47 protein-coding genes (1 of these 47 cut by a window edge) are annotated in these 45,626 nt (G+C 38.8%); 11 read left to right on the plus strand and 36 right to left on the minus strand.

Annotated features, from left to right (window positions below; all coding sequences use genetic code 11):
* The 15 genes from ndk to trmJ all read right to left on the minus strand — a co-directional run.
* A protein-coding gene (gene ndk, locus AC1EU2_RS14550) for a nucleoside-diphosphate kinase (protein WP_129947916.1) crosses the window boundary here: on the minus strand, positions 1-345 show its 5' portion. The gene continues 87 nt to the left of window position 1, outside the view; only the first 345 of its 432 coding nucleotides appear in the window; it begins with the start codon at positions 343-345; the stop codon falls past the left edge of the window.
* 144 nt (positions 346-489) lie between these two features.
* A complete protein-coding gene (locus tag AC1EU2_RS14555; RefSeq protein ID WP_480299000.1) occupies positions 490-1,899 on the minus strand; it encodes a S41 family peptidase in 1,410 nt (469 codons plus the stop codon).
* Between the two features lie 94 nt (positions 1,900-1,993).
* Positions 1,994-3,265 carry an ATP-binding protein gene (locus AC1EU2_RS14560; RefSeq protein WP_480299001.1) on the minus strand — a complete coding sequence of 424 codons (1,272 nt, stop codon included), beginning with the start codon at positions 3,263-3,265 and terminating at the stop codon, positions 1,994-1,996.
* A gap of 2 nt (positions 3,266-3,267) precedes the next feature.
* Positions 3,268-3,963 (minus strand): response regulator transcription factor, encoded by a 696-nt coding sequence (locus AC1EU2_RS14565; RefSeq protein WP_480299002.1) that lies wholly within the window; start codon positions 3,961-3,963, stop codon positions 3,268-3,270.
* 161 nt (positions 3,964-4,124) lie between these two features.
* Entirely contained in the window at positions 4,125-4,463 is a 339-nt protein-coding gene (gene fdx, locus AC1EU2_RS14570) for an ISC system 2Fe-2S type ferredoxin (protein WP_480299003.1), read from the minus strand.
* Positions 4,464-4,471: 8 nt separating this feature from the next.
* Positions 4,472-6,331 carry a Fe-S protein assembly chaperone HscA gene (gene hscA / locus AC1EU2_RS14575; protein ID WP_480299005.1) on the minus strand — a complete coding sequence of 620 codons (1,860 nt, stop codon included), beginning with the start codon at positions 6,329-6,331 and terminating at the stop codon, positions 4,472-4,474.
* A gap of 18 nt (positions 6,332-6,349) precedes the next feature.
* Positions 6,350-6,877 (minus strand): co-chaperone HscB, encoded by a 528-nt coding sequence (hscB, locus tag AC1EU2_RS14580; protein ID WP_480299006.1) that lies wholly within the window; start codon positions 6,875-6,877, stop codon positions 6,350-6,352.
* Positions 6,878-6,898: 21 nt separating this feature from the next.
* Positions 6,899-7,222 carry an iron-sulfur cluster assembly protein IscA gene (gene iscA, locus AC1EU2_RS14585; protein ID WP_480299007.1) on the minus strand — a complete coding sequence of 108 codons (324 nt, stop codon included), beginning with the start codon at positions 7,220-7,222 and terminating at the stop codon, positions 6,899-6,901.
* Positions 7,223-7,236: 14 nt separating this feature from the next.
* Complete coding sequence (gene iscU / locus AC1EU2_RS14590) at positions 7,237-7,629, minus strand: Fe-S cluster assembly scaffold IscU (protein ID WP_205001324.1); 393 nt, start codon at positions 7,627-7,629, stop codon at positions 7,237-7,239.
* 40 nt (positions 7,630-7,669) lie between these two features.
* Positions 7,670-8,884 carry an IscS subfamily cysteine desulfurase gene (locus AC1EU2_RS14595; RefSeq protein ID WP_480299008.1) on the minus strand — a complete coding sequence of 405 codons (1,215 nt, stop codon included), beginning with the start codon at positions 8,882-8,884 and terminating at the stop codon, positions 7,670-7,672.
* Positions 8,885-8,960: 76 nt separating this feature from the next.
* The gene (gene iscR, locus AC1EU2_RS14600) at positions 8,961-9,422 is read right to left on the minus strand and encodes a Fe-S cluster assembly transcriptional regulator IscR (RefSeq protein ID WP_129947923.1); all 462 of its coding nucleotides are present in this window, start codon (positions 9,420-9,422) and stop codon (positions 8,961-8,963) included.
* 481 nt (positions 9,423-9,903) lie between these two features.
* Complete coding sequence (locus AC1EU2_RS14605) at positions 9,904-10,734, minus strand: hypothetical protein (protein ID WP_480299009.1); 831 nt, start codon at positions 10,732-10,734, stop codon at positions 9,904-9,906.
* A gap of 110 nt (positions 10,735-10,844) precedes the next feature.
* The gene (locus tag AC1EU2_RS14610; protein ID WP_480299011.1) at positions 10,845-11,627 is read right to left on the minus strand and encodes a hypothetical protein; all 783 of its coding nucleotides are present in this window, start codon (positions 11,625-11,627) and stop codon (positions 10,845-10,847) included.
* A gap of 955 nt (positions 11,628-12,582) precedes the next feature.
* Complete coding sequence (cysE, locus tag AC1EU2_RS14615; protein ID WP_129947925.1) at positions 12,583-13,404, minus strand: serine O-acetyltransferase; 822 nt, start codon at positions 13,402-13,404, stop codon at positions 12,583-12,585.
* A gap of 11 nt (positions 13,405-13,415) precedes the next feature.
* Positions 13,416-14,135: a tRNA (cytosine(32)/uridine(32)-2'-O)-methyltransferase TrmJ gene (gene trmJ, locus AC1EU2_RS14620; protein WP_480299012.1), complete on the minus strand. Its 720-nt coding sequence runs from the start codon at positions 14,133-14,135 to the stop codon at positions 13,416-13,418.
* A gap of 148 nt (positions 14,136-14,283) precedes the next feature.
* On the opposite strand from trmJ, the gene suhB reads away from it, so the two are divergent.
* Positions 14,284-15,087, plus strand: a complete 804-nt coding sequence (gene suhB, locus AC1EU2_RS14625; RefSeq protein ID WP_480299013.1) for an inositol-1-monophosphatase — start codon at positions 14,284-14,286, stop codon at positions 15,085-15,087.
* Positions 15,088-15,126: 39 nt separating this feature from the next.
* Here suhB and AC1EU2_RS14630 read toward each other — a convergent pair whose 3' ends face one another.
* Positions 15,127-15,552, minus strand: coding sequence for a DUF6491 family protein (locus AC1EU2_RS14630; protein WP_480299015.1), 426 nt, complete (start codon positions 15,550-15,552; stop codon positions 15,127-15,129).
* 323 nt (positions 15,553-15,875) lie between these two features.
* On the opposite strand from AC1EU2_RS14630, the gene AC1EU2_RS14635 reads away from it, so the two are divergent.
* The 7 genes from AC1EU2_RS14635 to AC1EU2_RS14665 all read left to right on the plus strand — a co-directional run bounded on the left by AC1EU2_RS14635 (position 15,876) and on the right by AC1EU2_RS14665 (position 26,677).
* Entirely contained in the window at positions 15,876-17,144 is a 1,269-nt protein-coding gene (locus tag AC1EU2_RS14635) for a uracil-xanthine permease family protein (RefSeq protein ID WP_480299017.1), read from the plus strand.
* A gap of 67 nt (positions 17,145-17,211) precedes the next feature.
* Positions 17,212-18,102 (plus strand): ADP-ribosylglycohydrolase family protein, encoded by an 891-nt coding sequence (locus tag AC1EU2_RS14640; protein WP_480299019.1) that lies wholly within the window; start codon positions 17,212-17,214, stop codon positions 18,100-18,102.
* 65 nt (positions 18,103-18,167) lie between these two features.
* Positions 18,168-18,398 (plus strand): DUF2789 family protein, encoded by a 231-nt coding sequence (locus tag AC1EU2_RS14645; RefSeq protein ID WP_480299020.1) that lies wholly within the window; start codon positions 18,168-18,170, stop codon positions 18,396-18,398.
* A gap of 249 nt (positions 18,399-18,647) precedes the next feature.
* Positions 18,648-19,700 carry an efflux RND transporter periplasmic adaptor subunit gene (locus AC1EU2_RS14650; protein ID WP_480299056.1) on the plus strand — a complete coding sequence of 351 codons (1,053 nt, stop codon included), beginning with the start codon at positions 18,648-18,650 and terminating at the stop codon, positions 19,698-19,700.
* A gap of 79 nt (positions 19,701-19,779) precedes the next feature.
* A complete protein-coding gene (locus AC1EU2_RS14655; protein ID WP_480299021.1) occupies positions 19,780-23,025 on the plus strand; it encodes an efflux RND transporter permease subunit in 3,246 nt (1,081 codons plus the stop codon).
* Positions 23,025-26,078: an efflux RND transporter permease subunit gene (locus AC1EU2_RS14660; RefSeq protein WP_480299022.1), complete on the plus strand. Its 3,054-nt coding sequence runs from the start codon at positions 23,025-23,027 to the stop codon at positions 26,076-26,078. The genes AC1EU2_RS14655 and AC1EU2_RS14660 overlap by 1 nt, the downstream gene beginning before the upstream one ends.
* A 140-nt stretch (positions 26,079-26,218) precedes the next feature.
* Entirely contained in the window at positions 26,219-26,677 is a 459-nt protein-coding gene (locus AC1EU2_RS14665) for a hypothetical protein (protein WP_480299024.1), read from the plus strand.
* A 177-nt stretch (positions 26,678-26,854) separates the two neighbouring features.
* Here AC1EU2_RS14665 and AC1EU2_RS14670 read toward each other — a convergent pair whose 3' ends face one another.
* Positions 26,855-27,229 carry a hypothetical protein gene (locus tag AC1EU2_RS14670; protein WP_480299025.1) on the minus strand — a complete coding sequence of 125 codons (375 nt, stop codon included), beginning with the start codon at positions 27,227-27,229 and terminating at the stop codon, positions 26,855-26,857.
* A 157-nt stretch (positions 27,230-27,386) separates the two neighbouring features.
* Here AC1EU2_RS14670 and AC1EU2_RS14675 point away from each other — a divergent pair, with 157 nt between their 5' ends.
* A complete protein-coding gene (locus tag AC1EU2_RS14675; RefSeq protein ID WP_480299026.1) occupies positions 27,387-28,247 on the plus strand; it encodes an MBL fold metallo-hydrolase in 861 nt (286 codons plus the stop codon).
* 16 nt (positions 28,248-28,263) lie between these two features.
* Here the strand turns inward: AC1EU2_RS14675 and AC1EU2_RS14680 are convergent, their stop codons facing one another.
* The 5 genes from AC1EU2_RS14680 to AC1EU2_RS14700 all read right to left on the minus strand — a co-directional run bounded on the left by AC1EU2_RS14680 (position 28,264) and on the right by AC1EU2_RS14700 (position 34,497).
* A complete protein-coding gene (locus tag AC1EU2_RS14680; protein ID WP_480299028.1) occupies positions 28,264-29,031 on the minus strand; it encodes a lipopolysaccharide kinase InaA family protein in 768 nt (255 codons plus the stop codon).
* A 177-nt stretch (positions 29,032-29,208) separates the two neighbouring features.
* Entirely contained in the window at positions 29,209-29,388 is a 180-nt protein-coding gene (locus AC1EU2_RS14685; RefSeq protein WP_480299029.1) for a Trm112 family protein, read from the minus strand.
* Between the two features lie 10 nt (positions 29,389-29,398).
* On the minus strand, positions 29,399-30,370 hold the full coding sequence (lpxK, locus tag AC1EU2_RS14690) for a tetraacyldisaccharide 4'-kinase (RefSeq protein WP_480299031.1): 972 nt from the start codon (positions 30,368-30,370) through the stop codon (positions 29,399-29,401).
* Between the two features lie 8 nt (positions 30,371-30,378).
* The gene (gene msbA / locus AC1EU2_RS14695; protein ID WP_480299057.1) at positions 30,379-32,187 is read right to left on the minus strand and encodes a lipid A export permease/ATP-binding protein MsbA; all 1,809 of its coding nucleotides are present in this window, start codon (positions 32,185-32,187) and stop codon (positions 30,379-30,381) included.
* Positions 32,188-32,220: 33 nt separating this feature from the next.
* Positions 32,221-34,497: a DNA internalization-related competence protein ComEC/Rec2 gene (locus tag AC1EU2_RS14700; protein ID WP_480299033.1), complete on the minus strand. Its 2,277-nt coding sequence runs from the start codon at positions 34,495-34,497 to the stop codon at positions 32,221-32,223.
* Positions 34,498-34,526: 29 nt separating this feature from the next.
* On the opposite strand from AC1EU2_RS14700, the gene AC1EU2_RS14705 reads away from it, so the two are divergent.
* Positions 34,527-35,027, plus strand: a complete 501-nt coding sequence (locus AC1EU2_RS14705) for a DUF2062 domain-containing protein (protein WP_480299034.1) — start codon at positions 34,527-34,529, stop codon at positions 35,025-35,027.
* Positions 35,028-35,238: 211 nt separating this feature from the next.
* Positions 35,239-35,610, plus strand: a complete 372-nt coding sequence (locus AC1EU2_RS14710) for a hypothetical protein (RefSeq protein ID WP_480299036.1) — start codon at positions 35,239-35,241, stop codon at positions 35,608-35,610.
* On the opposite strand, the gene AC1EU2_RS14715 is transcribed toward AC1EU2_RS14710, so the two are convergent.
* The 14 genes from AC1EU2_RS14715 to AC1EU2_RS14780 all read right to left on the minus strand — a co-directional run bounded on the left by AC1EU2_RS14715 (position 35,607) and on the right by AC1EU2_RS14780 (position 45,469).
* Positions 35,607-36,008 carry a PPC domain-containing DNA-binding protein gene (locus tag AC1EU2_RS14715; protein WP_480299038.1) on the minus strand — a complete coding sequence of 134 codons (402 nt, stop codon included), beginning with the start codon at positions 36,006-36,008 and terminating at the stop codon, positions 35,607-35,609. The two genes, AC1EU2_RS14710 and AC1EU2_RS14715, sit on opposite strands and share 4 nt — an antisense overlap.
* 33 nt (positions 36,009-36,041) lie before the next feature.
* The gene (locus AC1EU2_RS14720) at positions 36,042-36,773 is read right to left on the minus strand and encodes a tetratricopeptide repeat protein (RefSeq protein WP_480299039.1); all 732 of its coding nucleotides are present in this window, start codon (positions 36,771-36,773) and stop codon (positions 36,042-36,044) included.
* A gap of 327 nt (positions 36,774-37,100) precedes the next feature.
* Positions 37,101-37,559, minus strand: coding sequence for a TonB family protein (locus tag AC1EU2_RS14725; RefSeq protein WP_480299040.1), 459 nt, complete (start codon positions 37,557-37,559; stop codon positions 37,101-37,103).
* 765 nt (positions 37,560-38,324) lie between these two features.
* The gene (locus tag AC1EU2_RS14730; protein WP_480299042.1) at positions 38,325-38,603 is read right to left on the minus strand and encodes a hypothetical protein; all 279 of its coding nucleotides are present in this window, start codon (positions 38,601-38,603) and stop codon (positions 38,325-38,327) included.
* Between the two features lie 99 nt (positions 38,604-38,702).
* Positions 38,703-38,909, minus strand: coding sequence for a hypothetical protein (locus tag AC1EU2_RS14735; RefSeq protein ID WP_480299043.1), 207 nt, complete (start codon positions 38,907-38,909; stop codon positions 38,703-38,705).
* 150 nt (positions 38,910-39,059) lie between these two features.
* Complete coding sequence (locus tag AC1EU2_RS14740; RefSeq protein ID WP_480299044.1) at positions 39,060-39,965, minus strand: DUF4350 domain-containing protein; 906 nt, start codon at positions 39,963-39,965, stop codon at positions 39,060-39,062.
* A gap of 97 nt (positions 39,966-40,062) precedes the next feature.
* A complete protein-coding gene (locus AC1EU2_RS14745; protein WP_480299045.1) occupies positions 40,063-40,809 on the minus strand; it encodes a S1 family peptidase in 747 nt (248 codons plus the stop codon).
* Positions 40,810-40,924: 115 nt separating this feature from the next.
* On the minus strand, positions 40,925-41,530 hold the full coding sequence (locus tag AC1EU2_RS14750; RefSeq protein WP_480299046.1) for a flavin reductase family protein: 606 nt from the start codon (positions 41,528-41,530) through the stop codon (positions 40,925-40,927).
* A 619-nt stretch (positions 41,531-42,149) separates the two neighbouring features.
* On the minus strand, positions 42,150-42,608 hold the full coding sequence (locus AC1EU2_RS14755; protein ID WP_480299047.1) for a hypothetical protein: 459 nt from the start codon (positions 42,606-42,608) through the stop codon (positions 42,150-42,152).
* Positions 42,609-42,682: 74 nt separating this feature from the next.
* Positions 42,683-43,006 (minus strand): hypothetical protein, encoded by a 324-nt coding sequence (locus tag AC1EU2_RS14760; protein ID WP_480299048.1) that lies wholly within the window; start codon positions 43,004-43,006, stop codon positions 42,683-42,685.
* A 441-nt stretch (positions 43,007-43,447) separates the two neighbouring features.
* The gene (locus tag AC1EU2_RS14765; RefSeq protein WP_480299049.1) at positions 43,448-43,804 is read right to left on the minus strand and encodes a DUF2750 domain-containing protein; all 357 of its coding nucleotides are present in this window, start codon (positions 43,802-43,804) and stop codon (positions 43,448-43,450) included.
* A gap of 109 nt (positions 43,805-43,913) precedes the next feature.
* Positions 43,914-44,372: a hypothetical protein gene (locus AC1EU2_RS14770; RefSeq protein ID WP_480299050.1), complete on the minus strand. Its 459-nt coding sequence runs from the start codon at positions 44,370-44,372 to the stop codon at positions 43,914-43,916.
* A 160-nt stretch (positions 44,373-44,532) separates the two neighbouring features.
* Positions 44,533-44,937, minus strand: a complete 405-nt coding sequence (locus AC1EU2_RS14775) for a hypothetical protein (protein ID WP_480299051.1) — start codon at positions 44,935-44,937, stop codon at positions 44,533-44,535.
* 106 nt (positions 44,938-45,043) lie between these two features.
* Entirely contained in the window at positions 45,044-45,469 is a 426-nt protein-coding gene (locus tag AC1EU2_RS14780) for a hypothetical protein (protein WP_480299052.1), read from the minus strand.
* Positions 45,470-45,626: the final 157 nt, after the last annotated feature.

Genomic DNA, 45,626 nt, shown 5'->3' on the forward strand with positions numbered 1-45,626 from the left:
AGCGTTCTCATCGATGCTGTTCGCAAAATCAGCACGGATAGTACCTTCAGCTGCTTCAGCAGGGTTAGTAGCGCCTAAGATTTCACGGTGAGCTAGAACTGCATTTTCGCCTTCTAAAACTTGAACAGTGATAGGACCAGAAGTCATGAACTCAACTAATGCACCGAAGAAAGGACGCTCGCTGTGCTCAGCGTAGAAACCTTCAGCTTGCTCTTTAGTTAGGTGTAACATTTTTGCAGCAACAATTTTAAGACCCGCGTCTTCAAAACGGCTGTAGATTGCACCAATTTTGTTCTTAGCAACAGCATCTGGTTTAACAATAGAAAAAGTACGTTCGATAGCCATGAGTAAGCTTCCTTTAAATAGCATGTTTTTGTAATTCGCGCGGATTATAAAAGATAAACCACTAAAAACCTACCTTTGATCACACTTTTGTTGTGAAATGTTTTTGACAAACATTTCACAACCACTCAGTTGGCTAAGCTAACTCTATTGAACTTCCGATAATATCTGCCTAGCAAGTGTTATCGATGGAAAGACATTATTCTCGATGATTAAAGGATTAGCGCTCATTTCGGGATATTCAGGTGGAATGCCGCTCACTTCAAAGTTAGTGCCATTTGCTGAAAAGAACTCTTCATGGCTTAAGCCAATAGAAAAGTTATCTCCTAATGGAATAGAGAGTACATTCGAAAAAATACCGTTTGTACTTTCACCGACATGCACAACATGATTGAAAGACTTCATTGCCAATGTGAACGTTTCAGCTGCACTTGCGGTGTCGGGCCCTGTAATCACGGCAATCGGTTTTGTATATGTAACCCTATCACTAGGTGATACATAAAAAACTCTTTCGTCCACAGGATTGCCACTATTATATTTATGGCGTCGAAATACAGATTGTTTTCCAGAAGCGAAAAATTTTGCTATTTCTAGTGAAACCGAATCTCTGCCGCCTAAGTTAAACCTGACATCGATGATTAATGAATCTGTATCTTGTAGTTGGAGCAAAACGTCCTCTAATGCGGCTCTGACCGCGATGACGTCTTCAGCACTCGTTTCCTGCTCAGAAAAACCTTCCATAGCGTTAAGTTGTAAGTATCCAATATTATCAGTCATAACTCCCCATTGAATTAATGGAGAACTGCCATTTAACTTTCCATCTTTTAGCTCTAACAATAGATTTTGATTGAAAACATTTACAATCTGTACAAAAGCAGTATCAGTCTCAACTTGATGCAATTCAGCAAAGTAATCAGCGACAGCATACCAACCTTTAGGTTGATCACTGCTGTAAAAGTTACTTTCTTCATTGTGCTGTAAAAATACAAATGAATGGCCGTCTCCTAAATTGTTCAAACTCGCTTTCATTAAGTTAAAAAGCTGCTGTCGAGTTGTTTGTTGATTAATTTGTCCAACCACTGCATCGAACTTGCTTTGCCAGTCAAACTCTCGTTTTTCGAAATATGGATACAATTCAGAAAACGTATGCCAAAAGTGTTGATAAATGAATAATGGGTCAAACTCCAAACCCATAGCCGCAGCACAATAGCTAGGCAGCTCATTTTTACTCACAAACTGCATTCGTTCGATTTCGACACTTCCCAACGGGATGGTCGAAAAGCCTTTTTCTTCAACTTTCAGCTCAGTGAGAAATTGGTTCAGTTCCTCAAAATTCGAAAACTGATGAGTGTGCACACAGGTCTGCTGTGTATGATGATATAAATTAGACGTTGAATTTGTCAGTTCAAGTAATCGCCCTGTTCCAGGCTCTTGCCAGACACCGATAAAGTCAGAAATCTCTGGAGTTGTTTGAATAATATCATCTACTTTTGAATCATGGCTATCACAAGCAACAAGTGTTAACGAGCAACAAAGCATCAAGATTTTCTGTTTCATTTCGTAACTTCCTCTTATTAAATAATAAAGGAAGTATTTCAAAATCATCCGCTAGAAGTGTCTGAGTTTTGTCGTACTTTTGTCTGCTGCTCATTCAGAACTTAGGCCATTTAACACCAATTTTTTTATACTCTGCATCAATACGTTGGATTAATACTTCGCCTTTATGACAACAGATAATTTGCTTCACTATAGCTAAACCAAGTCCTGTTCCCCCGGTCGATCGTGTTCTACTCTCATCAGGACGAACAAAAGGCTCGAGGTATTTGTTAAACTCTAATGGATCGATATATGCAGCATTATCGACGACCCATAAATAATGATTATCCTCGGTAAATTGATATTCTACCTGTATTGTCGATGTACCATAAAAGCAGGCATTCTCGACCAAATTTCTCAATAGCCTACTAAATAACTTTTCATCAAAAGTTACCAGCTTTGAATCAGAGCTAATAACTCGTTCAACTCTGCCACTGAACTCCTTATTTAATTTGTTGATCTGCGAATGCATCCAACTATCGATGTCTTGTTGAGTAAAATGACACGGTTGCTGAGTGCTGGTTAATCGTGAGTACATTAATAACTCTCCAATCATTTGTTCCAATTCATCAAGATCTTCCAATAGTATTACTGACTGATTGACGAAGTCATTGCCATCATTTTCTTTAAGCACTTCAAGCTGGAATTTTAGACGATTAACCGGTGATCGTAGTTCGTGAGAAACAGAGTTAATAAGCTGCTTCTGTTGATTGAATAGTTGCTCAATTTTCGCCGCCATATGGTTAAACGACTTACTCACAGAAGGGATAGAAAACCAACCATCATAAGTTCTGTGGGTAAAGTTGCCGTTACTGAAATGTTCGCATGAATGAGCAAGTTTATTAATTTTTACCTGCTGAACTATCGACCAAATTAAAAGTAATAACACTAAGGATGTAATTAAAAACAGCTCATACTTTTCAGCCGCAGAAGAAACATTTTCAGTCGTAATTAATGGACCGACTTTTGCTATTCGATTCTGTTTTGATATTGGATAATAAACAATGCCTTCTCTGACATCTTCGACATAAAATCCTCTTTCCAATAACTGTAATTTTACTTTGTCTGGTAAGGAAAAATGCGAGAGCGGTTTCACTTCAATGGGTACATTAGAGGAAGCGTTAATTTCAGCTTGAAGTCGATGCCATTCATCTCGTGTAAGCGTGGGATAAAGTTCATGAACAAGCTTTGCAATAGTCAAATTATCTTTAAATGCATCCTCAATAAAAGCTTGTTTGTTTCGATTCAGAGTAAGATCCTGTAATAGACTTACACCTAAAAAATAGAAGCACAATAACAAAGTGGCAAGTGATAAGAAAAAGCGCATGCCTACCATTCCCCTTCGACAAATAAATAGCCTTTTCCCCTTACTGAAACTATTTTTTTTGGTCTTTTAGGGTTATCTCCAAATTTTTTTCTCAAATTCGAAATACGATTATCAATACTCCTGTCGACACCATCGTACTCAATTCCCCTCATCTTTTTCATGATTACATCTTTTGCAACTGGACCATTGCGACCAGAGATCAAGATTTCAAGTAATTCAAATTCAGCATCTGTAAGTTCTATCGTTTTACTACAATAAGATACCTTTCGATCGTTAGAGTTGATCAACAGTGAACCAAATTGCTGTACACGCTTTGTTATATGTTCTGAGCTATGCACTCTGCGCATCACAGTTCTTACTTTTGCAAGTAATAATCGAGGTGATATTGGCTTAGTTAAGTAGTCATCAGCACCGATTTCTAAGCAAGCCACTTGCTCAGTAAAATCATCACAAGCCGTAAGCATAAGTACTCCGCCTCGATACCAGTCTCTCAATGTTTGGCAAACCGTAAATCCATTTACTCTCGGCAACATCAAATCGAGAATAATCAGCTTTGGTTCAAATACATTTGCAAGTTCGATACCTTTAGAACCATTGGTGGCACTTTTGACAATGAAATTATATTGCTGGAGGTAATCGGTTAGTATTCGAACAAACTTCTCATCATCTTCTATAATGAGAATCCTATTTTCATCCATTTATTTACCCAAGTAGTAATATGCCCTCTCTATTTTATTTTTTTTATATGACAAGATAATTTCAGTCATTGATATTATCGTAGCTCGCTCAAGTTTCTTAAGAGCTATAAAAGCAGAAAAGCCACTTGTTCAAGTGGCTTTTTTAATACTTTATTATGAAGTTAGTGCCCTTCACTCACCATATTTAAGGTATATTTAGGGATTTCAACAACCATATCTGAATCAACAACTTTAGCTTGGCAAGATAAGCGAGACTCAGGCTCTAAACCCCACGCTTTATCCAGCATATCATCCTCAAGCTCGTCGCTTTCTTCCAGTTCGTCAAAACCTTCACGAACGATACAGTGACACGTAGTACAAGCGCATGACTTTTCACAAGCATGTTCAATATGTATACCGTTTCTTAAAGCTACATCAAGAATCGTTTCACCGACTTCCGCTTCAGCAACTGCACCATCAGGGCAAAGTTCTTCATTAGGAAGGAATACAATCTGTGGCATAATTTTACCTATAAACTTTCTACTGATTGGCCGGTTAATGCAGCCTTAATCGAATTATCCATACGTTTTGCAGCAAAGACTTGAGTTAAGTCATCAAGTGCTTTAATTGCATTTTCAATTGCTTGTGTACTCTCTTCGCCAGTTACATCAGCAAGAAGATTCATCGCTGCATCAATTCCTGTGCGCTCATCTGTTGATAATAGCTCACCATCCTTTTCTAATGCAGAGCTTAGACTCTCAAGTACACGTGCCGCTTCAACGCGTTGTTCAGTTAACATTCTTAATTCAATATCGCCTTTGGCGTTATTCATAGAATCTTTGATCATATTGGCAATTTCAGTATCTGAAAGACCAAATGAAGGTTTAACTTGAATGCTAGATTGAACGCCAGTGGATTTTTCCATTGCCGTCACACTCAACAAACCATCTGCATCTACTTGGAATGTGACTCGAATATGAGCTGCACCCGCTGCCAGTGGTGGAATGCCTGTTAGTGCAAAATCAGCAAGCGAGCGACAATCATTTACTAATTCACGTTCACCTTGAACGATGTGAACCAGCATGGCAGTTTGACCATCTTTAAAGGTTGTAAACTCTTGAGCCCTAGCAACTGGAATAGTCGTATTTCTTGGAATAACTTTCTCAACTAGACCGCCCATAGTTTCCATGCCTAACGACAGTGGAATTACGTCAAGCAGTAATAATTCTGAATCTGGCTTGTTACCAACGAGAATATCCGCTTGAATCGCAGCACCAATAGCTACAACACGATCTGGATCGATTGAAGTTAATGGCTCTTTACCAAAAAAGCTTTCAACTTGAGTACGAACTAAAGGAACACGCGTTGAACCACCTACCATTACGGTTTGTAAAACATCATCTGACGTTACGCCTGCATCACGAAGGGCGCGGCGGCAGCTAATGATTGTTTTATTTACTAGAGGTAAAATTAGTGCATTAAGATCATCTTTGTTGATTTGAGTTTTGTGTTGTTCGCCGTTATCTAATACTAGAACAGCCTCAACTGAATCATTGTCAGTCAGCGCTTCTTTTACTCGACGAGATTCAATCAGTAGGCGGCGATGTTCGTTTGAACTTAAAGCCTCAAGGCGCCAAGTTTTCAGAAAATACGCTTCGAGTAAATGATCGAAGTCATCTCCACCAAGTGCAGAGTCTCCACCTGTTGCCAATACTTCAAATACGCCTTTATTCAAACGTAAAATTGAAATGTCAAAGGTACCACCACCGAGATCATAAACGGCGATAACGCCTTCTTGTTCTGAATCGAGGCCATAAGCAATGGCTGCTGCTGTCGGTTCGTTTAATAAACGAAGAACTTTAACACCGAGTAAGCTTGCAGCATCTTTAGTGCCTTGACGTTGTGCATCGTCAAAGTAAGCTGGAACGGTAATAACGGCTCCTTGTAGCTCACCACCTAAGGACTCTTCAGCACGAGTAATTAACGGGCGCAAAATTTCTGCAGAAACTTGAATCGGATTAACTTTACCTTGGTGAGTTTCAAAAACAGGTAGCCCATGCTCACTGGCTTCAAACTGATAAGGTAAGTTTTTATAGGAATCTTGAATATCAACAAGACTACGTCCCATAAAACGTTTGACCGATACAATAGTATTTTTAGGGTCTTGTGACGATAGCTCTGCGGCTTCATCACCCACTAATACACTTTCACCATAGTGAACAATTGAAGGTAATGAGTGATTGCCATTTGAATCAGCTAATGTTGAAGCTTCACCACTTCTCACAGTAGCAACCAATGAGTTGGTGGTACCTAAATCGATACCAACTGCCAATTTATGCTGATGTGGAGCCGCCGTTTGTCCCGGCTCTGCGATTTGCAAAAGGGCCATAAATTCTCTACTTAATTTTTATAGATCAAACAAAGCATCTTCGATGCGAATCAATTCATCTTCTAATTTTGCCATAAACTTAAGTTTACGTATCTGATCAGCGGCAAAATTATTATCTTCTTCCGTCATAGACGTTAGCGAGTTCACTAAAGATGCATTTATTGATTTTTGGTGTTCAGAAAAAGACGTTCTTAAATGTTCAACAGCTTGATGTGGATCACTTTGATCACGCATTTCTTCTAACTCTTCACGCCATTCCATTTGCTGCATCAAGAACATTCGGTCTTTGACCGTTGATGTCTCATGACTGATATCTAAGCCACGCAGCGCCAACATGTGCTCTGCACGTCGGATAGGATTTTTTAGCGTTTGGAAACCATCGTTGATTTGTGCGGTTTTTTGCACTGCTAATAGTTTTTGTTGTTCACTACTATTAGCAAATTTATCGGGATGAACCGCTCGTTGAAGATCTCGATAACGCTCTGAGAGTTGAGCGTTATCAATTGAGTAATCGACAGGAAAACCGAATAATTCGAAATAGTTCAATGTATTTCCTTTCAGTTGTAGTTAAACGGTAAAACTCTCACCGCAACCACACTCTCCTTTAGCATTAGGATTATTAAACTCAAAACCTTCGTTTAAGCCTTCTTTAACAAAGTCGAGTTCAATGCCTTGAAGATAGATGAAGCTCTTTGCATCGATGATGATATTAACACCATCGATTTCATAAAGTTCATCGTCGTCATTCAAGTCATCAACAAACTCAAGTATGTAAGCCATACCTGAACAGCCTGCTGTTCTTAAACCTAATCGCAAACCAAGACCTTTGCCGCGGTTTTTCAAAAAGGCTTTAACCCTTTCAGACGCTGCTTGCGTCATTGTTATTGCCATTTACAACTCCGAGCTTAACCTGCAGCTAATTCATGCTTTGATTTATAATCTTCTAATGCGGCATGAATAGCGTCTTCTGCTAAGATAGAACAGTGAATTTTTACAGGCGGTAAAGCAAGTTCTTCTGCGATATCAGTATTTTTGATTTCTGCAGCTTCTGCTAATGTTTTACCTTTAACCCATTCTGTAACTAATGAGCTAGACGCAATTGCACTACCACAACCATAAGTCTTAAACTTAGCATCTTCAATAATGCCTTCTTCACTGATCTTAAGTTGTAGCTTCATCACGTCACCACATGCTGGTGCACCGACCATTCCAGTAGCAACAGATGGATCATTTTTATCCATTGAACCAACGTTACGAGGGTTTTCGTAATGTTCAATTACTTCTTCACTATAAGCCATGATACGACTCCATTAATCCTGTTTGCTAAGAGGGGCTACCTTAATGGTGCGCCCACTGAACTGTATTTAAATCGATACCGTCTTTGTACATTTCCCAAAGCGGTGACATATCACGTAATTTACCAATCGATTTATTGATAATATCAATTGAGTAATCAATGTCTTCTTCTGTGGTGAAACGGCCAATCGAAAAGCGAATTGAGCTGTGTGCCATCTCATCATTCAAACCTAATGCACGTAACACATAGCTAGGCTCAAGACTTGCTGAAGTACACGCTGATCCTGAAGAAACCGCTAGGTCTTTAAGCGCCATCATTAATGATTCGCCTTCAACAAAGTTAAAGCTCACATTCAATGAACCGCAATAACGTTGCTCAGCATCACCATTGATAAAGGTTTCTTCAATATCTTTGATACCCGCCCATAATTTGTCACGTAAATGACGAATACGGTCGTTATCTTTATCCATATCAGCTTTAGCAATTGCAGCTGCTTCACCTAAACCAACAATTTGATGCGTCGCAAGGGTTCCACTTCGGAATCCACGCTCGTGACCACCACCATGCATAGTTGCTTCTAATCGAATTCTTGGCTTACGACGAACATACAATGCGCCGATACCTTTCGGTCCATACATTTTGTGACCAGAAATCGAAATCAAATCAACTTTCATATCTTGAACGTCAATTGGCAGTTTACCTGCACTTTGTGCTGCATCAATGTGGAAAATCACTTTCTTAGAGCGACAAAGTTCACCAATCGCTTTTACATCATGAACCACACCAATTTCGTTGTTCACATGCATTAAGCTTAGTAATACGGTATCTTCACGAATCGCATCTTCAATGCGACTTGTTGGAATAATGCCGTTAGCGTCTGGCTCAAGATATGTCACCTCAAAACCTTCACGCTCTAACTGACGGCAAGTATCTAGTACTGCCTTATGTTCAGTTTTGCTGGTAATGATGTGCTTGCCTTTCTTCTGATAAAAATGCGCAACACCTTTAATGGCTAAGTTATCTGATTCAGTAGCACCTGAAGTAAAAATCACTTCACGTGGATCAGCATTAATTAACTCAGCGACTTGATTACGTGCAATATCAACCGCTTCTTCGGCTTGCCAGCCATAGCGATGAGATCGTGACGCAGGGTTACCAAAGATGCCGTCCATAGTCATGTACTGCATCATCTTTTCAGCTACACGCGGATCAACCGGTGTTGTTGCTGCATAATCTAGATAGATTGGAAGCTTCATTTCACACTCCGTACACCGTTATCACTTTAATTGTGATAACCAAAGTACAAATTTTAGTTTTAATATCGGCAAGAACTTACAATGAAATTCTATGCTCTTGCTGTAATTTATCTTGCTTAACCGAAATAAACTGAACATCACGCTTAAGCATTAAGCCTTCTAGAGAGATACCGTTCAGGAAATCAGAAATTTGTTTGCTTAAATCATCCCACAACGAATGCGTTAAACAACGAGAACCGCCTTGGCAATTACCTTGACCGTGGCAGCGAGTCGCCTCAACGGATTCATCAACGGCATGAACCACCATACCTACTGAAATTTCACCAGCATTAAGTCCTAGGCGATAACCGCCACCAGGCCCACGAACACTGGCTACAAGGCCTTTTTTACGTAGTTTTGCAAAAAGTTGCTCAAGATAGGACAGTGAAATACCCTGTCTCTCAGATATATCTGCTAGAGGTACCGGGCCAGTCGCTGAATGTATTGCTACATCTAGCATTGCTGTGACCGCATAACGTCCTTTTGAGGTAAGTTTCATGACCGAACTCGTTCCCACTTAAGTATAACTTAAATTGAAACATACCCGAGTAAATCAGTCAAGTATTTATCTGACTATTCTAGTCAAGTATTATCCATTTGAGGTTTTGGATGGTTGATGGCCGCGTATTTAACCTTGTTACAGTCAAAAATTCAATGAAAAACGTTATTTATTTCTCATTTTTTACAATTTTATTTCAAATAGAATTTAACCCGAATGATTTGCGTCTGTTCGGGTTGGAAAATGAACTTTGGTTGTTGGTATTGGTGCTTGATTTCTCTCGAGCTTGTTTTTGGACAGAAATGAGTTAGATCGACTACTCTAATTAACCAGAAATTGATTAGAAAAAGTAACTTAGCCCCCTAATTTGCTCTGCCCTCTTAATCGATAGAAAGTAGCGATAATTGCCTGTATCAGGAAGGTGGTTGTAACGTGAGAACACCAAAAGCTCAAAGTTAGCTATTGACGCCGTAGTTTCTTGTTATGTGAATTTATACCCATATACTTTGATCGCAATATCGTTAATTTTACTTTCACCGATGTTTCTTTTTAGATTTGAGTATACTTCTAGTGCCTCACCATAAAACTGCTCATGTTCAGGATCACCATCAGCACAATCGACAGCCTTTGCAAAACACTTAGTCGCAGAAAACAACTTAGAAATACAGATAACCATCAACATATGCTTCAAAGCTAAGCTTTCGTTACGTGTGTCCGGCAGTGGAATAACTGCAAACTCACCTTTATTATTTAAGGTAGACTTTGTCTCATCTGTGACCTGCTGTAATGTAGGGTGCTTCATTTTGCATAATAGCTTATAGTTGTGATAACACAGTTTCCAAGCAAAATTAAATTTTTCATCATTTGGAAATTTATCCGGAATGTTCCCGTATAAATCTTTATGTGCAGCCATTTTACACAGCTTTTGAGCCCCCCAAGGAACATCCCCACTCTTGTTATGTAGAACTTGATCAGCCAAGTCTTGACGTTCGACAAGACAATTAACAACAAGTGCATTTTCATAAAGCGAAGCAGCTACACACGCAGCTTGGTAGGGATAACCCCAATTAATCAATAACCACGCACCTCTAAAATCACTCATGGTACGTTTCAAAAATGCAGCCGAAAGCTTGATGGATTTAGCACTTGAGTTTTTACCTTTGAGAAATGGATCTTTAATCGCTAAATTCATACAATCTTCAGCTAAGGAGTCCCAAGGCTTTAAGTCTTCAAAACTTCGGTCGATCGCACCGACTTCGAGGCGACCCAAATATTTCCAATAGTGACCTTGCCAGTTATCTTCAGAAATCATATCTCAATTACTTACGTAGGATTCCAATAATTTACATAACGATAAGCTAACGGGAAAAAGCTTTGGGCTAAGCTTAAGCGCAGCGAAATGCCCGAACGTTTTTCAACCTGTTAAGCGCTTTGTTGGCCTATCCTAATATGTTCTGTTTTCAATTTCGCCAATTCATCTTGTCTGTCTAAGAACGAAGAAAGACTCCCTTTGTTAAAAGATAGATCTTTCGCCATTTTGAACTCTTCAAAACGTTCTGCTGGGGCAATACAAAATCTAAAGCTATTTTCATAGCTAAACCACAATTCAGAAAGTACATCATTACGTATTGTCTTACGATGAACTTTCACAAAAAATAGACAACCACCAAGCATGAAGCGATATAGACGTACTCGATTTTTCCTATCAATCAATGGCGCACGATAAGCAAACACTCCGTCATCAAACGAATGAGTTCTTAACCGAAAAATAACAACATCAAACCATTCTGGAACATCCATTTCGGAATAAGCAACACGTTTAACGTCATCTTGGAATCCATAGAGATCTACTTTTCCATAATGCTCTTGAGTAATACTGTATTTCCACAATATGCCAGCACAGAATCTTGCTACTTTATCTTTATTGACACCCTCAACAACCTTTAAACCAAAGCTTAGTCCCTTGCTATTTCCACGAATAGCCTTAAGAACCTTTGCTGTATATTCTTCTAACTGTCCCAATTTACCGTCACAAGCAGCACAAAGTATCGATTTATCAAAAGTCCCTGACTGACTGAAATGAAACGAACCATCTTCTTTTACGCCCGCCGCATGCCCCTTGCCGACTTGAACTTCCTTACAAAAGACTTGAGGAATCAAATGAGCTTTAATTGTTTTTCCCTCATTACATCTCACACATGACATCTAGATTACCTTTGATTTCCTGCTGACTTACCTAAAAAACATTACGTCTTAGTATTTAAGCGTTGCGCGTGTATCAGGCAAAAAGTGCATGCACATTGAACAGGCCTGTTATTCAAACATTACTAAATAAAGCTACTGATTTATAAGAACTCTATCAGGATACCTCGGAGAAAACGAGCATGGAAATTGAAAAGTGAGCATTGATATTGATGCTTTATCTAAGATAATCAGTAACTCTCATTTATCAATTAGTAAAAGTAGGTCAACAGGTTTATTGTTTATCTGTGCTGCTCATCATCTGAAACTCACAATGGGGCATTTATTGGAAAAGTGCTTCGCACTTTAAAAGTCGTGGGTTTTCCACCCACACCTGAGCAAAAAGGGATTCTCCAGCAAATCCCTTCTTGCATCATCCCGCGCCGCCCCAACGAAGCTAAGCGTTTCAGATATTGCCGAATAAATGCCTAACAGCTCTGATGGTACATCCTGTACCCCAGAGCTTGGCTCGACGTCCATGTCTCGCCCACGTCATTTCATATTCATCAATATCTTCAACAGCTTCGACGGGAACATGCAGCTATTGAGCGGTATCAGAATAAATCAGATTATTTCTAAAACCTTTCAGGCTACAACGGTTCCCCATGGCAAAGTTGTTATGAGTTGTCAGTGAAAATATCGTAAGCGCAGCAGGGAAGCTGCGCTAGATTCCGAGGTACATGGATGTACCATCGGAAGCGTTAGTATAATTTTGCTGTAAGACGAATAACGCTCAACTTTGCGGGGCGGCACGGAGAGCTCCAAGAGAGGGTTTGCTGTAGAACCCTTTCTTGGTCGGGTGTGGGCAGAAAGCCCACGACTTTAAAAACTTTGCAGAAGTTTTGCTTCACCTTAACAAGTGATGCAATGCATCAACAAAGTCACTGGGCACTCACTTTCGTGAGTGCGACGGGAAACATCAAATAATAGGATCAAACTCTTCCATACCTTTTTGACGTTTTTCTGCTGCGGCAAGTTCGTCTTCACTAAACTCTTCAATCTCAAGTTCAGGTAATTTTTCAGTGCAAACTTCTCCGCCCATCTGCTGGACTTCACAACAGACTTCTTGCAGCTTTGAATCCATCAAGTGCATATGATCCATCATTTGACCAATTGCATTGGCAACAGGGTCAGGGTTATCTGGTGAGACAGCGTAAGCATCAAAGCCATACTTCTTGGCCATTTCGGTGCGACGCTGTGTTTTTTCTTCAGATTCTTCTGTCGGTTGAGCAACAATACGTCCAGGAATGCCTAAAACCGTTCTCTCTTCTGGCACTTCTTTTACGACAACCGAATTAGAACCAACTCTGGCGCCGTCTCGAATAACAATTGGCCCTAGCACTTTAGCACCAGCACCAACAACAACATTATTACCTAACGTTGGGTGACGTTTACCGGACTGCCAAGTTGTACCACCAAGCGTTACACCATGATATAACGTGCAATCATCACCTATCTCAGCCGTTTCACCAATGACAATTCCCATGCCATGATCAATAAAGAAACGACGACCAATAGTTGCACCTGGGTGAATTTCAACCCCAGTCAACCAACGAGAAAACGTCGATACACATCGAGCAAACAAGAACCATCTGCGCTTCCAAAGTTTGAAGCTGATTCGATGCAACCAAATTGCATGCATTCCTGGGTAGTTCAACAAGATCTCCATTGCACTACGTGCTGCAGGATCTCGATGATAAATAGACTCTATGTCTTCTTTAATTCTCGAAATTACACCCATTGCTTCAACCTTTAATCTCTTTTAGCAATTTTCTCGATAGAGCTTAAGATACCACGCAAGATATTCATCTCTTGTGTTTCTATACGTGCTCGACTGAACAAACGTCTCAACTTAGTCATGATCTGTCCAGGGTGATTTTTAATAATAAACCCTGTTGATAATAACGTTTTCTCCAAATGCTCAAAAAATTGCTCTTGTTCTTTTTGCATTGGGTACTCTTCTAGTACTTCAACTTCACGGTTTTTATTCAAATAAGCCATTCTTGTTTCATAACACACAATTTGAACGGCTTGGGCCAAATTCAGAGAACTGTACTCTTCATTAGCGGGTATCACTACATGGTAGTTACATTTTTGTAATTCTTCATTGGACAAGCCATGATTTTCACGACCAAATACAATAGCAACAGGGCCAGACTCACCTTCTGAAACCAATTGTTCACCGGCTTCTTTTGGTTCTAAGATTGGCCAATCTAACGTTCGACTGCGCGCACTCGTCGCAACCACTAATGAACAATCAGCTATAGCTTCATCAAAAGAATCTACTTTCGTGAGATTTTGAAGAATGTCGGCAGCGCCAGCAGCTAAGGCGATAGATTGACCATCAACTTCTGTTCTTGGTTCTGCTAAGTATAAGTTCGTAAGGCCCATGGTTTTCATCGCTCGTGCGACTGAACCTATGTTTCCAGGATGGGAAGTGCCAACTAAAACAACTCGGATATTGTTGAGCATGGAAGTTAACTATTTGAGTCAATAAAAACCAGAAGCGGAATACTAGCATCAATTTCACGCTTTTGGCTATTTCGGATTGCAGATACTTTTTAAAAGCGTATAATCCGCACCGATAATTTTTCCGTTCTTTAACATCCAGGGGATTGCAATGCATCCGATGATGACTATCGCTGTCCGCGCTGCTCGCGCTGCCGGCAAAACAATTATGCGTGCTTATCAAGAATTAGACCAAGTTGAAGTTTCAACAAAAGGTCTGAATGACTTCGTTACTAACGTGGATAAAGAAGCGGAAGCTGCTATCACATATCAAATTCGTAAATCTTACCCTGATCACACAATCGTGGGTGAAGAAGACGGTGAAAACCGTGGTGAGAATAAAGATTATATGTGGATTGTTGATCCTCTTGATGGAACGACTAACTTCGTTCGTGGTATTCCACACTTTGCAGTATCGATTGCACTTCAGTACAAAGGAAAAACTGAAGTAGCTGTAATCTATGATCCTGTTCGTGAAGAGTTATTCTCTGCGACTCGTGGTCAAGGCGCTAAATTAAATGATTACCGTATTCGTGTTACAAACGTAAACGATTTAAACGGCACTATTTTAGCTACTGCTTTCCCGTTCAAAGCTCGCCAACACACTGAAACCTACATGAGCATTATCTCTGAAGTGTTCAACAAATGTGGAGATATTCGCCGTGGCGGTTCTGCTGCATTAGATTTAGCTTATGTAGCAGCTGGTCGTATGGATGGATATTTTGAAATTGGTCTTAAGCCATGGGATATCGCAGCGGGCGATCTAATTTGCCGTGAAGCAGGTGGTACGGTTACTGACTTTGCTGGTAACCACAACTACATGGCTTCTGGTAACATCGTTGCAGGCTCACCAAAAGTTACGCTGAATCTTGTGAAAACTATGCGCCCTCTTCTTAACGAAGGTTTGAAACGTTAATTTACGTTTTATCTCATTAAGCAGAAAACGAAGCCTCAACTACTGTTGGGGCTTTTCTTTAGCTATTTGTTTGATTGCTTTTGACTGGTCTTGAGTTAAAGGATAAATATTAGCAACTCTGCATTGCATTGGAATTGTATCTTTAACCGAGACAGTATCGCTAAGTTTATCAAACGTATTGTCAGAAAACTGGTGAAGTTTAACAACCTGTGCAAAGTTAAGCCCTGTGCAACCACCTTGCATTTTTAATAGATAATCTTTTCGAAAATTCGTGGATAAAATCATATAATTATCGCTCAAACTGCTCCAGCCGTTAAAATCAAAACTGGTTATCCGATTGATGCTTTGTAAGTTATTTGTTTGAATAAAATCCGCATAAGCTGCATTTCTATCCGTTGTGGACATCCTTGACGCACACCCAAATATAAATAAAGTTGTAAGCGCGACCAAAAATAACCTTTTCATATTTTCTCCTTTGTTCTCATTAGATTATATAAGCTAAAACAAGTGTAATACCTTTTCGACAGTTTGCTGCGAGTGAGCGTTCATAAAATCAATTATGTTTAACTTAGCGTTCACTGTTGAACTATCAATCTTTTTATTGCAAGTAAGCACCACGACTTATGACGACAAATCACACCCTCTTTTCACTTTTGATCTAATCCAATTGTGTTTTCTATGTTGAGAACATTCATATTCTTTTTATTAAGTAGAAAACGCTTTAAAATGCACTCGTTTTCAAAACATTCCCCTTCTTAATCACAATAATAATTAGGAATTGTTCAAAGATGGAACATCCACATACAACTTCTACTTTTCAAAATGCCTTAGCTGGGTCACAAATGCTTTTTGTTGCATTTGGCGCTATGGTATTAATGCCAATTTTAACGGGTCTTGAACCAAGCGTTGCCATGTTTGGAGCCGGTATTGGTACCTTGCTCTTTCAATTGGTCACCAAAAGAATGGTGCCTGTTTTCTTGGCTTCTTCTTTTGCTTTTATCGCACCAATATCATTCAGTATCCAAACGTGGGGCATGGCACCGACGATGGGTGGCTTGATTGCCGTGGGGTTTACTTATCTTATATTAGGTCAGTTCGTTAGATGGCGTGGCACTGCGTTTTTAGAAAAAGTATTACCTCCCGTTGTTGTCGGCCCAGTAATTATGGTAATTGGTTTAAGTTTGGCCCCCGTTGCCGTGCAAATGGCGATGGGCAAAACGGGTGATGGTGCAATTGAAGTGTTCCCTTACCAAGATGCGCTTATTGTCTCAATGCTTGCCCTAATTACAACACTTTTAGTTGCCACTTTAGCCAAAGGGTTATTCCGTCTAATTCCAATTTTGTGCGGTATTATTGTTGGCTCTATTGCAGCTGCCGCTTTGGGAATGCTAGACGGTTCCAAAGTTACTGAAGCAGCATGGATTGCAATGCCGAACTTTGTTGCACCTGAGTTCAACTGGCAAGTCATCTTATTTATGTTGCCCGTCGCCATTGCTCCAGCAATTGAACATATTGGTGATGTACTTGCTATTGGTAATGTTGCTGGAAAAGACTATGTGAAGAAACCAGGCTTGCACAGAACATTAACTGGTGACGGTATCGCTACTAGTGTTGCAGCTTGTTTTGGTGCTCCACCTAATACGACTTATTCAGAAGTTACTGGTGCAGTGATGCTAACTAAAAACTTTAACCCTGTCACCATGACTTGGGCTGCGTGTTTTGCGATTCTACTGGCATTCTGTGGAAAATTAGGGGCATTACTGCAGTCGATTCCTACCCCAGTTATGGGCGGCATTTTAATTCTTCTATTTGGTTCAATTGCAGCAGTAGGAATGAGCAGCTTAGTCAAAAACAATGTTGACTTAAGTCATCAGCGAAACCTATGCATCGTTGCTACTATCCTTGTTCTCGGAATTGGTGGCATGTCTGTAGGCTCCGCTCAGTTTAGTTTAACAGGCATCAGTTTATGTGGTGTGGTTGGTATTTTAATGAATTTGCTTTTACCTAAAGCTGATCGAGGAACGTTAGCGTCAGAGCTTAAGAGCTCTCAGGAATAATTGCTATTTGAATTAAGCACCCAAAGGCGCCACTATGTAGGCGCCTTTTTTATTTCTGGAGTTTTCAATGGATGCCTTAGGTAAAACAAATACTATGATCATGGCTGCTTTTTACGGTGATGCCTTTGCGCTTGGTCCGCACTGGATATACGACCCAGCCAAAATCAAAAACCAATTTGGTCATATAACAGAAGTAACTGCACCATTATCCGATAGCTACCATAAAGGAAAACGCAAAGGCGATTTTACTCACTATGGCGATCTAATGCTTTTTATCCTTGAGCATTTACATAAAAATAACGACTTTGAATTACAAACGTTTAAAACTGAATGGAGTGCTTTCATCACTCAGTATCAAGGTTATATCGATGGTGCGAGTAGGAAAGCCTTGAACAATATTACTACTAATCACGAAAACCCTGTTGGTGCTCAAAGTAATGATCTCGCTGGCGCCGCTTTTTTTTCATTACTCTTTCCATATTATGCAGAACAAGAAGTGCGTTTATCGAAAATCATCGAACTGACTACTGCTCTGCATAACTACCCCGACGTAACCGATGCTGTAATGTTTTTTGCAAAAGTCGCTTTAAACATTTTATCCGGGCAACAATTGGCTGATGCATTATTAAATCAATATCATTCTCTACCTGAGTCCACAATAAAAAGCCTTATACATAAAGGCATTGATGCAAAAGAACAAGACTCACAAAAGGCACTCAGCGGTTTTGGTGTTGATTGTTCGATAAACTCATCATTACCTGGCGTCATTCAAATTCTGTTGAAATATGAAAATGACTTTAATGAAGCCATGACCCAAAACGTGATGGCTGGCGGCGATTCAGCAGCAAGAGGAATCATCATCGCATCGTTGTTAAGCCAACAAACCGATTTAAACTCTAAGCAATTTCAGCAGGTTAATGCTTACCCAACAATTTTAAATAACTTAAACCTAAATTGACTATGTATCAATCCCGTTGATGTGTAGTCTGAAGTTGCCATATCAAATGACGTTGAGAACACACCATGGAATCAATAGCACATAATATGACAACCTTGTTTCAACAACTCGGTTTAGACAGTGAACCTAAAGAAATTGAGAACTTCATTAAACTCCATTCACCTCTGAATAAAAGTACTCGGCTTGAAAATGCCAGTTTCTGGAGTGTTTCTCAGGCTCAACTTTTACATCAACTTATCCATGAAGATGCTGACTGGTCTATTGTCGTTGAGCAACTGAACAGCCAAATGCATTAATTTTATGATACGGGCATCTTTCTTGATGCCTTTTTTAATTTTCCCAATTTAAGTTAGTTAGATTTCCCACCTTTATTAACAATTTCACTAAATAACTAACATTGCAGCTAACTAAAAAAACAATAACCACCCACAAAAACCAATTAAACACATGTAATACATAGTTATTTTAAGTTTGGCATACTCCTCGCTTATTAGTCGTCAGTTAAGAAAACTCTAATGAGCAAGGGATTTGGAAAAATGAAAAACTTGGGCAAATTAACCATTCTCCTACCAGTTGTGCTAGCTGGTGCATTGACAGCATGCAGTCAGAATCAAGCTGAAGAGAAAAAAGAAGAAACCTACGCAATTCCAGTCGAGACAGCTATAGTCAGTTCAGGAAATGTTGGCTCTTTCTATAGCACAACTGCAACTCTTGAAGCACCAGAAGAAGCGCAGGTTGTTACTCGTGTGTCGGGTTTAATTGAAAAGCTTCATGCCGAAGAAGGCGACAAAATCAAAAAGGGTCAACTTTTAGCAACGATTGATGCGAGACGTCAGCTTTATCAATACCAGCAGTCAGAAGCAAACGTTAAAGTAATTGAACAGGAACTCAATCGTCTAAACAAGATGACAAATAAGCAATTTGTCAGCGCAGATGCAATATCCAAACTTGAGTTCAACCTCCAAGCAGCAAAAGCTCAACGCGACTTGGCCAAGCTTCAATTGACAGAAAGTGAGATTCGCTCTCCGATAGATGGTGTAGTAGCCAAACGTCATGTTAAAGCAGGTAACATGGTTAAAGAGTTTGAACCACTGTTTTATGTCGTTCGCCAAAATGAACTACACGGTATTGTTCACCTTCCTGAGCAACAACTGGCAAGCTTAAAGCTTGATCAGAATGCGACCATCACAAGCAACTTAAATAACGAATATACTTCTACAGCTAAAGTTATTCGTATCAGTCCTGTTGTAGATTCTGAAAGCGGTACCTTCAAGGTAACCCTGTTGTTGCCTAATTCAGAAGACAAATTTAAAGCAGGCATGTTCACTCGTGCAGAGCTTCAATACGACACTCATACCGATGTCACTGTTGTGCCATACAGCGCATTAATCAATCAAGATAATAGCTATGCCATTTACACCATTAATGACGGTAAGGCATTACTTAACGATGTAAAAGTCGGTTACCAACAAAACGGTTTAGTTGAAGTGGTCACGGGTGTGAGTCAAGGTGATGAAATCGTCATTCGTGGACAACATAACCTGAAAGACCAATCAGATGTAGAAGTCATAAACCCTACGGAAATTGCAGCAAACTAAGCGAGATTGTCATGCCTGACACTGTACAGGCATGGCGACATAGCAATAAGAATAAAGCTTAAGAAAAAGGAATCACTCTATGTCTGTTATCGCTACGTCAGTTAAACGGCCTGTTACCGTTTGGATGTTTATGCTGGCCATCATTTTGTTTGGGATGGTGGGCTTCTCGCGCCTTGCCGTGAAGCTCCTTCCCGACCTCAGTTATCCAACCCTAACCATTCGTACTTTATATGATGGTGCTGCTCCCGTTGAAGTCGAACAGTTGATCGCCAAGCCAATAGAAGAGTCTGTTGGTGTCGTTAAAGGGCTGCGAAAAGTCAGCTCGGTGTCTCGTGCAGGTATGTCAGATGTGGTTCTTGAATTTGAATGGGGCACAGACATGGATTTAGCGAGTTTAGATACTCGTGAGAAACTCGACACAATTGAGCTACCACTAGACGTTAAAAAGCCTTTGTTGCTTCGCTTTAACCCAAATCTCGACCCTATCATGCGTTTAGCGTTATCAGTGCCCGATGCTTCTGACAGCAAACTTAAGCAAATGCGTACCTATGGCGAAGAAGAATTGAAACGCCGTCTTGAAGCACTCTCAGGCGTGGCATCAGTTCGTTTGTCTGGCGGTTTAGAACAAGAAGTTCACATCCAGCTCGACCAAGATAAATTGGCCCAATTAAATCTGAATGCTGAGAAAATTCGTAGCCGCATTGCAGCCGAAAACTTGAATTTATCAGCCGGTAAGGTTGTTCAAGGTAATAAAGAATATTTAGTTCGAACGTTAAATCAATTCAATAACTTGAATGAACTCGGCCAAGTGATCGTGTATCGTGATGCGCAAAAGCTCGTTCGCTTATTTGAAGTCGCCGATATTACCGATGCCTTTAAAGAGCGCAGTGATATGACGCGTATAGGTAATCAAGAATCTATTGAACTTGCCATTTATAAAGAAGGCGATGCTAATACTGTTGCGGTCGCCAAGCGTTTAAAAGAAGAAATTAATCACTTAAACAATAATCCAAATCTGGGTGAAGTAAGGCTCATCTATGACCAGTCTGAGTTTATTGAAAGTGCAATTAATGAAGTCACTTCTGCTGCGCTAATTGGTAGCTTATTGGCAATGTTAGTTATATACCTATTCTTGCGAGACATCATTCCAACTCTGATCATCTCAATTTCAATTCCATTATCGGTTATTGCTACTTTTAATATGATGTTCTTTTCAGGCATCAGTTTAAACATTATGTCACTGGGCGGAATCGCACTTGCTGTTGGCCTTTTGGTGGATAACGCCATTGTCGTATTAGAAAACATTGACCGTTGTAAAGCACAAGGTATGAACCGTGTTCAAGCAGCCATCACGGGTACTAAAGAAGTCTCAGGCGCTATTTTTGCATCGACGTTAACCACTTTAGCGGTATTTGTTCCCTTGGTCTTTGTTGATGGCATTGCAGGAGCGCTGTTTTCAGACCAAGCGTTAACAGTTGCCTTTGCACTGCTCGCATCATTATTAGTTGCACTAACAGCGATTCCGATGCTTGCGTCAAGAGAAGGATTAAAAGCACCTGAACATCAAGAAGTCGAAAAAGAAACCGTTCCGAGCACTAAATTAGGCAAGTTTGGTTTTTACAGTAAAAAAATACTGCTGTTTCCGTTTGTTCTTCTGTTCAGTATTGTTCCAGCATTTTTACTGACTTTCACTTTGACCATAGGTAAATTGATTGCTTGGCTTTCTGGAATGCTCCTTAAGCCCATCATCATTGCCTTTAATTGGCTATATCGTGGTTTAGAACGCTGTTATCACGCACTATTAAATGGTGCGCTATCACACAAGTGGTTGAGCCTATCCATTGCTATCATGATCTCTGCTGCTGCAGGAAGCCTTGCTCCTCGTTTAGGTATGGAATTGATCCCACCTATGAACCAAGGCGAGTTTTATGTTGAAGTACAACTACCGCCAGGTACTGAGGTTTCACAAACAGATAGTGTGCTACAGCAACTCGCAACTTCTGTGACTGGTCATCCACAAGTTAAACACTTATACAGTCAAGCCGGCAGCGGTGGTTTAATGACTTCTGATACCAGCCGAGGAGGCGAAAATTGGGGACGTTTACAGGTTGTACTTAACAACAGTAATGGCTATGAAGAAGTCAGTAAAATCTTGCGTAAAAAGACTCGTTTGATTCCTGAGTTAGACGCTAAAATCCAGCACCCAGAGCTGTTCAGCTTCAAAACACCGCTTGAAATTGAATTAAGTGGCTATGATATTGATCAACTGAAAACAACAGCAGATAAATTAATTTCATCCCTTTCCGAATCGAATCGTTTTACCGATTTGAATACCAGCCTACGAGATGGCCAACCTGAGCTCAGTATTGAGTTCGATCATGCTCGCATTGCAGCGCTTGGTATGGATACGCCAACCATTGCTAATCGTATTGCGCAACGCATTGGTGGTACGGTTGCCAGCCAATATAATGTGAGAGATCGTAAGGTAGACATTCTCGTCCGAAGCCAACAAGAAGAGCGTAACCAAATCAGTGATATTGGTTCGATGATCATCAATCCTGATGGTGATCGTCCTATTCCATTAAGTGCCGTAGCTGAAGTTAACCTTCAACTTGGCCCATCTGCAATCAGCCGTGTTGCACAACAGCGGGTAGCGATAGTATCAGCAAACCTAGGTTACGGTGATTTAGCTGATGCCGTTACTGCAGCCAAAGCCATTATGGATGATCAAAATATTCCAGTTTCTATCCAAGCGCGTATTGGTGGGCAAAACGAAGAAATGGAGCACTCATTCCGCTCACTACAAATTGCTTTGTTACTCGCTGTTTTCTTGGTTTATCTAGTGATGGCGAGCCAGTTCGAGTCACTTCTTCATCCTTTACTCATATTAATCGCTGTTCCAATGGCGGTTACCGGCAGTATTTTCGGCCTTTTCATTACTCAAACTCACTTAAGTGTAATTGTATTTATTGGTTTGATTATGTTGGCGGGTATCGTAGTGAATAATGCCATCGTGTTGGTTGATCGCATCAATCAATTACGAGCTGATGGTAGAGAGAAGCTAGAAGCCATCAAAGAAGCTGCTCACTCGCGTTTACGCCCAATTTTGATGACCACAATGACAACATCATTAGGTTTATTACCGATGGCAATTGGATTAGGCGATGGTAGTGAAATTCGTGCACCAATGGCGATTACGGTAATTTTCGGTTTGATTCTTTCTACATTACTGACTCTAGTTGTCATTCCGGTGCTTTACGCTCTTTTTGACAGAAAGCAATTTGATAAAAAAGAACAATTCGAACCTGCAATGGAGGGCGCATAATGAGTATCACTAAACTTGCTATCAAACGCCCTGTCACCACCAGCATGTTTTTCATCGCCATTCTGCTATTTGGTATGGCGGCAACTAGACTGCTGCCATTGGAGATGTTTCCGGGCATTGATATTCCACAAATCAATGTCAATGTGCCTTACCGAGGTTCATCGCCTGCTGAAGTTGAACGTGAAATTACTCAAGTACTTGAAGAATCTTTAGCAACCATGACGGGCATCGACAGAATGCGTTCATGGTCAGATCAAAACGGCGTGAATATTCGTCTCGATATGAAATGGGGTGAAAACGTTGCTAGCAAAGGGCTAGAAGCTCGTGAAAAAATCGATGCTGTCAGTCACTTATTACCTGATGATGTTGAGCGTATTTTTGTTCAACAGTTTTCAACGTCTGACATGCCTGTGCTCAATATTCGTTTATCAAGCCAACGTGAATTATCTGGCGCATTTGATTTACTCGACAAACAACTTAAAAAGCCGTTAGAGCGCATTGACGGTGTATCACAAGTCAGTTTGTATGGTGTTGAGCAAAAACAAATCGAAGTTCGTATTGATGTCGATAGGTTACTGGCATCAGGCATGCCCGTTGCGGAGTTAAATCGTAAACTGGCAGCGCAAAACTTTGTAATAAATGCGGGCAACTTACGCAGTAATAACAAAGTCTACCAAGTTTCGCCAAAAGGTGAGTTTAGATCCCTAGAGGACATTCGTAATTTATGGCTCACCCCGTCTCTGCGTTTAGCGGATGTTGCAAACGTAAGTTTTGCATTACCAGAAGCAGAAGAAGGCCGCCATCTTGATAAAAAATATGCTGTAGGTTTAGACGTATTTAAAGAATCTGGCGCTAACTTAGTACAAGTATCAAACAGAGTCATAAAGGTTATTGATGCCGTAAAGCAAGATCCGCAATTCAGTGGTATCAAGCTTTACATTATGGAAGACCAAGCTTTTGGTGTTAAATCATCGCTGAAAGATCTATTGATCTCAGGTTTAATCGGCGCCCTACTCTCGTTCGGTGTATTGTACTTATTCTTACGTGATCTAAAACTCACCATGGTCATTGTCGCTTCTGTGCCAATCTCGATTTGCATGACACTTGCTGTCATGTATTTCTTAGGTTACAGCTTGAATATCCTATCCATGATGGGATTACTGCTTGCCATTGGTATGCTGATTGATAACGCTGTAGTGATCACTGAAAGCGTGTTGCAAGAGCGAGAAAATGCACCTGCTGACACACCTGCTACTCAAGCTATCTTATCGGGCGTAGATAAAGTTGCCCTTGCGGTTATGGCAGGAACCTTAACTACAGCCGTGGTGTTCTTGCCTAATATCTTCGGAGTAAAGGTTGAGCTTACTGTTTTCTTAGAGCATGTCTCAATTGCAATTTGCGTGTCTCTCTTAGCGTCTTTATTGGTTTCAAAAACCTTGTTACCACTTATGATTAAGAAACTTAACTTCAAACAAAAGTCGAAAAAAGAAAGTGATATGTTACAAAATGCTTATCACAAAAGTTTATCTTGGGTGCTAACTCGGCCAAAGCTTTCAGGTTTTATCGCCATTTTAATTCTGGTTTCAACTGCGCTACCGCTTGGCGTAATTCAAGGAAATGATGGCGGTGGAGAAAACCCAGATCGCCTCTTTATCAATTACATGGTTGAGGGACGTCATACCGTTGAAGTTACTGAATCGTTAGTCTCTGAAATGGAAGATTACTTGTATGCTAATCAAGATAAATTTCATATTGATTCAGTATACAGCTATTACAACCCCGATCGTGCACAATCTACGTTAATTTTAAAAAAGGATACCAAGGCTGATCTAAAAAAATTGAAAGAAGAGATTCGTGAAGGATTCCCTAAATTCAGTATTGCTAAACCTCAATTTGGTTGGGGACGAGACAACAACGGTGTTCGTATTTCACTTACCGGACGATCCACTAACGAATTGATCCGAATCAGTGAGCAAGTGATACCCTTGATTCAAAACATTGATGGTTTGGTTGATGTTCGCTCGGAGTTGAACACTGGTCAGCAGGAAGTTGTGATTGTCATTAACCCTGTTATGGCCTCTCGTTTAGGTATTGAGTTACGCCAAGTTGCACGAAATATTTCATTGGCTTTACGTGGCACTCCGTTACGTTCATACCGTCACAATCCAAGTGGCGAGTTACGTATTGAGCTCGCATATGACAAAAGCTGGCAAAAGTCGCTCGATAAATTAAAAGAGTTACCTGTCATAAAAATTGGTGAACGGGTATACACGTTGGATAATTTAGCGACCATTAAAACTCAGCCTCGACTCGAACGGATTCGCCACTATGACCGCCAAACATCACTCAATATTGGTGCCAGCATGGACGATCTTTCAGTGGATGATGCACAAGAGAAAATCACTGAAGCACTCGATTCAATCCAGTTCCCACACGGTTATAAATATTCATTACGTGGCGCTTTTGAACGTCAAGATGAAGACCAAGCCATTATGCTGACCAATATGATTCTGGCCGTTGCGATGATCTACATTGTCATGGCGGCGCTTTTTGAATCACTGTTACTACCAACAGCCATCATCACCTCAATTCTATATTCAATTACTGGTGTATTTTGGGCGATGATGTTCAGTGGTAATTCTATGGGCGTTATGGCGATGATCGGGATATTGATCTTGATTGGCGTCGTGGTAAACAACGGTATTGTACTGGTCGATCAAATTAACCAAATGGAGCCTAAACTCAATAAGCTTACTGAAACCATAAATCAGGTGTGTATTACACGTTTACGCCCTGTATTAATGACGGTAAGTACCACCATTCTTGGTCTACTACCTCTTGCACTCGGTGAAACCAAAATCGGTGGCGGAGGCCCACCATATTCACCAATGGCAATTGCGATTATTGGTGGTTTAGCATTCTCAACGATTACCAGTTTGTACCTTGTACCTTTGTGTTATCAAGCACTCTATAGAATGAGATACAAAGCAGGAATTCAGTTAGAAAAGTCGAATCATATTTCGAAACATTGGTTGAGGTGGTTGCCTCAATAAAGCCTTAAGAAGTTCATAGTCGAGTACTTAAATACAATAACCAGCATATTTTTGCTGGTTATTTTTTATTCAATAAAATTATAAATAAACTGGACATTATATTTTACACTCTCACCTCAATTAACATAGAGAGCTTTGAAATGACTCATAAACCATATTCAATGTTAGCAGTTTACACACTGATTTTAAGCGGCTTTATAGGAACAACTTTCGCTGCTGAAAACAGTAAAGTCATACACTCCGCATCAACAAACTTTTCAGCACAATCAACTGGGAATTACCAAAGCGGTTTAGATTACTGCAAAAAGAACGGTTCTCTCACCATATGGAATACTTGTATTCCAATTAAGAATGTTGGTTCAACTGAATTATTTGTTGATTTCAATGATGATAATGGAAAAACAGGAAAGGTTTCTCAAATACCTTCTGGAGAAATCGTAACCGATGTTAGCTTAGATAAAGACGACCATCATAATGACCACGTTAAAGTTGTAGACTTAAAAGATAGAAGTAAAGTCATATATGAGGGTATAGCAGAGAATGAAAACGGACTTATCTGTAATGAAAAAGGCTGCAAGCTTTGGGCAAATTTTGAGTAAGCTAATAACTTCTATTTATAGTTGACCCATAATGAAATAAAGCATATCGCTGGATTAAAAAGAAATTTAACAAAGGTACATTGGCAAAGCAGAAATATTCTCCTTTGTTAAAAATCACACCAGATAGATTTCTTTTAATCCAGCCTAAGGAATATTGATAGTAACTGATCTATACGATTATTTTGGCTTATTACATTCAACCTTAAAGTCTGCTCCCTTTTTGCTATAAGCCAACAAATAACTTGAACCATCTTGGCTAGAAAACTCTGATGTTGTACCGTAAAGGTAATTCGGTGGAAAAGAAATCGTCAATGTTATATCAGGTTTATGCTTAATTACTGCTTGAGTATTGATATTAACTGAATAATAAGCTTCACTTCTCTGAGCCTCTAATGCCCGAACATTTCCTTCATTATAAGTTTCTTCAAGCTTTTGAGTTTTCGTTTGCCAATTCGAGCCATCAAAATAGCGGTACGTAGCTTCACAGTTAATTTTTGCATGTACTAAAGGAACAAAACCAACCAAAGCTAACAACAAATATCGATTCATCATATGAAACCCTATAGCGCTTAAACTTGAGAAATTCTATTGGATAATTAAAGGCTCTGTTAGATTTTGTATTTATTCTATATGCTGACGAATCAATGAAATAAAACTGGTTTAGATACTTTCTTATTCAGTTAATAACAATAAAACAACAAGGAAAAGTATGAAGAACTCTATGGTTGCTCTGCTCACATTTTCTCTATTTAGCCTCTCATCACAAGCAAACAGTCGCTTTGACGACGTGAAAATCAGTTCTCAACAACTAACAAAATCAGCTTATATGTTTACCGGAGCTGGCGGAAACATCGGCGTATCAGCTGGTGAGGACGGTATTCTGATTATCGATGATCAGTTCGCTCCGTTAGCAGATAAAATTGAGACAGAACTGGCAAAAATCAAACAAGGTTCACCTAAATACATCATCAATACCCACTACCATGGCGATCATGTCGGCGGAAACTCACATTTTGGTGAACACGGCACCATTATGGCTCACCATAATGTTCTCAAGCGATTGAAATCAAATAAAGACATTGATATCAAAGCACTTCCCGTTATCACTTACGACAATGGTATTTCCATCCACTTCAATGGTGATACATTAAAAGTGGTTCACCTTAAGCCTGGACACACTGACGGTGATAGCGTTGTTGTATGGGACGATTTAAGCGTGGTTCACATGGGGGATTTATTTTTTAAAGATCACTTCCCTTATGTTGATCTTAATGGTGGAGGCTCTGTCAAAGGCTATAGAGATAATGTCGCTTATGTATTAAACATTATTACTGATAAAACTAAAGTCATTCCAGGTCATGGCACGCTTGCAACAAGAAAAGACTTGATGCAGTTCAAGCTTATGATGGATGACAGTATACATTGGATGGAGCAACAAATTGCGGCAAAAAAGACGATTGCTGAAATCAAAAAGTCTGGATTACCTTCAAAACTCAAGCAGTGGAGTTGGCGCTTTATTACAGAAGATAAATGGATTAATACACTCTACGAAGACTTGAGTAATCAATAACAACAAAATGGGTGTATTAAGCACCCACTTCTCCAGCTGAGCGGGCACGAGGCGCTTCTTTAAAGTGTTTTAACACCCAATAAATCGGTTTTATATCTCGACCTCCTTTAAAACGAAACAAATAAGCCAAGTAATACAGCCATTGCCATTTTCTAATTTGCTGCTGACTTTGTTGCCAAACCCCTTCACCACCAACGTTACGGTAGTGGTCAATAACATCATCAATTAATGTAACGTTAACGCCAAGATATCGATACAAACTATGAATGAAGACGAGTAGATCTCTCACTTGACGCTCTTGTACAGGCATGTGTGCAATATTTGATTCAAAGTCGATAAAGGTAACGTTACCATTTCGCCAACAAATATCCCTTAATGCAGGTCTACCATGAGCAAACTTAAGCTGATGAAGTTCTGCTAACGCTTTTGCAGCATCAAATAAAATCTGCTTTAACTGCTCAGAGCTACAATTAGGATCGTTGAGCCAGTCTTTTAGCGTTCGACCTGAGTCTTCAATGACAAAGTATGACTTTTCAATAGTATTTTGCTTACAGATAACATGGGGAACAGGCGCATGTCTGCGTTCAAGCTTACAGATTTTACACACTTCTCTGCGCAAAGCTTTATTGGCATCACCCTTTAGTAACTTCATGATCCCACACACTTGCTCAGTTTGTTTTAACCAATACTTTTGATCTTCATACTCAAAAGCCGAAACTCGGTCACCTTTATGCAGTTTCAGTTCTTGATCTAACTTTTCTTTGAATGTTAGCTTCTCAGTCATACACAGTGAATTTATCGAACGTTTAGCTAACACTAAATGATCTAAGAAATGTGATTCAAACTTGAATTAATAGGTATTCAGTTCCGATTCAGAAAAATAAGGCTCATACTGTCATTGAGCAAAAATACAAACAAAAAAGCACCAACAATGTGGTGCTTGAAATTCTCTGAAAAAATCTTATTTCTTCTCTTCCCATTTTTCTGCCTTATCGGCTAGAAGCACTGGAATACCTTCGGTGATCGAATACGCAAGTTTATCCGCTTTACAGATGAGTTTTTGTTCTTGTTTGTCAAAGTCCAATTTACCTTTACATACAGGGCAAGCGACAATTTCGAGTAATTTGCTATCAAAAGCCATATACAATTCCTTAATGTTTATTCTTAAGCCGCTTAAGCAACTCTTTATCAAAATTAGACGGTAATTTTGCATCAACAGGTAAATACCACCAATTGGGCTGAGCAAAATGTTTACATTTTATGGCATCTTTTTCAGTCATTATAATCGGTAAACGTTCTGAAATAGATGAAATTTGAATTTGAGTATATTTTTGGTGATCTTCAAACTTAACTGTTTCTTCGAGTTCAAAACCTTGTTGGATTAAGGTATCAAAAAAACGCTGAGGATTCCCGATCCCTGCAAATGCTACAACATCACTCCTGCTAAGTTCTTGGCTCTCATCACATAGTGAAATTGGTTTATTTGGTTTCAGCTGCATCGAAAACTCGTTATCCTTCGAGCTCCCGCCATTAACAACAACAAAATCGACTGATGACAAACGCTTTTTAGGTTCACGTAAAGGCCCGGCAGGAATGAGTCGATTATTTCCTAGTCGCCTAACACCATCAACAATGGCAATTTCAATATCTCTACCTAAAGCGTAATGTTGTAGGCCGTCATCACTGATAATAATATCAACATCAAAGTCATTTAATAACTGATGTGCAGCCTTGGGACGTTGAGCGCCAACAACAAATGGTACTTTTGTACGTTGATAAATCATTGCAGGCTCATCACCCACATCACTTGCTGAATGCAAATTCGTTACAGACACCTCACCCACAGCAGTAGAGCCATAACCACGGCTTATGACGCCAGGTTTATACCCGTGTGAACGAAGCAATTCGATCAGATAAATCACCATGGGTGTTTTACCACTTCCTCCAGCAGTAATATTGCCAACAATAATCACTGGAACGGGAAACTGAGTCTGCTTTTTTAAACCAAGTTTAAATAGGCATGTTCTAATTAAAGTAATAAGCCCAAACAACCAAGACAAAGGCAACAGTACCCATTGTAACCAATGTCCTTGATACCAGATCTTATTCACGAATTCTTGCATCTAAATGCCTATGCGCTGAATTGCATTGAATAGAGCTTAGCGTAATGGCCGTCTGCTTCAATTAACGAGCTGTGAGTTCCACGTTCAATAACCTCACCTCGCTCAATAACTAAGATCTCATCGGCATTCTCAATGGTAGATAAACGGTGTGCTATCACAACAGAAGTACGATTATGACGAAGGTTATCCAGACCCATTTGAATCGCTTTTTCAGACTCAGTGTCTAATGCTGAAGTTGCTTCATCTAAAATCAATACAGGTGCATTACGTAACATTGCACGAGCAATGGCAATACGCTGTCGCTGACCGCCTGAAAGTAATACTCCGTTTTCACCTACCATGGTATTTAGGCCATCAGGAAGTTCTTCAATAAACTCCATTGCATGGGCTAAACGGGCTGCTTCTTCTATTTGTTCTTGCGTCACTTTACCTGGGTAAGCATAAGCAATATTACTGGCAATAGTGTCGTTAAATAAGGTCACTTGCTGTGAAACAAGCGCGACCTGACTTCTTAATGAAGCAAGTGAGTAATCATTCACACTGACGTTATCTAACGTAATATCGCCTTTTTCGAGCCCAGAATAAAAACGAGTGATCAAACTCGCCATGGTCGACTTACCAGACCCACTGCGTCCAACTAAAGCAATCGTTTTACCTGGTTGCACATCAAAATTAACCCCTTTGAGTGCTAAACCTTCTTGCTCTGGGTAGCGGAAGTTCACGTTATCAAAAACAAGGTGTCCTTTAGCTCGTTTAATTTCGTACTTGCCATCATCAGCTTCAGGCGCTCTATCCAACAATTCAAATACCGTTGTACAAGCGGCTAAACCGCGTTGAAATTCGGCATTAACACGAGACAGGTTTTTAATTGGTTGAAGCATTGCCAACATTGCAGCAATAACAGCAGCAAACGTACCTGCTGTTAGCTCATTCATTAAACTGTCAAAACTCGCTGCATACAGAACAAAAGCTAATGCGAATGAGCCAATGATCATAATGACAGGCTGGCTAATCGCCTGCGCAACAGCTAACTTCATATTTTGCTGGCGATTAGAATTATTTATTTTGGAGAAACGTTCTTTTTCTGTGTCTTGTCCACCGAATGCTAATACGTTCTTATGCCCTTTCAGCATCTGCTCTGTTGCTGCAGTAACGCCGCCCATAGCTGATTGAATTTGCTTAGATACTTTTCTAAAGCGTCGACTTACAACTGTCACCACCACACCAATGAGTGGACCAATAACCAAAATACAAATCGACAGTTTCCACGACAAATGGAACATCATACCTAGCATGCCAATGACCGTAACTGTGTCTCGCACCATAGAGATCAATGCACTGCCCGATGCTCGAGCGATTTGCTCTGTATCAAACGTAACACGTGAAATGAGGTTACCGGTATTTTCACGATCAATATAGCTAACAGGCAGATTCAGGTAATGATCAAATACTTGCTGTCGCATATTCATGATCAACTGTGAGCTCATATAAGAAATACAATATGTTGAAACGAAATTCGCCATGCCACGAATAAAAAACATACCGACCACAAAAAATGGTGCTTTCATCAGCATTTCATTATTGCTATTAAAGCCTTGGCTCGTAGGTAAAATATCACCAGCAACGTTAGCTACCGTAGACGGCTGTGAGAATCCTTCATCAATAAAGGGTTTAATAAAATACATGAATGTAACATCGACAATACCGTAAGTGGCTAAAGCAAGTACTGCGACGATGAACATTGCCTTCATTGGCAACAGATAACGCATTAATCTTTTAAAAACGGGACCTAGCGGTTGTTCTGTAGATGTTGTCATTGAAAATGCTGGCATAAAAAATAAAGCCCTATTCTACCTAAACTCAGCAAACTTAAACAGTTGGTTATACCAATATGGTGCAAAATCTGTACGATATTGCTTAATTTCAAGTCCACTTGCATTAAAAATGAGCGTGACTTGTCCTGAATTACCAGAAACATAAATCTTATCTGAAAACCGTTTATAACGCTTAATGACTTCTGGTTTTGGGAACCCCCAGTGGTTTTGGTAACCCGCAGCGGCGAGTACAACTTCAGGTTTGACCGCAGCAATAAAAGCCTCACTTGATGACGTTTTACTGCCATGATGAGGCATAAGCATCACTGTGCTGTTCAAATTTAAATCTAATTTTAGTAACTCTCTTTCTGCATACTTTTCGATGTCTCCCGTCAATAATACACTTTGATCTCCATGAATAACCTTTAAAACACACGATCCATCATTTGAATCAATGGGTGTGACTGGCCACATAAACTCAAACCTCAACCCTTGCCACATTTCTGTTCTTGGATTACAAGATTGAGCCTTCATTGTATCGCTATCGAAAACAATTTCAGCTTTGGGTGCATACTGTCTTAATACCTCCAAGCCGCCACTGTGATCATTATCGCCGTGACTGATGAAAATTTTATCAACCTGAGCCAATCCTCTTGCTTGCAAAAAAGGAACGACACTTCTTTGAGCATAGCTAAAATCACCATAACGAGCTCCAGTGTCATAAATCACAGCTCTATTGTTGCGTTCAATCACCATTGCTAAACCCTGGCCCACATCAAGCATATGCAGACGCCATTCGTCTTTTGTTTCATAGTAGCTGGCAAGCAGTTGTAAACACATTGGTGTCATAAACAAAAGGCTAAACCATTTCTTGCGAGAAAACCTTAACCCCCAAAAACCGAACAAACCAATTGCCATCAAAATAAAGGGAAGAACTAGGTGTTCAGCTGGAATAACCCAACTCCAAGGCAATTTATCAACCCACATGATCAGCATCGAAAAAACAGATAGACACCAGTCAGCCACATGTAGCCCAACTAACCATTGACTTGAAGTCACCAAACCAAAACACCATATGACAAAACCCACAAGTGTAATAGGAATAACAAGTACACTAAAAAGCGGAACAACAATTAGGTTTACCCAAATGGAGTGCAAACTTGCACCACCAAATAATAGGCAGCCTACAACACCTAAAACAACTGAGATGCTGAATTGAACAAAAAAGAGTTGTTTTATCTTTGATGTGATTGAGATGTCACTCCAGTTTTCATGACGCTTCAATAAATAATCAACACTCAACAATATGACACTAATCGCAATGAACGAGAGCCATAAACCAGAACTTAACATTGCAAGGGGATCAATAAACAGTACAAGAAATAATGCTAATAACAACCGCTCCCAAGAAGATGAATAGCGTTGAAACACACTCAAACCCAATACCGCTATCAGCATAATCAAGGCGCGCTGAGTCGGGATAGAAAAACCTGCTAAATAGGCATAAATAAGTGCTGTTGTCACACTCAAGGCTACTGAGATGTAGTAATTTCTTAATCCGAAACTGGGCGCTAACTGAGACAATAAATACAATGATATAAGTAAAGTCCAACCACCGACAATAGAGAGGTGTAAGCCTGATATCGAAATTAGATGCCCTGTTCCACTGTGCCGTAATTGCTGCCAGCGCTCTGATGACAGCTGTGTTTTATCACCAAAAAGCAAAGCTAACATTAGGTCACTGTTATTCAGTTTAGTGAATTGCATTTTCAGCTTTTCTCTCAACATATTTCGTAAGCTGAACTGTTCAGAAATTAAAACCGCTTGTTTTACATTCCCTCGTCCAATAATATGCCGACTCAAGAAATGTTTTTGCTGATTAAACCCTCCTTGGTTTAATACATTAGTAATACTTTTCGGTTTTAATTTGAAATCATAGACTTGGCCAGGTTGAGCCGGATTTGTTGTTCGCCAGTAAATTCTCATGAATTGATTGGGTTTCAACATTAAATTCTGATTAATTAAACGAATATCTGCCGATATCCATTCGTTTTCCTGATTCACAAGTGCTATGATTTCAGCACGAACGTTTATCGTGTTTGTTGTTGAATTAATTTGATAATTTAATAGCAAGTGAGTAAAGCTAGATATCCAGAGAATGGATATTATTGCACCAGAAATCACCCATGCCTTTCGCATGAGTGTAATAAGTAGCAATACTACTCCTGGAGCAACATAAGCAAACGGCAGCAGTGATGGCCAGAAAATCGCTGATAATGATGTGGCACAAAAGCCAAACATAAAACGATTCATAGTTTTCTATTTAAACAGCAATTTGACCTATGCCAAAGAAATTAATTAAAAAATACATGCCTGATCCGAACACCATACGAGATCATAAGCATTTAAAAATTTTCGGAAAGTTACTTCACAACCCAAACTTGTGGCACTTAAATCGTAAATCAGCTCCAGGTGCATTTGCAGTTGGACTGTTTTTCGCATGGGTGCCTGTACCTTTCCAAATGATTCTAGCTGCAGGCGCAGCCATCATGTTTAATGTCAACCTTCCTTTGTCTGTAGCACTGGTATGGTTAACCAACCCAGCAACCATGCCATTTTTATTTTATGGTGCATATTGGCTTGGCACGAAAATTCTCAACCACCCTACTCAAGAAGTACATTTTGAACTTACTTGGCATTGGTTAGAGCAATCTCTAGCGACCATCGGCCCGCCTTTCTTATTAGGTTGTGCTGTATTGGGTATAATTTCATCTATTTTAGGTTATACCATTATTAAATATTTATGGTACCGATCTATCTTGAAGCGTAGAAAACGAAGATAACAAATATATAAAAAATTATTTTCATTCATTGTAAGCAATTGATAGAACAAAAACAGCATTATGACCATATGATGCTGTTTTTATTAGTGTAATAACTCTAAAAAAATCCACTTCAAACTGTACATCTGCTTAACAACCTCATGATTCAAATTTAATTTAATGTTGTGTTCCGATAGCATTAGCCCGTTTTCAATTAGCAGGATTAATTTGAATGAATCTAAAATTAGTTATTCTTACAGGTGCTGTTTTATTCTCAGCAAACGCATTATCAGCAACCTACAACGGTACAAATGTTGATGGCAAGATATATACTTGTTCAGGCCAAGCTGAAGGGTATCCTACAGTACTACCTGGACTTCAATGTAGCTTTAAAGGTGACCAAATTTATGTTTCAGGTAAGATTGGATCAATAGATCTTGGTGAGAGACATGCAACGCTTCCAAATGAAAACATAACGAACAATCAGATCCATGTAACCTACAATTACAAACCTGAAGGTTCTCAAGAAGAGAAGCCTTACATACTAATTTTGACTGTCGACTTCAGCTCAGGTAAAGATCCAAGTAACTTTTTCATGAATTAATCTTTAATCGATTTTATTACCAGTTCATCAAAGCCTGTTTTAATATCAAGCTCTCTGGTGAACTGATATTGATTCATTTCTAAAATAACAATTTCAGCAGTGGTAAATATTTTATTTCCATCTAACAGATGTCCACCTATTACATTCCCTTGTGCATCAGATAAACTGCAATGTAGATGACAACCGTTTAAACTAAATGTCCCAACAAGACTCACAATCTCAAATGGACCATCCTTTCGTAAAATTTTATCTGAATTTGCTAACCGTAAAACCGCATTTTGTAGGCTACCCACACATGTGATCATACTCGCAGCTTTAATAGCATATTCCTCGATGAAAGTATTAAGCGACTGCTTTAAATCAGCGCCTGGTTTAAATCTAATAGCTAATGTCTTCATTCTTAAGGCACGTTGACAGGGTGAAACAAAATTCTACACTTCTTGTTTTGCTAATGAAATCCACTTTTTATTAAGATCTCGATAATGACGAGAAGACAGCTTTGAATAGTCAATGATCTCTTTGAATAAGATTTTAGCTTGTGCTTTATCACCTTGCTTCTGTAAAAGCTTCGCGTAGCAGTATTTAGCTTCAGCACCGGAATAATATTCAGACAAAACTTTATACTCTTCAAGTGCTTCACTTTCATTGCCTAATTGCTCATTGGATTGAGCATAAAGTAAATGGGCCTCTTGATTTTTATACTTCGGATTCCGTTTGATTAAATCATCCAAGATTTGTTTTGTATGTTTATAGTTTTTCAAGCCGTATTCACTTCGGGCTAAACCGTACATAAGATCAGGATCATCTTCATGAATGCCTACTAGTGACTTTTCGTATAAGTCTTTTGCTTTTTGATATTCAAGCTTTTCTAAATATTCTTCTGCCAAATGCATTCTGTGCTCAACGGTATCAGAGACGGCCAATTCTTTTGTTGCTAGATTAAACGACTTATTAGGATTGAATAAACTCCCCATGCCTCGAGATGCTTTTCTTGCCGTTCTTGTGCCCGTCAAACTGGGTAACACCTCAATAATAAAATAGGCAATTGCTCCCGCTAAAGGCAGCATGATTACAAGCCAAATCCACATTGTATTTCGGCCTGTTTTGACAATATGAACGACTAAAGCAACTTGTATTATTAATGAGATAATAAAAAAAGGCATAGGCACTCCATACAAAGCATAAGTTTTACTGAAATCCTTAAATAGGCTTTTAGCGCTCTATTAAAAATCTACTTCACTTAAAGATACAACAAAATTGACTTAACTTGATGATATTTGGCTATCAGTTTTACTGAACGTTGATTTCGTTGAATTTACTTACTATGTACTTGAGGTTTACATTTAGTTCTTTGAAATTCATTTTATGCTCACCAGAGCTTTCCCTTAATTCCTTCATTCTCTTATTAATTAGATAAATAAAAATTGGAATGACAAGCTATAGGAAAATATAAAAAAGCCAAGCCATACTTGGCTTCTAGGAAGCGCTGATTAAACGCTATGCTTAGCTTGAGTGCAATTTGCAGTATATTCACTCTTATTTTTCGTGGGTCTAACAGTGAAATCTAATTGGATTAAGTGCAATACAGGCTGTCTTGATGAATTATTTTTTGTAGGCTTCCACTTCCATTTAGCAAGAGAAGCTAATGCATGTTCATCAAAAACACCTTCAGGAAATGACTTCTTAATTTTTGCAACAGATAACTCGCCTCTGGAATCAATTCCCGCCAGAATATCTACACAACCGGACATCCTTTTTTTTGCAGCAGATGTTGGATAACCAGAAATAAATTCTTTTTTTACTTCCCAATATTCTTTAACTGCCTTCCGGTCTAGGTTCTTACTTAAGTCAAGATATTGAGCTTCCGTTGATTGCTCCATATCTTGAACAGTTGATTTACACCCGAACATAACAAAAACTGTAAAAGAAATAGCTAGAAATTTTTTCATAATCACTTCCTTGTAATAATAGTGCCACCATCATTAACGAGCATTGCGTAGCTTTAAACTAAGTTTAAATCTGATCATTCGGCGATCATTCATCGATACGGTAATTACATAGTTCAACCCCAACCAGTAACAAAAAGACACTCAGTATCGGTTGGTGCTTATTTATCTATTACAAAAATAAGATGCCTTAAATGGCTGAGTATTTCAATCTACAACACCATTATCGAAAAATGGTGCATAGATTTAATTTGAAAGTTCTAGAACAAAATTCGTACGCTAATTGTTTTATTGTACTTATGGTTATGTTGTCAATTTATAATTGAATACCCTTCTGCATTACCATCCCATTACTCTGTAAATGTTGGTACCTCAAGAACATTAGGTAGATCATTTGGATTATAAATTTTGAAATACCAAATCAAAGGTTACTTCTCAGATTTCATAAGAACCCCACCTAGCCCAATGCCCCTTTTATGCGAATTGCTTGTAGGTTAATAACTTAAGATAACAAGATAAACGGTTCTTTATTTGTGGAGCTAAACCTAAACTGATTAAAAATGACGAAAAAATAGAAATGAACATAATACTCTTAACAACCTTTGCCCCAGTTACGAATGCGATGAGTATCAATAAAGCAACATATCCTATCCCTATTAGTCCTAAAAACATGCAAAATCCCTTGATATCATTATTCATAACTATTCCTTATTTGAATCATGACTGAAATCCGAATCGAAGCGTAGGAGCCAATCAATTTTTTCTGTGTTAAATATCTACCATTTTTTTAAGTAATTCAGTTCCAAGTCCATTTAAACGGACAATTTGAACGGACAGAGTCAGAAATCCACAAACCTTCGATGTACAACTAGCCCAATTTATTTCACCCAGAATTCCGCCAACGGTTTTGTTGTTATCATCCTTTACAAAAGAAGACACTTTTTCTCGTAGAACAGAACCGATATGTTCTTCGTTATATCCGTTTAAACCATTTTTCAAAGCTTCAAAATTGCTTTTGTTTGGTTGAGAAACTTCAGTCAGTTTCATATATCCTTGATACATCTTTGATGTAGCCCCCTTACAGGTGGTCATATAAATGTTTGACTAAAATTTGGAACCAAGTGACAAAAAGCAACCAATATTCGCCTACTTTTCAACTGACTTTGGTGCTAAAAGGTTCATAATTGCCAAATATATCCAGCCTCCAACCCAACTAAAACCTAATGTAAAAGTAACAACACCTGACGTTAAAACTGATCGGTTTTGTTTTTTTGCTAATCTCATAGCTAATAATGCCGGCATAACACCTGTAATAAGTAAAATGTATGGCATTAGTGACATACTAATATTCATTCTATTCCTTTAGATTTAACAGTGATATCGCAAGTTTGCTTTAGTCATATACGCCTCACTAAGAGGCAATTAATAGTTGGTAAAAAGTAAGCGACGATGGAGAAAAAAACAACTGTTTTTTGTTCTTTTAAGTAACTCGTTAGCGTACGACTATAAAGAGCCTGATAACCATAATAGAGTGTTCAAAAGAAACTGCTCATTTTGTTCTGCACCTTTAGCATTCATCCCCATTTTCCATTGTCCCGTTTCATCACTATCAATCTGAGCTGTAAACATACCTGCTTCACCAAATACGGCAACTCTACCTTTGAAGAACTCTAGAGTAGCTCCTTGATGCCACTCGTGTACTGATATGGTTGGAGTATTACCATTTATATCCCAAGCCTTTGAAGGCATATAAGCAACAGCTTCTTTAGTAAAGACAAGCAAAGGCTTAGCTGTAGGAGGACTCAAAAAAGCTTGCCCCATAAAACCACGAACTTTAGTTATTGCTTTAACCTTATCAGTTCCATGAGTAATACTGTGATGAGCTAAACTACGGTCTGCTATTTCAAAATACTGTTCACGAGTTCCAATAACTTCAACATAACTATTACTGAATTGAAAGCCAAAAGTAGCTGCGAGTGATTCAGAAGCTTTTGGCCATGGAAGGTGATCTGCGATTAATAACAAAGATCCCCCATTTTTAACCCAGTGATGAATTACTTCTATTTCGGCTCGAGTGAAAGCAGTGTAATTAGGTAAATCATGATTATTGACATTTTTCTCGTTTAAAGCATTGGCGATCACTAAAACATCTACATTCTCAAGGGAGTTAGATGTGAATTTTTGAATATTACTATCAACAGTAAACCCTGCACTTTTAAGTACTTTAGCAAAAGGTTTATATCTTCCATTCAACGTATGAAAATTATTATGAGCTTCATCTACAAGCACTTTTGGGGAGGTGGAAATAAATTTAACTTGATTTTTAGGTGTGAAGTTAACATCAACTTGTTGTTTGGCAGCTAAATTCCCAAACATTAAAAAAGCCAATAAAAATAAAATTCTTGTCATTTTAACTCCAAGAGGTAAGAACTCACCTAGCGTACTAACGTCCTAATTAAGCGGTAAGTAGAGCTAAACAAAACGAAGAATCAGCACGCCCCTAGCTTTATGCGTCAGACTTAATTGGCTTATTAGAGGAATATTGCGTCATAGTTTTTTCAATCCAAGTTTTAAAATAAGAAATTCGAGAGTAGTTTTCAATTACTCCGTATTTAGCTTCTTGCCACTCTGTTGATTCTGCGTTTTGCCATGAGCTTACCCCGATAATGTATAAAGTATCGTTAACCTTTAGTAAAGCTGGGCCTCCAGAGTCACCGGGACCACTAATGCCTTCTAAAGGTAACGCATTATTACCAGAGTCAAATTTGAATTGAACCCACTGTCCGTCAATGCCTGTGACAACATTTTGAGCTGCTCTTAAAGTGTCATCAGCACCCAAGATTCCGCATTTACCCGAACCATAGTCTCCACGTCCAATAAACATTACCGTTTTATTGAGTTCATCATCATTGCCGTATAATGCAGCAGGCTTTCCTTTAAGAACCGAAGATTGTAACTGCACGAGTGCAATATCATAAGGAAATTGCTTGTTTTGCCACTTAGGATGTTTAACAATCGATTTTATTTTGTAGCTGGAATCTTGAAACCGTACTTTTCCATTGATGACAAGGTAATTAGCAACATGAGCAGCGGTAACTACCCAGTTTTCTGAAATCAACGTTCCTGTTCCATCAACTATTTTTTTACCTTTATAATTCCCATAAAAAGTGACAACTGAATGGTTGCCTTTAGCAAAATTTATATAATTCTCATCCTCAACATCATGCCGCATGATAATTGCATTAGCTGCCAATGAAAATCCGAATAGTAGAATCAAGCTCCATCTCAAAATTTATTCCTCAAACGTCTGAATCAGATATACCGTAGATATAACCTTGATTTGCTTATAAGCTGTATGTTCCATGGGTTTATTCAGGGCGAGAAAATTCAGTTTTATCTGATGACAAGCTGTAAAAGTCGCCACCGATTTTACCTACTGTCATTAATCTGCCCTGATCGATTTTACCATCTGAAAGTAAGTCATCTCTGACATATACGGATTGAACATTTAGTAAAATGATCTGCCCTCCTGCGGGTAAATCACTCACTGGAATGACTTCCCTGAGCGTGCATTCATAACGGACGGGTGAATCTTTAACCGAAAAAGATTTTACGACAGAACTTGTGCATGATTCTAAATTAGCAAAGTCAAACTCACTCTCTTCTGGTGGAAGACTTGCACTAGTCATATTCATTTTCTCTAATAGCTCATTGCAAACAATATTTACGACACATTCTTTAGTTTCTATCAGATTATTTAGAGTGTCTTTATCAAGGCCACTTCTCTGTGTGATCTGGGTATACAAAAGCACTGGTGGGTTGCAGCTAGCAACCGTAAAAAATGAGAAAGGTGCGATATTATCGATATTATCTATTGAACGAGTACTGATCCAAGCTATTGCTCTTGGGGTCACGCCACCACTTAACAGTTGATAGTTTTCTCTCCCTTCTAATTCTGCGGTGGAGAAAATCATAAAGTTAATCCTTTTTTATATTTATTGTTCTCTAAGTTAAACATTGATGTTTTATTTTACAGTTAACGCTCAATTAACGGGCAAATGCTGGTTGACTATAATCTGAAGTGCAGTGTAGGAGCTAACCAGTATTTGTCTTTGTTGAAGCGCTTGTATGCGAACTACTTCTTATTTATAAACTTTTCCAACAGAAACTGTACATTGTCAGTTACAGTTTTGAAAGCCATAAAAAACTGAACGGAAAATAGAGCATAAATGCTTGCAACCACAACCGTATAAATTACGCTACTTTCTAGGCCATAAAATAGGCACAACGTGAAGCCTGTAATAAACGTTATTACCAAACTATAAAGGTTAGGTTTAATGGGAAACACTATAACGGTTATTAAACCAAATAAAATACAAGCAATTAGTGAGATAAAGAGTCCGTTATTTGAATTACTTATCCCGGAAACCCCAATGATTACTCCGAGTGTAGAGCCGATAATTAGAGACTTAAGACAATTATTCTGCATACTTTTCTTAGTGTTTAACGCCCGCTTAACAGGCGAGTGGTGGTAGGCTAAAATTTAGAGCGCAGCGACAAAGCCAACCAGAATTTTTCCTGTTGATTGCCTTATTAGCTTTTGTCATTTAAGCCAATAACACTTATTTTGTAGTCACCTGCTTCTTCAATTTTATCATCAATATCCGTTTTGACTTCCAAGGCATTGATACCCCATTTATCGTTAGGTTTATAAAATTCAAAATACAAGATAACAGGTTGCCTCTCAAACTTCATAAGATACCATCTTGCCCAATAATCGCCTTCAATTCCTTGCTCATGAATCAACTTATTAGAATAGTACTTCCCAAATGCTTTTAGTAAGTTTGCAAAATCACCATCTGTTTTTTCGAGTGAAGCAGGGCTAATATATTTAATAACAGTCCCTCTTGATAAAGCTGTAGAGGCTATACTTTCAAATTCACCCTTTTCTATTGAATCGAATACAGGTTTTACCAAGTCGCTAAATTCTTGTGCATCATCTGCAACAACATTTACAGAAAATAACATCAGAATAAATAATAGGTATTTCAAAGTTTCCTCCGAGGAAAGCTAACACCGCATTAAGCGGCAAAGACCAACCAGTATTTGTCCAGTTAATTGCCTTGCTATGTGTTTTTACGACTTATGACATTGACAATTAGTGTTTTATTTTTGAGTAGCAACTCAACAGTCTCAGCCGATTGTAAACTATTTTTTTCTTCCGTTGACTTTTGTGTTAATTGGCCATCAGCCAAATATGTAATTTTATTAATTGCTTGAGGTGATAACTTATTTTCATTGAAATAATTGACAAGCAGATCACTCATTGAACTCAATTTTAACTGTTTTATAGAGCTTTCAGTGTATTTAGTGACTCCGCTTTCTAACTCGGTTGCACTTAAATTTGTACAAATTCCTATTAAAAAAATCGATAAAATCAGTTTTTTCATTTCGAGTTCCTTTCATCTTTGTTGTTAATCAAATTATTAAGTAAACCTATTACACCTAACTCTTACTACGGAAAAATACTCTCGCTACAACCGCCAATAAAAAATTTTACCACGCCTCTAAACACGAGACCGCCACGATACAAATACAACTAAATTTTGCTTTACGATAACCTGTTAAACACGCTACCGCCAATAACCGCAATCAAACTTTGAGATTACAAGCATAAACAACAAATTGTAGCTTCTAAAACATTGAAATTGGAGCTACAAAATAACTTTATATGTCACCGTCAAGTGACGGCACATAACGTCGCATTAAACGAAGAATGGTTGTTTGCAATAACTTTGTAGCGTAGAGAAAAAAGCCAACAAGTATTTTTCGATTGAATGCCTTGTCAGAACGCTCCCGGATGTACATATTTTCGATGCTTTACACCACTACTATAAATGCGCTTCAACTTGCTTGACCACTGATTCAACATCAAAGTCATAACCAACCAGATTTTTACCACATAGATTTATATTTACTTTTCTATTTTTTGATTTTATTAATGGGACAAATGACTCTTTAAACTGTTCCCATGTAGCACCTCGCACTTCAACACCACTCAATAACTCATGGTTCAACTTTTTGAGCCTTTCCAATCTAGATTTTGAAGACCAGAATGGTATAGAGACTAAATCATTTTTTAGTTCCAATTCTAAAAAATTTTCACCTTGAAGTTCTCCGAACCATATAACCTGCTTTTCAGAAACCTCTTGATAAAACTTCGTTGTTTGAGCTGCAACACTACTCATTTAGTTACCTAACGCCCGCCTTAACAGGCAAATTATATTTTGCTATAATTTTGGAGCGCAGTGACAAAAGCCAAACAGAATTTGTCCCTGTCGTACATTAAACTTGATACTAAGCCTCTACAATTCTATTGATTGATACTTTATGGTATTCATTAATTAAAGGTACAGCTTTTTCACCTGATTTCATATTTGTTAAAACAATTTCGCTATCTTTGGTGAATCTGTGACTAATTTTTACCGTATATGATTTAACCAGCCAACTGAAGAACCCAGTATAATAAACCGCTTCATCAAGGTCTCTCCATTTGACACCCGAAGAGCCCTTATTCCAAGGAAATATTCCGCTGTAGATCCAAACACCATTATCATCAATATATAGCTCTACACTTCGAATATTCAAAATAACCAATATTGATAATAATATTGGGATAATCCCAAGCAAAAAGTGAAAGCCAATTAAGAAAATGAACACTATGAAAAGTATTAGCAAAGGCTTAACGTACGCAACCCAGGATTTCTTTGAAATAACTTGCCGATTCGAGCTAATTGTCTTATTTAAATCATCCATGATTATTCCTTTATTAATTGAGCATAGATAGTTTTACTATAAAAAAGGTATGTAAATCAAATAAAAACCTAACGCACGCTTAACAGACAAATTGTGGTTAGCTAAAATTTTGGAGCGCAAGGACAAAAGCCAACCAGAATTTGTCTGCTAGAACGGCTTGTTATGTTTTTACTTTTGACTTAATTATTTCTAACTTTTTGTTGATTTCACTCATTTCTTCGCCACTCCACGTCAATTTATAGTAGGACGTGTCTTTGAATAATTGGTCAAATGCACTTAATAATTTATCATAATTAGGTGATGGGTGAATCTCAATCAACTCAAGAATTAAGTCAGCTTTGAAATAAATCCCCCTATCCATCTCCTCAACCAATTCCAGCGCTCCAGCTTCAAAAGCACCTTTTCGGTATTGAGAGATTGTCCAAATAACATGAAAAGTATTTACTATTCCGTTTTCTTTAATTAAGTTAAATTCAATCTCTTTCTTGACTTCCTCAGAGCAAATTTCATTAGCAGTTAAATGAAAGGAGCTGATTAAAAGAACAATACTCAAAAAATATCTCATATCCCTGCCTTGAAACATAACGCCCACAATAACAGGCAAATAATGCTTAGCTATAATTTTGGAACGAAGTGACAAAAGCTAAACAGTATTTGTCCTGTTGAACTTGTTATACGTTTTTGAGCCAGTTTAATGACTTTATTGCTTTTAGAGCTTCATGACTTACTAATAAGTGTTTAAATGAAGTCTCATTCTCAACTGCGTTTCCAGACATTTTAAAGCGCTCATTTAATATATGCACAAGTTTTTCTGACATAGTTTTAATGTTTTTATCAGATTTATCTGTTACATATAGTTTGTTTTGCTGAATTAGGGCCGATAAAAAAGTACTGCAAGTTGCTCTTTTATTTTGAAAAGAAGCCTTTTGCCATTCTATAGCATTTGCAGATTGCAAGTTGCCACCAACTTGCCAGTTTCCTGAATCGAGATTTGCAGATTTCTCATTTGAAATTTCAACAGCTAATTGTTCAAACTCAGGAGTTACTTTAGAGCAGCTTATAAGCAACAGTGCGAATAATAATATCCTTAAATTCATAGTCATCCTTGAGAAATGTATAACGCCCGCTTAACAGGCAGATGCTGGTTGGCTATAATCCGAAGCGCAGCGTAGGAGCCAACCAGTATTTGTGATCTTGCCCCGATAAAATGGACACGCTCCATTCTAAATTAATGCCTGTTCGTACTCGACAGGT

Source organism: Parashewanella sp. 2304DJ23-3 (genome assembly GCF_056591695.1).

Coding starts and splice junctions, on each gene's coding strand:
- AC1EU2_RS14610 (WP_480299011.1), bottom strand. CDS start 11,627: ATGTCATGTGTGAGATGTAATGAGGGAAAAACAATTAAAGCTCATTTG.
- AC1EU2_RS14645 (WP_480299020.1), top strand. CDS start 18,168: ATGGAATCAATAGCACATAATATGACAACCTTGTTTCAACAACTCGGT.
- hscA (WP_480299005.1), bottom strand. CDS start 6,331: ATGGCCCTTTTGCAAATCGCAGAGCCGGGACAAACGGCGGCTCCACAT.
- AC1EU2_RS14640 (WP_480299019.1), top strand. CDS start 17,212: ATGGATGCCTTAGGTAAAACAAATACTATGATCATGGCTGCTTTTTAC.
- AC1EU2_RS14680 (WP_480299028.1), bottom strand. CDS start 29,031: ATGACTGAGAAGCTAACATTCAAAGAAAAGTTAGATCAAGAACTGAAA.
- AC1EU2_RS14630 (WP_480299015.1), bottom strand. CDS start 15,552: ATGAAAAGGTTATTTTTGGTCGCGCTTACAACTTTATTTATATTTGGG.
- AC1EU2_RS14750 (WP_480299046.1), bottom strand. CDS start 41,530: ATGATTTTCTCCACCGCAGAATTAGAAGGGAGAGAAAACTATCAACTG.
- AC1EU2_RS14675 (WP_480299026.1), top strand. CDS start 27,387: ATGAAGAACTCTATGGTTGCTCTGCTCACATTTTCTCTATTTAGCCTC.
- AC1EU2_RS14720 (WP_480299039.1), bottom strand. CDS start 36,773: ATGCCTTTTTTTATTATCTCATTAATAATACAAGTTGCTTTAGTCGTT.
- cysE (WP_129947925.1), bottom strand. CDS start 13,404: ATGGGTGTAATTTCGAGAATTAAAGAAGACATAGAGTCTATTTATCAT.
- AC1EU2_RS14655 (WP_480299021.1), top strand. CDS start 19,780: ATGTCTGTTATCGCTACGTCAGTTAAACGGCCTGTTACCGTTTGGATG.
- AC1EU2_RS14760 (WP_480299048.1), bottom strand. CDS start 43,006: ATGAAAAAACTGATTTTATCGATTTTTTTAATAGGAATTTGTACAAAT.
- AC1EU2_RS14705 (WP_480299034.1), top strand. CDS start 34,527: ATGCCAAAGAAATTAATTAAAAAATACATGCCTGATCCGAACACCATA.
- AC1EU2_RS14605 (WP_480299009.1), bottom strand. CDS start 10,734: ATGATTTCTGAAGATAACTGGCAAGGTCACTATTGGAAATATTTGGGT.
- AC1EU2_RS14730 (WP_480299042.1), bottom strand. CDS start 38,603: ATGAAACTGACTGAAGTTTCTCAACCAAACAAAAGCAATTTTGAAGCT.
- iscA (WP_480299007.1), bottom strand. CDS start 7,222: ATGGCAATAACAATGACGCAAGCAGCGTCTGAAAGGGTTAAAGCCTTT.
- AC1EU2_RS14595 (WP_480299008.1), bottom strand. CDS start 8,884: ATGAAGCTTCCAATCTATCTAGATTATGCAGCAACAACACCGGTTGAT.
- msbA (WP_480299057.1), bottom strand. CDS start 32,187: ATGACAACATCTACAGAACAACCGCTAGGTCCCGTTTTTAAAAGATTA.
- AC1EU2_RS14740 (WP_480299044.1), bottom strand. CDS start 39,965: ATGACAAGAATTTTATTTTTATTGGCTTTTTTAATGTTTGGGAATTTA.
- AC1EU2_RS14685 (WP_480299029.1), bottom strand. CDS start 29,388: ATGGCTTTTGATAGCAAATTACTCGAAATTGTCGCTTGCCCTGTATGT.
- AC1EU2_RS14635 (WP_480299017.1), top strand. CDS start 15,876: ATGGAACATCCACATACAACTTCTACTTTTCAAAATGCCTTAGCTGGG.
- iscU (WP_205001324.1), bottom strand. CDS start 7,629: ATGGCTTATAGTGAAGAAGTAATTGAACATTACGAAAACCCTCGTAAC.
- AC1EU2_RS14710 (WP_480299036.1), top strand. CDS start 35,239: ATGAATCTAAAATTAGTTATTCTTACAGGTGCTGTTTTATTCTCAGCA.
- AC1EU2_RS14715 (WP_480299038.1), bottom strand. CDS start 36,008: ATGAAGACATTAGCTATTAGATTTAAACCAGGCGCTGATTTAAAGCAG.
- AC1EU2_RS14700 (WP_480299033.1), bottom strand. CDS start 34,497: ATGAATCGTTTTATGTTTGGCTTTTGTGCCACATCATTATCAGCGATT.
- fdx (WP_480299003.1), bottom strand. CDS start 4,463: ATGCCACAGATTGTATTCCTTCCTAATGAAGAACTTTGCCCTGATGGT.
- suhB (WP_480299013.1), top strand. CDS start 14,284: ATGCATCCGATGATGACTATCGCTGTCCGCGCTGCTCGCGCTGCCGGC.
- AC1EU2_RS14565 (WP_480299002.1), bottom strand. CDS start 3,963: ATGGATGAAAATAGGATTCTCATTATAGAAGATGATGAGAAGTTTGTT.
- AC1EU2_RS14780 (WP_480299052.1), bottom strand. CDS start 45,469: ATGAATTTAAGGATATTATTATTCGCACTGTTGCTTATAAGCTGCTCT.
- AC1EU2_RS14665 (WP_480299024.1), top strand. CDS start 26,219: ATGACTCATAAACCATATTCAATGTTAGCAGTTTACACACTGATTTTA.
- lpxK (WP_480299031.1), bottom strand. CDS start 30,370: ATGCAAGAATTCGTGAATAAGATCTGGTATCAAGGACATTGGTTACAA.
- AC1EU2_RS14725 (WP_480299040.1), bottom strand. CDS start 37,559: ATGAAAAAATTTCTAGCTATTTCTTTTACAGTTTTTGTTATGTTCGGG.
- AC1EU2_RS14560 (WP_480299001.1), bottom strand. CDS start 3,265: ATGCGCTTTTTCTTATCACTTGCCACTTTGTTATTGTGCTTCTATTTT.
- AC1EU2_RS14775 (WP_480299051.1), bottom strand. CDS start 44,937: ATGAGATATTTTTTGAGTATTGTTCTTTTAATCAGCTCCTTTCATTTA.
- AC1EU2_RS14765 (WP_480299049.1), bottom strand. CDS start 43,804: ATGAGTAGTGTTGCAGCTCAAACAACGAAGTTTTATCAAGAGGTTTCT.
- AC1EU2_RS14770 (WP_480299050.1), bottom strand. CDS start 44,372: ATGGATGATTTAAATAAGACAATTAGCTCGAATCGGCAAGTTATTTCA.
- AC1EU2_RS14735 (WP_480299043.1), bottom strand. CDS start 38,909: ATGAATATTAGTATGTCACTAATGCCATACATTTTACTTATTACAGGT.
- AC1EU2_RS14670 (WP_480299025.1), bottom strand. CDS start 27,229: ATGATGAATCGATATTTGTTGTTAGCTTTGGTTGGTTTTGTTCCTTTA.
- AC1EU2_RS14555 (WP_480299000.1), bottom strand. CDS start 1,899: ATGAAACAGAAAATCTTGATGCTTTGTTGCTCGTTAACACTTGTTGCT.
- AC1EU2_RS14660 (WP_480299022.1), top strand. CDS start 23,025: ATGAGTATCACTAAACTTGCTATCAAACGCCCTGTCACCACCAGCATG.
- trmJ (WP_480299012.1), bottom strand. CDS start 14,135: ATGCTCAACAATATCCGAGTTGTTTTAGTTGGCACTTCCCATCCTGGA.
- iscR (WP_129947923.1), bottom strand. CDS start 9,422: ATGAAACTTACCTCAAAAGGACGTTATGCGGTCACAGCAATGCTAGAT.